At 34.2% G+C, this 57,671-nt stretch carries 50 protein-coding genes and 1 pseudogene (2 of these 51 running past the window's edge); 22 read left to right on the top strand and 29 right to left on the bottom strand.

From position 1 onward, the window contains the following. The 3 genes from ACGLWY_RS04490 to nadB all read left to right on the top strand — a co-directional run. On the top strand, positions 1 to 1,634 hold the 3' portion of the coding sequence (locus ACGLWY_RS04490) for a hypothetical protein (RefSeq protein WP_396618457.1). Its footprint begins 196 nt before the window's first position; the window shows 1,634 of its 1,830 coding nt (coding positions 197–1,830); its start codon lies off the left edge, out of view; its stop codon occupies positions 1,632 to 1,634. Between the two features lie 383 nt (positions 1,635 to 2,017). After that, a complete protein-coding gene (nadA, locus tag ACGLWY_RS04485; protein WP_396618456.1) occupies positions 2,018 to 2,944 on the top strand; it encodes a quinolinate synthase NadA in 927 nt (308 codons plus the stop codon). A 1-nt stretch (position 2,945) separates the two neighbouring features. Beyond that, a complete protein-coding gene (gene nadB, locus ACGLWY_RS04480; RefSeq protein ID WP_396618455.1) occupies positions 2,946 to 4,505 on the top strand; it encodes an L-aspartate oxidase in 1,560 nt (519 codons plus the stop codon). Between the two features lie 85 nt (positions 4,506 to 4,590). Here nadB and ACGLWY_RS04475 read toward each other — a convergent pair whose 3' ends face one another. After that, a complete protein-coding gene (locus tag ACGLWY_RS04475) occupies positions 4,591 to 4,923 on the bottom strand; it encodes a single-stranded DNA-binding protein (RefSeq protein WP_396618454.1) in 333 nt (110 codons plus the stop codon). A 132-nt stretch (positions 4,924 to 5,055) separates the two neighbouring features. After that, complete coding sequence (rhuM, locus tag ACGLWY_RS04470; RefSeq protein WP_396618631.1) at positions 5,056 to 5,319, bottom strand: RhuM family protein; 264 nt, start codon at positions 5,317 to 5,319, stop codon at positions 5,056 to 5,058. A 508-nt stretch (positions 5,320 to 5,827) separates the two neighbouring features. Between rhuM and ACGLWY_RS04465 the strand changes: the two genes are divergently transcribed. Then, on the top strand, positions 5,828 to 6,178 hold the full coding sequence (locus ACGLWY_RS04465; RefSeq protein WP_396618453.1) for a hypothetical protein: 351 nt from the start codon (positions 5,828 to 5,830) through the stop codon (positions 6,176 to 6,178). Positions 6,179 to 6,185: 7 nt separating this feature from the next. On the opposite strand, the gene ACGLWY_RS04460 is transcribed toward ACGLWY_RS04465, so the two are convergent. Next, positions 6,186 to 6,653, bottom strand: a complete 468-nt coding sequence (locus ACGLWY_RS04460) for a CBS domain-containing protein (RefSeq protein WP_396618452.1) — start codon at positions 6,651 to 6,653, stop codon at positions 6,186 to 6,188. Between the two features lie 282 nt (positions 6,654 to 6,935). Between ACGLWY_RS04460 and ACGLWY_RS04455 the strand changes: the two genes are divergently transcribed. Continuing rightward, a complete protein-coding gene (locus tag ACGLWY_RS04455; RefSeq protein ID WP_396618451.1) occupies positions 6,936 to 7,649 on the top strand; it encodes a hypothetical protein in 714 nt (237 codons plus the stop codon). Positions 7,650 to 7,869: 220 nt separating this feature from the next. Here ACGLWY_RS04455 and ACGLWY_RS04450 read toward each other — a convergent pair whose 3' ends face one another. Further along, a complete protein-coding gene (locus ACGLWY_RS04450) occupies positions 7,870 to 8,388 on the bottom strand; it encodes a hypothetical protein (protein WP_396618450.1) in 519 nt (172 codons plus the stop codon). Between the two features lie 155 nt (positions 8,389 to 8,543). Between ACGLWY_RS04450 and ACGLWY_RS04445 the strand changes: the two genes are divergently transcribed. The 6 genes from ACGLWY_RS04445 to ACGLWY_RS04420 all read left to right on the top strand — a co-directional run bounded on the left by ACGLWY_RS04445 (position 8,544) and on the right by ACGLWY_RS04420 (position 13,318). After that, entirely contained in the window at positions 8,544 to 9,515 is a 972-nt protein-coding gene (locus tag ACGLWY_RS04445) for an NAD-dependent epimerase/dehydratase family protein (RefSeq protein ID WP_396618449.1), read from the top strand. 37 nt (positions 9,516 to 9,552) lie between these two features. Beyond that, positions 9,553 to 10,143, top strand: coding sequence for a HupE/UreJ family protein (locus tag ACGLWY_RS04440; protein WP_117174505.1), 591 nt, complete (start codon positions 9,553 to 9,555; stop codon positions 10,141 to 10,143). 438 nt (positions 10,144 to 10,581) lie between these two features. Further along, positions 10,582 to 11,013, top strand: coding sequence for a deoxycytidylate deaminase (locus ACGLWY_RS04435; RefSeq protein ID WP_396618448.1), 432 nt, complete (start codon positions 10,582 to 10,584; stop codon positions 11,011 to 11,013). Further along, on the top strand, positions 11,013 to 12,605 hold the full coding sequence (locus ACGLWY_RS04430; protein WP_396618447.1) for a S41 family peptidase: 1,593 nt from the start codon (positions 11,013 to 11,015) through the stop codon (positions 12,603 to 12,605). Before ACGLWY_RS04435 ends, ACGLWY_RS04430 begins: the two co-directional genes overlap by 1 nt. 189 nt (positions 12,606 to 12,794) lie before the next feature. Next, positions 12,795 to 13,010, top strand: a complete 216-nt coding sequence (locus tag ACGLWY_RS04425) for a type II toxin-antitoxin system ParD family antitoxin (RefSeq protein WP_396618446.1) — start codon at positions 12,795 to 12,797, stop codon at positions 13,008 to 13,010. A 5-nt stretch (positions 13,011 to 13,015) separates the two neighbouring features. Further along, positions 13,016 to 13,318, top strand: coding sequence for a type II toxin-antitoxin system RelE/ParE family toxin (locus ACGLWY_RS04420; RefSeq protein WP_396618445.1), 303 nt, complete (start codon positions 13,016 to 13,018; stop codon positions 13,316 to 13,318). 123 nt (positions 13,319 to 13,441) lie between these two features. Here the strand turns inward: ACGLWY_RS04420 and ACGLWY_RS04415 are convergent, their stop codons facing one another. From ACGLWY_RS04415 to ACGLWY_RS04405, 3 genes are read right to left on the bottom strand one after another with little or no spacing between them, the layout of a single operon-like run. Further along, a complete protein-coding gene (locus ACGLWY_RS04415) occupies positions 13,442 to 14,047 on the bottom strand; it encodes an FAD-dependent oxidoreductase (protein WP_396618444.1) in 606 nt (201 codons plus the stop codon). Then, positions 14,047 to 14,250 carry a hypothetical protein gene (locus tag ACGLWY_RS04410; RefSeq protein ID WP_396618443.1) on the bottom strand — a complete coding sequence of 68 codons (204 nt, stop codon included), beginning with the start codon at positions 14,248 to 14,250 and terminating at the stop codon, positions 14,047 to 14,049. Before ACGLWY_RS04410 ends, ACGLWY_RS04415 begins: the two co-directional genes overlap by 1 nt. A 19-nt stretch (positions 14,251 to 14,269) precedes the next feature. Further along, a complete protein-coding gene (locus ACGLWY_RS04405) occupies positions 14,270 to 14,857 on the bottom strand; it encodes a MarC family protein (RefSeq protein ID WP_396618442.1) in 588 nt (195 codons plus the stop codon). 161 nt (positions 14,858 to 15,018) lie between these two features. Between ACGLWY_RS04405 and ACGLWY_RS04400 the strand changes: the two genes are divergently transcribed. From ACGLWY_RS04400 to ACGLWY_RS04390, 3 genes are all read left to right on the top strand, one after another. Further along, positions 15,019 to 15,582, top strand: a complete 564-nt coding sequence (locus ACGLWY_RS04400; protein WP_396618441.1) for a DUF3109 family protein — start codon at positions 15,019 to 15,021, stop codon at positions 15,580 to 15,582. Between the two features lie 291 nt (positions 15,583 to 15,873). Continuing rightward, complete coding sequence (locus ACGLWY_RS04395; protein WP_396618440.1) at positions 15,874 to 16,854, top strand: ribonucleotide-diphosphate reductase subunit beta; 981 nt, start codon at positions 15,874 to 15,876, stop codon at positions 16,852 to 16,854. Between the two features lie 222 nt (positions 16,855 to 17,076). Then, positions 17,077 to 19,557, top strand: coding sequence for a ribonucleoside-diphosphate reductase subunit alpha (locus tag ACGLWY_RS04390; RefSeq protein WP_396618439.1), 2,481 nt, complete (start codon positions 17,077 to 17,079; stop codon positions 19,555 to 19,557). Between the two features lie 381 nt (positions 19,558 to 19,938). Here ACGLWY_RS04390 and ACGLWY_RS04385 read toward each other — a convergent pair whose 3' ends face one another. The 8 genes from ACGLWY_RS04385 to ACGLWY_RS04350 all read right to left on the bottom strand — a co-directional run bounded on the left by ACGLWY_RS04385 (position 19,939) and on the right by ACGLWY_RS04350 (position 28,419). Continuing rightward, complete coding sequence (locus ACGLWY_RS04385) at positions 19,939 to 20,220, bottom strand: pyrimidine/purine nucleoside phosphorylase (RefSeq protein WP_396618438.1); 282 nt, start codon at positions 20,218 to 20,220, stop codon at positions 19,939 to 19,941. 101 nt (positions 20,221 to 20,321) lie between these two features. Beyond that, positions 20,322 to 22,724: an anion permease gene (locus tag ACGLWY_RS04380; RefSeq protein WP_396618437.1), complete on the bottom strand. Its 2,403-nt coding sequence runs from the start codon at positions 22,722 to 22,724 to the stop codon at positions 20,322 to 20,324. A gap of 115 nt (positions 22,725 to 22,839) precedes the next feature. Next, on the bottom strand, positions 22,840 to 23,505 hold the full coding sequence (phoU, locus tag ACGLWY_RS04375; protein WP_396618436.1) for a phosphate signaling complex protein PhoU: 666 nt from the start codon (positions 23,503 to 23,505) through the stop codon (positions 22,840 to 22,842). An 11-nt stretch (positions 23,506 to 23,516) separates the two neighbouring features. Continuing rightward, a complete protein-coding gene (gene pstB, locus ACGLWY_RS04370) occupies positions 23,517 to 24,332 on the bottom strand; it encodes a phosphate ABC transporter ATP-binding protein PstB (RefSeq protein WP_396618435.1) in 816 nt (271 codons plus the stop codon). A gap of 2 nt (positions 24,333 to 24,334) precedes the next feature. After that, positions 24,335 to 25,189 carry a phosphate ABC transporter permease PstA gene (pstA, locus tag ACGLWY_RS04365; protein ID WP_396618434.1) on the bottom strand — a complete coding sequence of 285 codons (855 nt, stop codon included), beginning with the start codon at positions 25,187 to 25,189 and terminating at the stop codon, positions 24,335 to 24,337. Then, positions 25,182 to 26,060: a phosphate ABC transporter permease subunit PstC gene (gene pstC, locus ACGLWY_RS04360; protein ID WP_396618433.1), complete on the bottom strand. Its 879-nt coding sequence runs from the start codon at positions 26,058 to 26,060 to the stop codon at positions 25,182 to 25,184. The genes pstA and pstC overlap by 8 nt, the downstream gene beginning before the upstream one ends. A gap of 69 nt (positions 26,061 to 26,129) precedes the next feature. After that, positions 26,130 to 27,080, bottom strand: coding sequence for a PstS family phosphate ABC transporter substrate-binding protein (locus ACGLWY_RS04355; RefSeq protein ID WP_396618432.1), 951 nt, complete (start codon positions 27,078 to 27,080; stop codon positions 26,130 to 26,132). A gap of 130 nt (positions 27,081 to 27,210) precedes the next feature. Then, positions 27,211 to 28,419 carry a porin gene (locus ACGLWY_RS04350; RefSeq protein WP_396618431.1) on the bottom strand — a complete coding sequence of 403 codons (1,209 nt, stop codon included), beginning with the start codon at positions 28,417 to 28,419 and terminating at the stop codon, positions 27,211 to 27,213. Positions 28,420 to 28,803: 384 nt separating this feature from the next. Between ACGLWY_RS04350 and ACGLWY_RS04345 the strand changes: the two genes are divergently transcribed. Beyond that, a complete protein-coding gene (locus tag ACGLWY_RS04345) occupies positions 28,804 to 29,139 on the top strand; it encodes a toxin-antitoxin system YwqK family antitoxin (protein ID WP_396618430.1) in 336 nt (111 codons plus the stop codon). A gap of 95 nt (positions 29,140 to 29,234) precedes the next feature. On the opposite strand, the gene ACGLWY_RS04340 is transcribed toward ACGLWY_RS04345, so the two are convergent. From ACGLWY_RS04340 to ACGLWY_RS04330, 3 genes are all read right to left on the bottom strand, one after another. Then, positions 29,235 to 30,344: a hypothetical protein gene (locus ACGLWY_RS04340; RefSeq protein WP_396618429.1), complete on the bottom strand. Its 1,110-nt coding sequence runs from the start codon at positions 30,342 to 30,344 to the stop codon at positions 29,235 to 29,237. A gap of 203 nt (positions 30,345 to 30,547) precedes the next feature. Then, positions 30,548 to 33,325: a TonB-dependent receptor domain-containing protein gene (locus ACGLWY_RS04335; RefSeq protein ID WP_396618428.1), complete on the bottom strand. Its 2,778-nt coding sequence runs from the start codon at positions 33,323 to 33,325 to the stop codon at positions 30,548 to 30,550. Between the two features lie 277 nt (positions 33,326 to 33,602). Further along, positions 33,603 to 33,989: a carboxypeptidase-like regulatory domain-containing protein gene (locus ACGLWY_RS04330; protein WP_396618427.1), complete on the bottom strand. Its 387-nt coding sequence runs from the start codon at positions 33,987 to 33,989 to the stop codon at positions 33,603 to 33,605. A 160-nt stretch (positions 33,990 to 34,149) separates the two neighbouring features. Between ACGLWY_RS04330 and dgt the strand changes: the two genes are divergently transcribed. Then, positions 34,150 to 35,490, top strand: a complete 1,341-nt coding sequence (gene dgt, locus ACGLWY_RS04325) for a dGTP triphosphohydrolase (RefSeq protein WP_396618426.1) — start codon at positions 34,150 to 34,152, stop codon at positions 35,488 to 35,490. 149 nt (positions 35,491 to 35,639) lie between these two features. Continuing rightward, positions 35,640 to 36,196 (top strand): annotated as a pseudogene (locus ACGLWY_RS04320) (REP-associated tyrosine transposase). A gap of 85 nt (positions 36,197 to 36,281) precedes the next feature. Here ACGLWY_RS04320 and dxs read toward each other — a convergent pair. Next, complete coding sequence (gene dxs / locus ACGLWY_RS04315; protein WP_396618425.1) at positions 36,282 to 38,045, bottom strand: 1-deoxy-D-xylulose-5-phosphate synthase; 1,764 nt, start codon at positions 38,043 to 38,045, stop codon at positions 36,282 to 36,284. 89 nt (positions 38,046 to 38,134) lie between these two features. Here dxs and ACGLWY_RS04310 point away from each other — a divergent pair, with 89 nt between their 5' ends. Continuing rightward, on the top strand, positions 38,135 to 38,584 hold the full coding sequence (locus ACGLWY_RS04310) for a nucleoside deaminase (RefSeq protein WP_396618424.1): 450 nt from the start codon (positions 38,135 to 38,137) through the stop codon (positions 38,582 to 38,584). A 234-nt stretch (positions 38,585 to 38,818) separates the two neighbouring features. On the opposite strand, the gene ACGLWY_RS04305 is transcribed toward ACGLWY_RS04310, so the two are convergent. The 3 genes from ACGLWY_RS04305 to aspS are packed head-to-tail and all read right to left on the bottom strand — an operon-like array spanning position 38,819 to position 42,684. Beyond that, complete coding sequence (locus ACGLWY_RS04305; RefSeq protein WP_396618423.1) at positions 38,819 to 39,055, bottom strand: hypothetical protein; 237 nt, start codon at positions 39,053 to 39,055, stop codon at positions 38,819 to 38,821. A 37-nt stretch (positions 39,056 to 39,092) separates the two neighbouring features. Next, positions 39,093 to 40,913, bottom strand: a complete 1,821-nt coding sequence (locus tag ACGLWY_RS04300) for a chloride channel protein (protein WP_396618422.1) — start codon at positions 40,911 to 40,913, stop codon at positions 39,093 to 39,095. A 16-nt stretch (positions 40,914 to 40,929) separates the two neighbouring features. Next, positions 40,930 to 42,684: an aspartate--tRNA ligase gene (gene aspS / locus ACGLWY_RS04295; protein ID WP_396618630.1), complete on the bottom strand. Its 1,755-nt coding sequence runs from the start codon at positions 42,682 to 42,684 to the stop codon at positions 40,930 to 40,932. A gap of 291 nt (positions 42,685 to 42,975) precedes the next feature. Here aspS and ACGLWY_RS04290 point away from each other — a divergent pair, with 291 nt between their 5' ends. Continuing rightward, on the top strand, positions 42,976 to 45,933 hold the full coding sequence (locus ACGLWY_RS04290) for a TonB-dependent receptor domain-containing protein (RefSeq protein WP_396618421.1): 2,958 nt from the start codon (positions 42,976 to 42,978) through the stop codon (positions 45,931 to 45,933). A gap of 165 nt (positions 45,934 to 46,098) precedes the next feature. Here ACGLWY_RS04290 and ggt read toward each other — a convergent pair whose 3' ends face one another. The 7 genes from ggt to ACGLWY_RS04255 form a co-directional block, all read right to left on the bottom strand. After that, positions 46,099 to 47,817, bottom strand: a complete 1,719-nt coding sequence (gene ggt, locus ACGLWY_RS04285; protein WP_396618420.1) for a gamma-glutamyltransferase — start codon at positions 47,815 to 47,817, stop codon at positions 46,099 to 46,101. A gap of 196 nt (positions 47,818 to 48,013) precedes the next feature. Then, the gene (locus ACGLWY_RS04280; RefSeq protein WP_396618419.1) at positions 48,014 to 51,517 is read right to left on the bottom strand and encodes an efflux RND transporter permease subunit; all 3,504 of its coding nucleotides are present in this window, start codon (positions 51,515 to 51,517) and stop codon (positions 48,014 to 48,016) included. Between the two features lie 18 nt (positions 51,518 to 51,535). Further along, the gene (locus ACGLWY_RS04275; protein ID WP_396618418.1) at positions 51,536 to 51,910 is read right to left on the bottom strand and encodes a four helix bundle protein; all 375 of its coding nucleotides are present in this window, start codon (positions 51,908 to 51,910) and stop codon (positions 51,536 to 51,538) included. 46 nt (positions 51,911 to 51,956) lie between these two features. Then, complete coding sequence (locus ACGLWY_RS04270; protein ID WP_396618417.1) at positions 51,957 to 53,132, bottom strand: efflux RND transporter periplasmic adaptor subunit; 1,176 nt, start codon at positions 53,130 to 53,132, stop codon at positions 51,957 to 51,959. A gap of 58 nt (positions 53,133 to 53,190) precedes the next feature. Then, on the bottom strand, positions 53,191 to 53,553 hold the full coding sequence (locus tag ACGLWY_RS04265; protein WP_396618416.1) for a four helix bundle protein: 363 nt from the start codon (positions 53,551 to 53,553) through the stop codon (positions 53,191 to 53,193). Positions 53,554 to 53,727: 174 nt separating this feature from the next. Next, positions 53,728 to 55,068, bottom strand: coding sequence for a TolC family protein (locus tag ACGLWY_RS04260; protein ID WP_396618415.1), 1,341 nt, complete (start codon positions 55,066 to 55,068; stop codon positions 53,728 to 53,730). 3 nt (positions 55,069 to 55,071) lie between these two features. Next, a complete protein-coding gene (locus ACGLWY_RS04255) occupies positions 55,072 to 55,677 on the bottom strand; it encodes a TetR/AcrR family transcriptional regulator (RefSeq protein ID WP_396618414.1) in 606 nt (201 codons plus the stop codon). Positions 55,678 to 55,883: 206 nt separating this feature from the next. Between ACGLWY_RS04255 and ACGLWY_RS04250 the strand changes: the two genes are divergently transcribed. The 3 genes from ACGLWY_RS04250 to ACGLWY_RS04240 form a co-directional block, all read left to right on the top strand. Beyond that, a complete protein-coding gene (locus ACGLWY_RS04250; RefSeq protein WP_396618413.1) occupies positions 55,884 to 56,858 on the top strand; it encodes a polyprenyl synthetase family protein in 975 nt (324 codons plus the stop codon). Further along, positions 56,858 to 57,208, top strand: a complete 351-nt coding sequence (locus ACGLWY_RS04245; protein ID WP_396618412.1) for a hypothetical protein — start codon at positions 56,858 to 56,860, stop codon at positions 57,206 to 57,208. Before ACGLWY_RS04250 ends, ACGLWY_RS04245 begins: the two co-directional genes overlap by 1 nt. Before the next feature lie 67 nt (positions 57,209 to 57,275). Then, on the top strand, positions 57,276 to 57,671 hold the 5' portion of the coding sequence (locus ACGLWY_RS04240) for an RrF2 family transcriptional regulator (protein WP_396618411.1). The gene runs 39 nt beyond the window's last position; 396 of the gene's 435 nt are visible here — the first part of the coding sequence; its start codon is at positions 57,276 to 57,278; its stop codon lies off the right edge, out of view.

The raw sequence follows: 57,671 nt of genomic DNA, 5'->3' as shown, positions 1-57,671 counted from the left end.
TTAGAGCAAAACGAATTACATCCTATTTGAATATGATGAGCGATTTGGTCGATAAAAAATTTGAAGCTTTAAAAATGGGTGTTGCCGAAAAAGGTGAAGAACTAAAAGCTTACATAAGCATGCTACCATCAAGCTCTAAAGTAAAGCAAGAGTTTAATAAGCTAACAGAAAAAGGATTTAATATTTCAGAAATTAAACAATGGGCTTCACAAAACCTAACCAAAGGGAGTATTGATGTTAATATTATGACGAAAGTTGATAAAGACAACTATATTAAAAACGAAAAGTTGCCAATAGAGTATAACGATGCCCATGCCGCTTTACGAGGTTTTGCGAATAGTAAGCTAAAATCTTCGGTGGTATTATCGGCAGGAATGAACCCCAGATTGTATGCATACATGAGCCAGTTTGATGATTTTTATCCAACAGAGGACGGTACTTTTAGAAAGAAAATTATCTTAAAAGTGAGCGATTATAGATCGGCGTTAATTCAGGGTAAATTTTTGGCAAAAAAAGGCTTGTGGGTATCAGAATACAGAATAGAGTCAGGGCTTAACTGTGGTGGACACGCTTTTGCTACTGATGGCTATTTGTTAGGACCCGTTTTGGCAGAATTTAAAGAAAAAAGAGAAGAGTTAAGAGCGTCTGTAGAAGCTATCGTAAACCAAGAATTAGTTCATCAAGGGCGAGCCATTCCAAAAACACCTTTAAGCATCAGAATTTCGGCTCAAGGTGGTGTTGGTACACATGAAGAGCATGAATTTTTGCTTAACCAATATCAATTAGATGCTGTTGGTTGGGGAACGCCCTTTTTATTAGTGCCAGAAGCAACGACAGTTGATGAAAAAACCATGAATCAATTGATGCTTGCTAAAGAAGATGACTTGTATTTAAGCGACATTTCACCATTAGGCGTGCCATTTAATAACCTCAGATCGAATACCAAAGATTTAGAAAAAGAAGCGCTAATCAATAAAGGCAGACCAGGAAGTTCGTGTCCTAAAAAATTTGTGGCCTTAAATAAAGAATTCAAAGAAACAGGTATTTGTACGGCATCTAGGGAATATCAACATCTAAAAATAAAGGAATTAGATAAAGCTGGCTTGCCTTTAAATGAATATCAAAAAGAATTTAATAAAATAACCGAAAAATCGTGTACCTGTGTGGGTTTAGGTACCTCGGCATTATTGGCTTATAATTTAGACACCAAGGTTGAAGGCGAGGGCGTTTCTATTTGTCCAGGGCCTAACATGGCGTATTATTCAAGAGTCATGAGTTTAAAGAATATGACAGACCATATTTATGGGAGAGACAACATGATTTCTAGAACCGATCGCCCTAATATGTTCGTTAAAGAGCTCACTATTTATATCGATTATTTAAAGAATAAGTTAGAGGAAGCAAAAACAGTAATGACCAATAAAGAAGAAAAATACCTGCTGACCTTCACTAATAATTTAAATGAGGGTGTTTCTTATTATAAAACCTTGTTTAATGAATTAAAAAGCACGTTTCAAGATATAAAAGACGAGGTGCTAGATGCGTTAACCAACGGTGAAAAATCATTAAGTTTAATAGCTTTGGAAATCCAGGATTTATCAATTCAAAACCAGAAAACACAAGTAGCTGTCTAGCGTTAAGTTAAGCATAATTTAGCCAGCCCAAGTCTTGTTCTTTTTTCTTTTACTTCGTTAAAAAAATGTACCGTAGCTAGGGCTATGCTAAGTTTTTTAGCCTTATAGAAGAAAAAAATAATGACGACTTAATCGATACATTACACTTAACCCAACACTAGTATTTGTGTTTAATTATTTAAAGAAGTTTTTGTTTTGGTAAATAAATATGCCTTTGATTAAAAAGAATTTAAAAATTTAATAAAAAGACAAAGACCCATTTAATTCTCATTCATTTTTTCTATTAATCTCAGTTCAATAAGATTATAATTAAGATATTTGTAAAATAATTGAACAGCATAAGAGGATTTTCTTGTGTAAAATGTTGAAGATTAATAGAATTCATGGACTTAGTAAAAGAAATAAAGCGTCTAAAAGAAGAGAAAAATGCGGTCATATTGGCGCATTATTATCAAGTTGCAGAAATACAGGATATTGCCGATTATGTTGGTGATAGTTTGCAGTTGTCACAAAAAGCAGCCGAAACCGATGCTGATATTATTGTATTTGCAGGGGTTCATTTTATGGCAGAAACTGCTAAAATATTGAATCCAACCAAAATGGTCGTGTTACCCGATTTGAAAGCGGGTTGTTCGTTGGCAGATTCTTGTCCGCCGGAAGCTTTTGAAAAATTCACGAAAGCCCATCCAAACCATGTGGTTATTACCTATGTAAATTGTTCCGCTGAAATTAAAGCATTAAGCGATATTGTTTGTACATCGTCAAACGCTGTAAAAATTGTAGAATCCATTCCAAAAGAAACGCCTATTATTTTTGCGCCAGATAAAAACTTAGGGCGTTATGTTGGTAAACAAACGGGCAGGGATTTATTGCTTTGGGACGGAAGTTGCATTGTTCACGAAGCGTTTTCAATAGATAAATTAATTGAACTTCATAAAAAATATCCTGACTATAAAATTATTGCACATCCAGAATCAGAGGAGCATATTTTAAATACAGCGACCTACATTGGTTCTACCTCGGGGATGATAAATTTTGTGAAGGCACATCCTGAAGAAAAATTTATTGTGGCTACCGAAGCAGGCATTTTACATAAAATGCAGTTAGAAATGCCCAATACCGAATTAATTCCTGCACCAGCGGTTGAAGACAATACCTGTGCTTGTAGCGAATGCCATTTCATGAAAATGAACACGCTACAAAAACTATACGATTGTCTGTTAAATGAAAGCCCTCAAATAGAAGTACCGGAACACATTAGAGAACGTGCTTTATTGCCAATAGAACGTATGTTAGAGCTTTCTAAATAACATGATTAATACAGACTATTTAGTAATTGGATCTGGCATTGCAGGTTTAACTTTTTCGGTTAAAATAGCCGAAAAATTTCCAAACAGAAACGTTATTATTGTAACCAAGGCAAACGAAGATGAATCGAACACCAAGTATGCACAAGGTGGTGTTGCCGTTGTTTTGGACAAAGAAAAGGATTCTTTTAAAAAGCATATTAAAGATACTTTAATTGCAGGTGATGGTTTGTGCAATGAAGAAGTGGTTAAAATGGTTGTTGAAGAAGGTCCCAAACGTTTAGAAGAACTTTTGCTTTGGGGAGCTAATTTTGATGTAGATGCAGGAGGTGAATTCGATTTAGGAAAAGAAGGCGGACATTCAGAATATCGTGTTGTGCACCATAAAGATATTACGGGTTACGAAATAGAGCGCGCCTTGCTTAAACGTGCCCATCAATTACCCAATATCACTATTTTACCTCACCATTTCGCCATCGATTTGGTTACAAATCACCATATTGTAAACGATACATCGGAAAAGTTATCCTGCTACGGTGCTTATGTTTTCGACCAAAAAACCGACAACATTTTCACTATAAAAGCAAATAGCACCCTTTTAGCCTCTGGTGGTATTGGTTGTGTTTATGGACATACTACAAACCCCATTATTGCCACGGGCGATGGTATCGCTATGGCTTACAGGGCAAAAGCTAAAATTAAGGATATGGAGTTTGTGCAATTTCACCCAACAGCTTTATATGAAGCAAAGGGCGAATCGTCATTTTTAATTTCAGAGGCTGTCAGAGGCTTTGGTGCGTATTTACGAAACAAATCGGGATACCGATTTATGTTGGATTACCACGAACAAGCCGAATTAGCATCGCGCGATATTGTTTCGCAAAGTATTGATAGTGAATTGAAAAAATCGGGTGAAACGCATGTGTATTTAGATTGCACCCATTTAGATATGAATGCTTTTAAAAATCATTTTCCTAATATTTATAACAAGTGCTTAAAGCATCACATAAAAATTGAAACCGATTGGATACCTGTTGTTCCGGCGTCTCATTATTTATGTGGTGGTATTGAAGTGAATAAAAAAGGAAAAACAAGTATTTCCAATTTATTTGCCTGTGGCGAATGCTCCAGAACAGGATTACATGGAGCCAACAGGCTTGCTTCCAATTCGCTATTGGAAGCCTTGGTGTATGCGCATAATATTTTTAAGTACCATAGTGAAAATGACTATGAAGTAGCCAATGTCATAATTCCAGATTGGAATGATGAGGGTACAACCATCCCTAAAGAACATATTTTAATACAGCATAATTTAAAACAAATGCAGGCTTTAATGCGAGATTATGTGGGTATTGTAAGAAGTAACAAACGATTAAAACAAGCCATAAAGCACTTAGATTTAATATATAATGAGGTTGAAGAATTATATAAAGAATCTAAAATATCAACCTCGCTTTGCGAGTTGCGTAACATGGTTAATGTATCGCATTTAATTGTAAAGCAATCTTTAGAAAGAACCGAAAACAAAGGAGGTTATTTTAATATTGATAACGTAGATAAGTAGAAAGGATACTATTAAAATTCCCCAAATAAAAAAGAGGCTGCCTAAAATAAGGCAGCCTCAATAAAATGAGTTTAATGAATAATGGTTATTTTCCTAACATCAATAATTCATTGCAAACTATTTCGGTAACATAGCGTTTATTACCATCTTTATCATCATAACTACGTGATGTTAATTTGCCTTCAATGGCAACTTCTTTGCCTTTAGTTACATATTTTTCAATTATTTGGGCTGTTTTCCCCCAAGCAACAACGTTGTGCCATTGCGTGTCCGTGATTTTTTCACCTTTAGTATTGGTGTAGCTTTCGTTTGTTGCAATAGCAAATTTTGCTAGTGTTTTTCCAGATTCTAAATTAATGATTTCTGGATCGTTTCCTAAGTTGCCAATCAACTGTACTTTGTTTCTAAGTGTGCTCATGATTTTAATTTTTAATTGTTAAACAGTTAATACTATCGAGTTCTGATGTTTCGACATGGCAAAGATGTTATTGTTGGAAAAATATAATCGGTTAGTAAACATTTGTGTTCGTTTGTAAATGTTTGTAGTCGTTTAAATCGCTTTAAATGATTGATAACAGGGGGTGTATGAAATATGTTGCAGAAATATAAAAATTGTATATAGCTGCCCTTTTTTATCATCATCAAGCGCAAAACCCTTTACAAGATAACTTTTTAAAATACTGTTAGCCCAAATTCTAAACATGGTGGCTTTTTGTGAACTAACCTTATAGCCAACTGAAATTATAGCATCAAGATTATAAAACTGAATATTTCTTTGAACATTTCGACCACCTTCTTTTTGAACTGTCAAGATTTCCTTGACAGTTCAAAATTTATTTAATTCACCTTCTTTGTATATGTTGTTTAAGTGAAAGCTAATTTGAGAAACCCAAACTGTTTTGTGCTCATCGTCTAATATTGGTTAAAAGAGCCTTGTTAAAAGCAATAGAGAATATGGGGTTGAGCTCGCGGTAACTAATAAAGGATCAGTGGTTTTGAGGTAGTGGAATGGAGGAGTTATTTAGATTACCAATAAGTAAAGGGAAATCGGAATTGGAACTATCCAAGTCAAGTGCTTTACCTTTTAAACAAAAGAATAAAGATTCTTTACATGATTCCAAAATTCAATTTATTATTGAAAAAATAATGCCTTTCATCATTTTACATTAAATTAACAAGTCAAAAATTGAATTAGGTTTTTGGAAACTCAAAAAAAAAACGATGTCTAGCTATTATCGGTGTAAACTGGTATATGGTTTTTGTTTGTAAGTATTGTACTATTGCAATAATTTTATATCTTTATTATTAAAAGAAAAGTTTATATGTCCAAAGCATGTTTAGAATGTGGTGAAAAAATAATAGGAAGAAGCGACAAAAAATTCTGTAGTGATTATTGCCGTAATGCCTATAACAATACCATAAATAAAGATTCTAAAAACTTAATTCGAAACATAAATAATCGATTAAGAAAAAATTGGCGCATTTTAGAAACGTTAAACCCAGAACAAAAAACAAAAACCACGAGAACAAAACTTATTCAACATGGTTTTGATTTTAATTTTTTTACAAGTACTTATACTACTAAAGCAGGTACCGTTTATTACTTTGTTTACGATCAAGGGTACTTGCCCTTAGAAGATGAATATTATGCCTTGGTAAAAAGAGAAAGCTAAACAAACACTACCATGTATGTCCTTTTAAGGCAATGGCCGCTTTTAAAATGTCTTTCTGACTTATTTGACCTACCAATTTTCCGTTTTCAACAATAGGAAAACGTCTGCGTTTTGATTCCAGAAACTTATTTGCAGCATCAAAAATATTCATGTTTCCATCAATGGTTTCAACATTTTTTACCATACATTTTTCAACGGTATTGTTTTCCATAGGCAAATTGTGGTATCTACTTTCACTTATTTGTTTAATACAATCGCCTTCAGATATAATACCAACTAATTCATGCTCATCGTTTACAACAGGGCCACCAGAAATTCTGTTCTTAATTAAGGAATCAATAACTTTTTCTATAAGTTCTTCAGGTTTAAAGGTTATCAGGTTTGTAGACATATAATCACTAACCTTAATAGGCAAATCTGCAGCACTGTTATTTTGCTGATTTTTTCGAGAGGCTAAAAAACTTTTAATTCCCATAATTCTAATTTTAACAACCTAATGTACTTATTTTTTTTAAATTTTCCTAATAATGTGTTTTTCATCTGACATTAAATCCATAATGAAACCTTAAGGATATTAATTATTAATTGGAAACGGAAATAATTAGTATACTTTTAAGGATTTGAATGTTAATTTTTTATAGTTTTAGCGCTTTAAAATAGTATAAAAATGAAACACCCATGAGAATGGCATTCCTGCACACGAGGATGATTGTTAAGGGTGTTCCTTCTGACAATTAAAAAAAATAAAAATAAACAGATGAAAAGATTATTTGTATTAGGATTTTTGGTGAGTAGTTTTATAATGAGTGCACAGAGCAACTCCGATTTATTGAAACATTATGAAGCTTATTATAAGCAAATGAAAAAACAGGGAGATGTTCAAGGCATTATCAATGCTATGACGCACTTAAATGTGTTATCGCCTTCTCCTGCAAGAATGGATACGCTGGCATATATTTATATGAGCGAAGATAAATATATGCAAGCTTTAAATACCATAGGTTATGAACGAATGGTTGACGATTCAGACATTGCTATAGAGGTAAAAGCTATTTCGTTAAAGGCTGTAAAACAACCGGAATTAGCCATTGGGCAATTTGAAGAAATGTTTAAAAGAAACCCAAATGCTCTAATCGCTTATGAATTGGCTGAACTTTGTTTACAAACTCAAAAACTAGACGAAGCAGATAAGCACATTACTTATGGGTTAGCAAATGCTAAAGACGATATGAAAAAAGCATTTTACGAAACCCAAACGCCCTATGAAGTATCATTAAAATCGGCTTTTATGTACTTAAATGCCTTATCTACTTATAACAAAGACAAAAAGGAAAATATCGATAAAGCTGTAGATATTTTGGATGCTACCTTAAAGTTGTCTCCAAATTTTAATTTAATTCAGTTAACAAAAAACGAATTGTTAAGACAAAAGCAAGTATTACAGGCACAAGCAGAACAACCTAAAAACTAACTAAACTAAATACCTAAAAGCGGTAAGAAACTGTTTAAGTTTTGTTTATTGATGCTTTTTTGAATTATTTTTGGATCAGATGAGGCGGATTTTTTTCTAATAGCAGAGCTATTAGAAAAAAAAATTCAACGAAATATGGGTTAAAAAGAAACAAAAAATGGCTTTTAGATAAAATTTAAACAGTTTCTAACTGTTATTTAATGCTTGCCGTTTTTTCATTTTAAGGTTTTTCAATAATAATATTATCGCCTTCTATTTTCTTGTTTATTTGTAGGTTTAAATTAGAAAACGCCACCAAAAGATCTTTTATATTCTCAAGAAGCTCCTCTTTGCTTGTGGTGGATAAATTTGATAAACTTTCCAATTTTAAAAGTTTGGTTTCCAAAGCCGAAATTCTTGCTAAAATGGAAGGGTTATTTATATCGCTGGGTATGTTTTGTTTTAAGTTGGTTAGTAACTCTTTAACTTCTTTAGTGTTATTGTAAAAGAAGCTTAAATCGGCTTTCTTTACATGGACTATTACCTCTTGCAGTTGCTTGTATGCATTCCAATTTATAGTAACATCTTCTGCCTTGCTATCTAAAATATAATCGGTGTACTTAATTTTCGAAATGTCTTTTGCTTTAATTTCCAGACTATCGTTGGTTTTATCAAGAATTGTCTCGCCCTGCTCCTGATTTTTTTTACAAGAAAAAGCAACAACCAAAAAGCACAAAATACTTAAATACTTAAAATTCATAACAAAAATATATCATATAAAAAGCAAAGATATAAGATTCGTTTCTTTTTTTGTTAGATAGTTCGTAATAGTATTAACAATATTTCATTTTTAAAATGCGATATTATCAATAAAAACTTATTATTTTTGATGAATATTTATAAATATAGCTTTAAATGAAGTCGAAAATATTAGTAATTGGCGCTTGCGGTCAAATTGGATCAGAATTAACACTTAAACTTAGGCAGTTGTTTGGTAATGAAAATGTTATTGCCAGCGATATTAGTTACAGTAATTTAGAGATAGTTAATTCGGGTATTTTCGAAATTGTTGATGCGCAAAATTATGCAAGCATTAAGGTATGTGTTGAAAAGTATAAGATTGATACCATATATTTAATGGCAGCCATTTTAAGTGCAACGGGTGAAAAATACCCCATGAAAGCTTGGAACTTAAATATGGAATCGCTGTTTCATGTGCTAAACTTAGCCCGAGCGAAATTTATAAAAAAAGTATTTTGGCCATCAAGCATTGCTGTATTTGGTACTACAACACCCAAAGAATATACCCCACAATATACTATAATGGAGCCATCTACCGTTTATGGTATTACCAAACAGGTTGGAGAACGCTGGTGTGAATACTACTATAAAAAATATGATGTAGATGTTCGCAGTTTACGCTACCCAGGCATTATTAGTTGGAAAACATTACCAGGTGGCGGTACAACCGATTATGCGGTAGAAATTTACCATAAAGCTATAACGGATGGTTTCTATAATTGTTTTTTAACTGAAGAAACCGAACTCCCTATGATGTTTATGGACGACGCCATAAAAGCAACCATAGACATTATGACTGCCAATAAAGATGCTGTAAAGATAAGGTCGTCGTACAATTTGGCAGCTATTAGTTTTACACCAAAAGAACTTGCCGAATCCATAAAAAAGCACATACCGGAATTTAAAATTACATATACACCGGATTACAGACAAGACATAGCCAATAGTTGGCCAAAAAGTATTAACGATTCTTATGCAAGAGAAGATTGGAAATGGAAGCACCAATTCAATATTGAAGACATTACCAAAGAGATGCTTTCGCAACTCAATAAAAAATATAACCCACCGTTAAACAAATCTAAATAATTGTATATTTGGGTTTCCCTAAATCCTAAATAGTAATATGTTCGAAAATTTTTGGTTCAACGTTCAATATGGCATCAACCACGTACTTGATATAAAAGCCTACGACCACGTATTATTTCTTATTGTTCTAACCGTTCCGTATTTGTTTAAAGATTGGAAACGTGTGTTATTATTAGTAACCATGTTTACCTTGGGGCATACGCTATCACTGGTTTTAGCAGTGTACAATATTGTTAGTGTTAAGGCGGTTATGGTAGAGTTTTTGATACCGATAACCATACTAATTGTAGCGCTTTTTAATGTGTTTACTTCAGGCAAAGGTGCCCAAAAAGAAAAAGTAGGCGTCTTGTTTTTGTCAACCCTCTTTTTTGGTTTAATACACGGCTTAGGTTTTGCTCGCGAGTTTAAAATGCTATTGGGAGATTCCGATAGTAAACTAGTGCTATTGTTAGAATTTGCTTTAGGTATCGAGTTGGCACAAATAATCATTGTATTTGTGGTCTTACTATTAGGTTATATTATGCAAACCATATTTAGGTTTAATAAACGCGATTGGATTATGGTCATCTCTGCCATTGTAGTTGGGTTGGTCATTCCCATGATACTTAACAGCGATTTTTTAGCTTAGTTTGAAATCTGGGTGGCACCACATCCTTCGACTCCGCTCAAGACAAGTGGGGTCGGGCCAGTAATTTATCTTGAGAGCAGTCGAAAGGTTACAAATCCTCGCTCGTGCTTCACTATGGGCTTTTCATTCTAAATGCAGCGCATTCATAATTTTATTAATTTAATAGTATGTATGAGCAATCCCTAACACAAACAACATTTCCAGATAAAACTTGTTATTATTTTCACAAACTTTCTAAAAAGTTTAACGAACTTGCGTTGCAATTAAAATACGAACCAAGTATATTCGTTATATTGTTTTGCGTTAGGGATAGTAGTGAAAATCCTTTTGCTTTTTTGCAAAAGATTGTAACGGATAGCCCGACCCGAATAGTTTTAAAGTTTCATTTTAAACTTAAAACTTGAAATGAGGGTAACGCCCAAATTATAATTAAAATTAATGCCAGAAAAGAAACAGCTTAAATACGATAAAGCCTATTTAAGAATTGCACAAGAATGGGGAAAACTATCGTATTGTAAACGTAGGCAAGTAGGTGCACTTATAGTAAAAGATAGAATGATAATTTCAGACGGGTACAACGGTACGCCATCAGGATTTGAAAACTTTTGTGAAGACGATGCGGGTTATACCAAATGGTATGTATTGCATGCCGAAGCAAACGCTATTTTAAAAGTAGCAGCATCTACCCAATCGTGCAAGGGTGCGACACTTTATATTACTATGTCGCCATGTAAAGAATGTAGCAAACTCATTCATCAAGCAGGTATAGTAAAAGTGGTATACCATACAGCTTATAAAGACGATTCAGGATTGGAATTCTTAAAAAAAGCAGGAATCGAGTTAAAACAAATTGAAGATCTACAAGCCTAATGCCATATAAAAAGAAATATTTGCCCTTAATAATAGGCGTAGCCGTTGCTGCAGGCATTTTTATTGGAGGCAAGCTGGATTTTAATGACGTGCCCGACCAATTATTTTCAAAAAGCAGCAAAAAAGATAAACTCAACAGACTTATAGATTACATAGATTACGATTATGTAGACGATGTTAATACCGATAGTATTGTAGACGTTACCGTAAATGGTATTTTAGAAAATTTGGATCCGCATTCGGTGTATATTCCCAAAGAAGATATGCAAGGTGTTGCCGAAAGCATGAAAGGTGATTTTGTTGGTATTGGTATTAGTTTTTACCCATATCGGGATTCCATAGCCGTTATTAGAGCCATAGAAGGTGGACCAAGTGACAAAGCAGGTATTAAAGGTGGCGACCGCATTGTTATGGCTGACGGCGATACCCTTTTTGGTAGTAAGTTGAACGATGGCGAATTGGTAAAAAAGCTGAAAGGCCCATTAAACAGTAAAGTTAACTTAAAGGTATTTAGAAAAGGCCAATCAAAACTGTTGAATTTCACAGTAAAACGCTCTCACATCCCAATAAAAAGTGTGGATGCTGCCTATATGCTTACCGAAAAATTAGGGTATATAAAAATTAACCGTTTTGCCGAAAGCACCTATAAAGAATTTAAAAAAGGTTTGGATAAACTTTTAGACTTAGGAGCAACGGAAATTGCCCTTGACTTACGTGATAACCCAGGTGGTTTTTTGGGCATTGCCGAACAAATTGCAGATGAGTTTTTAGAAGAGGATAAGTTAATTCTGTTCACAAAAAACAAACGGGGTAATATCGAAAAAAGTTTCGCTACAGATAAGGGAGGTTTTGAAAACGGCAAACTTTACGTATTAATAAACGAAAACTCAGCGTCTGCAAGTGAAATTGTTGCGGGTGCACTACAGGATAATGATAAAGGCACTATTGTTGGGCGTCGTTCGTATGGCAAAGGTTTGGTGCAACGCGAAATGGATTTGGGCGATGGAAGTGCGGTGAGATTAACCGTATCAAGATACTATACCCCAACAGGGCGTTCCATTCAACGCCCATACAACAAGGGCAATAAAGATTATTACGATGAGTATTTTGAAAGATTGGATAGCGGTGAGCTTTTGGATCCAGAAAAAATCCAAGTTGCCGATTCTTTAAAATACAAAACCCCGAAAGGAAAAATTGTATATGGCGGCGGTGGTATTATACCAGACGTGTTTGTGCCAATAGATAACAGCATGCAAAACGAAACCCTTACCTTTTTACAACGTCGTGGGTTTATGGGGTATTTTATTTTTGAAACCTTAGAAAAAGACAGAATGTTTTACAGCGATATTTCCAGACAGGATTTTATTGATATTTTTGAGGTTTCAGGAAAGATGGTCTACGATTTTCAAGAGTATTTGAATAAAAGAACCGAATCTAAATTAACCTTCGTGGCGTATCACGATGAGGTAAAGCAATATCTAAAAGCAACATTGGCCGACCAGCTTTATGGTGCGGGTGCCTTTGAAGAAGTTTTTAATCAACGTGATCTTATGATTGAAGAGGTTATTGGGTTAAGTGAGGGGAAAAAATAGTTTTCAGTCTCAGTTTTCAGTCTCAGTTTTCAGTCTCAGTTTTCAGTTTCAGTTTTCAGTTTCAGTCTCGGTTTTCAGTATTTAGAAATTTCAACGTAATTCTTTAGATATCCATATTTGCTAAATATAAGCATATTTTCTATATTTGATTTACATTAAATTATACAGAAAAGAAAAATGAATGTAAGTTTGACAAAAAAACAGGAAGAATATATTGCCAGTCAAATCGAATCTGGTGATTTTCAAAATGCGAGCGAACTTGTTAGAGATGCGCTACGACTACACGAAACATACAGACATCGTATTATTTTAGATTTAAAAGCTGAAATAGAAAAAGGGTGGTCTGGTGCTACGAGCAATCGTAAAATTGCTGATATTATTTCTGATAAAAATCAATCCAAATAGGTTTTATGTTATGGGAGCTTAAAGCTTATTTATTATCTGAATATGCAGATTTTGACCTTGAGGATATTTTTGATGACACCAAGCATCAGTATGGTTTCACCCAGGCGGTTAAATATCTTAATGATTTAGATGCTGTTTTTGGAAGTCTTGTTATTAATCCAGAAATTGGCAGAAAACGAAGTGAGTTAAAGGATGGATTGTATAGTATTACAGAACAAGAACACATTATTTTTTATAGAGTTCAAGAAGATTGTATTAGAATTGTGAGAGTGCTTCATGGAAGTAAAGACATACCCAAGCATTTTTAACTAAAATTAATAGTACACTTTTTTAGCTTTGCAACTTTGCAACTTTGCAACTTTGTTACTTTGTTACTTTGAGTCTTTGCAACTTTACAAGTATACAACTTTACAAGTATACAACTTTACAAGTTAACCAATCTTATTATGCACCTTCACGTGCTTCCCACCATTCCAAAGGGTTAAAATATCGGTAGCAACATGGGCGCCACTACCTGCACAGATAGCAAACTGACTGCGCCAACCTGCCAACGAGCCAGCAACATATAGATTATCATCGACTAAGTGGTCAACGTTTTTTAGCCAAATGCGGTCTTTTTCAATCGCTGCCCTCGGGTGGGGTTCAATGTAGTGTTCCAAACCTTTTATAGTCATTAAATTGGTGTAGCCTACCGCAACTACAACCAGTTTGGATTTGTAAATGTGTTTGTTGGTTTTAATGTTAAAAACATCTTCAGTTTTTGATAGCTCTAAAACTTTTTCGTTTTCAATCTGTTCAATGTGTGGATATAAGGTTTTTAATTGTGCTTTGCCTGCATTTAAAATAGATTCACCTGTTGTTCCGGGCGTTAAACCAAGCACATTGTTAAATAAAGCAGTTTGTAAATGTGATGTTTTTTGGTGCGTAATGATGCCAATATGTTTATTTTCAGAAAAAGGTTTGCCTTTGGCAGAACCCAACACTAAAGCGCATTGTAAACCTGCTGCTCCACCACCTATTATTAAGGCATCAAACATTAACGGTGTTGTTTTACTTTTTCTTCAATACGTTTAGAAACCCTTAAAATGAGCATCATGACAATGGCGCACAATGCAGCCAGAATAGTTATTAAAGCTATAATGCTTTCGCCTTCAAAAGGAGCTTCAAAATTTACTTTGGTAAAGTTGAAAACAATAAGAGCTAAAGCAGCAACACTAATTATAACGGTTAAAATTTTCATCGGTCTGTCTGTTTATGGGTTAAATAATTTCAAATAACGCTTTAATATTATGGGCAAACAGTTTAACAGCAATGGCCAATAATATCACGCCAAATACTTTTCTAACAATGCTAATGCCGTTTTGTCCTAAAAAGCGTTCGATGGTTCTAGATGTTTTTAAAACAATAAAAATAACAATAACGTTTAATATAATAGCTACTATAATATTTTCGGTTTTAAATTCAGCTCGTAACGATAAAAGTGTTGTTAAACTACCGGGACCGGCAATAAGCGGGAATGCCAACGGAAATACCGAGGCAGTGTCTGCAGTATGGTCTTCATGTTTATAAAGTGTGATGCCCAAAATCATTTCCAACGCAATAAAAAACAAAATAAACGATCCAGCTACAGCAAACGAGTTAACATCAATGCCAATAAGGGTTAAAATACTTTTACCCAAAAATAGAAACGATACCATAATAACCCCCGAAATAATGGCGGCTTTCCTGCTGTTAATATGGCCTACTTTTTTTCGTAAATCTATTACTATAGGAATATTGCCAACAATATCTACTACGGCGAATAATACCATAAAAGCAGTAAATATTTCTTTAAAATTAAGTTGCATTTGTGCGCTTTCTTATATATTGTTGCAAAAGTATAGGATTGTATACAATATATATCGTATTAAACGCAAAAGTTTAGTTATTTTTGCCCACTACAATATGAGCTCCTTTAAACTTTTTAACCAATTATGAAAGCTTAAATAAGTTCTGTAATTAAAAGAATATGTTTCAATTAGGAAAAACCATCGTTTCAGAAGATATTATTGAAAAGGATTTTATGTGCAATCTATCGGCATGTAAAGGTGCTTGCTGTATTGATGGCGATGCGGGTGCTCCTTTAGAAAAAGAGGAAGCCGAGATATTAAAAGACATATACCCTAAAGTGAAGCCTTTTTTACGAAAAGAAGGTATTAAAGCGATAGAATCCCAGGGCGTATATGTGACCTCTGAAGACGGCGATTTAGAAACACCTTTAATTAATCGTGCCGATTGTGCCTATGTGATTTTTGATGAAAAGAAAGTGGCATTGTGTGCTATTGAAGAAGCCTATAACCAAGGTGAAATTTCTTGGAAAAAACCTGTTTCTTGTCATTTATACCCCATACGAGTGCAAGATTACACCGAATTTTCGGCAGTAAATTATCACAAGTGGCAAATTTGTGACGATGCCTGCACTCTTGGAAAAGAATTGCAAATTCCCGTTTATAAATTTGTAAAGGAAGCCTTAATTAGGAAGTTTGGTGAAGACTGGTATTCGGAATTGGAAAAGGTTGCTAACAAGTTCTAAATAACTAAAAATAATCCTCTTAAACACCTTTAAAATAAGGGGTTTAAAATATAAAAACTTGTTTTTTCCTGTAAACTTTTTGAAAATTCAAAAATTGTAAAAGTCTGAAAAACAGACTTTTAACACTTTTATTTTGTAAACTTCATTTTATTTGGAAATCCTTTAATTGTTAAAAACTTGTTGACATTGTTTATAACTAAACCTTTCATTTTTAACAGCATTTTTCAATCTTTGTTATTCCCTAAATCGACACAGATTTTCGTTTAACTTTAAAAATAAAACCCAAAAAAAATGTCTCAGCCAATAGAACCCATTCTTCAAGAAAACAAAAATCGTTTTGTTATTTTTCCAATTGAACATCATGATATTTGGGAATGGTATAAAAAATCGGAGGCAAGTTTCTGGACAGCAGAAGAAATTGATCTACATCAAGACCTTACAGACTGGAAAAACAAATTAAACGATGATGAGCGTTATTTTATAAAGCACATTTTAGCCTTTTTTGCAGCTAGTGATGGTATTGTTAATGAAAACTTAGCAGAAAATTTTGTAAGCGAAGTACAGTATAGTGAGGCGAAATTCTTTTACGGATTTCAAATTATGATGGAAAACATTCACAGCGAAACCTATTCACTTTTAATTGATACCTACGTTAAAGACGAAAAAGAAAAAGATTTATTATTTAATGCACTTGAAAATTTCCCTGCAATAAAGAAAAAAGCAGATTGGGCTTTGAAATGGATTGAATCTCCAAGTTTTGCAGAACGTTTAATTGCATTTGCAGCGGTAGAAGGTATTTTCTTTTCTGGAGCATTTTGTTCTATTTTCTGGTTAAAGAAAAGAGGCTTAATGCCAGGATTAACATTCTCAAATGAGTTAATCTCTCGTGATGAAGGTGTGCATTGTGACTTTGCAGTACACTTACATAACAAGCATTTGGTAAATAAAGTGCCCAAAGCTAGAATTAGAGAAATTTTGGTGGATGCTTTAGATATTGAACGTGAGTTTATAACGGAATCATTGCCAGCTAGTTTAATAGGCATGAATGCTAAACTCATGTCGCAATACTTAGAGTTTGTAACCGATAGATTGTTGTTTGAATTAGGCTGCGATAAAGAATATAATACAGCAAATCCTTTCGACTTTATGGACATGATTTCATTGCAAGGAAAAACTAATTTCTTTGAGAAACGTGTGTCTGAATACCAAAAAGCAGGTGTTCTTAATAAAGAAGAAGAAAAAGATAAATTTACTTTTGATGCCGATTTTTAATCATTAAAGTCAATCAAAAAAAAAGCTTTTTATAATTTATAAAGGTATTGCTCTCATACGCTTTCACTGAACCAGTTTCAGTAAAGTGAGACTTTGAATAAATTTTATTAATCCAACGAAACTACTAAGTACTAAACTAGTTATTAATTAGATAGTATTTGGAATAACTAACTAACCGTTTTCCTGAAGGTGTATCAGTAAAACTTAAAAAAAGTGTAAATTATGTATGTAATAAAAAGAGACGGCAGAAAAGAACAGATTATGTTCGACAAAATCACCGCAAGGGTGCGTAAATTGTGTTATGGGTTAAACGAATTGGTTGATCCATTAAAAGTAACCATGCGTGTCATTGAAGGTCTATATGATGGTGTTACCACCAGTGAACTTGATAATTTAGCAGCCGAAATATCTGCAACCATGACAACGGCACATCCAGATTATGCGCGTTTAGCAGCAAGAATTTCTGTTTCTAACTTACATAAAAACACGAAGAAAACATTCAGTGAGGTTATGCACGACCTTTATACATACATAAACCCTAGAACCGGTAAAGATGCACCACTTTTGGCCGATGATGTTTACGAGGTTATTATGAAAAATAAGGATGTTCTGGATTCTACCATTATTTATAACCGCGATTTTGGTTATGATTATTTTGGGTTTAAAACGCTTGAACGTTCCTATTTATTAAAACTTAATGGTCAAATAGCAGAACGCCCTCAACACATGTTAATGCGTGTGGCAGTAGGTATTCATTTAGACGATTTAGAGTCGGTTATTGAAACCTACGAACTCATGTCTAAAAAATATTTTACACATGCTACACCAACACTTTTCAACTCAGGAACCCCAAAACCACAAATGTCATCTTGTTTCTTGCTAACTATGAAAGATGATAGTATTGATGGTATTTACGATACATTAAAACAAACAGCTAAAATATCGCAATCTGCTGGTGGGATTGGTTTGGCGATACATAATATTCGTGCTACAGGGAGCTATATTGCAGGGACAAACGGTACTAGTAATGGTATTGTACCGATGCTTCAAGTTTTTAACGATACAGCACGTTATGTAGACCAAGGTGGCGGAAAACGTAAAGGAAGTTTTGCTATTTATATTGAAACTTGGCATGCCGATATTTTCGACTTCTTAGATTTAAAGAAAAACCACGGAAAAGAAGAAATGCGTGCACGCGATTTATTTTACGCCATGTGGATTTCCGATTTATTTATGAAACGTGTTCAGGAAGATGGACCATGGACCTTGATGTGTCCTAACGAATGCCCAGGTTTAGACGAAGTACATAGTGACGCTTTTGAAGCATTATATTTAAGATATGAAGCTGAAGGAAAAGGCCGTAAAACTATTAAAGCCCGTGAACTTTGGGAAAAAATACTGGAATCCCAAATTGAAACCGGTACACCATATATGTTGTACAAAGATGCAGCTAACCGTAAATCGAACCAACAGAATTTAGGAACCATTCGTTCATCTAACTTATGTACCGAGATTTTAGAATATACATCGCCAGATGAGGTAGCTGTATGTAATTTAGCATCTATTGCACTCCCCATGTTTGTTAAAAATGGTGAGTTCGACCATAAAGAACTGTTCCGTATTACAAAACGCGTAACAAAAAACTTAAACAGGGTTATCGATAGAAATTATTATCCTGTAAAAGAAGCTGAAAATTCTAACATGCGCCACAGACCAATAGGTCTTGGTGTGCAAGGATTGGCAGATACGTTCATTCAATTACGTATGCCTTTTACAAGCGACGAAGCAAAAAAATTAAACCAGGATATCTTTGAAACGCTTTATTTTGCAGCGGTTACTGCAAGTATGGAAGAAGCCAAAGCAGATGGTCCTTATCAATCTTATAAAGGATCTCCAATAAGTAAAGGTGAATTCCAACATAACCTTTGGGGCTTAAATGACGAAGATTTAAGCGGCATGTGGGAATGGGCTAAATTACGTAAACAAGTATTAAAACACGGCGTGCGCAATTCGCTTTTAGTAGCGCCGATGCCAACAGCTTCAACTTCCCAAATTTTAGGAAATAACGAATGTTTTGAACCGTATACTTCTAATATTTATACACGTCGTGTATTATCGGGCGAGTTTATTGTAGTAAACAAACATTTATTGGAAGATTTAGTGGAGTTGGGTTTATGGAATGATGGTTTAAAACAAGAAATAATGAGAGCTAATGGCTCGGTTCAAGGTATTGAGATCATTCCACAAGAGATTAAAGAGCTTTATAAAACGGTTTGGGAGTTAAGCATGAAAGACATTATTGATATGAGTCGCCAGAGAGGTTACTTTATCGATCAGTCGCAATCGCTTAATTTATTTATGGAAGGAGCAACTATGGCAAAATTAACGTCTATGCACTTCTACGCTTGGAAAAGTGGGCTAAAAACTGGCATGTACTATTTACGTACTAAGAGTGCTGTAGATGCTATTAAATTCACCTTACAAACCACTAAGAAGGAAGAGCCTACTACAGAAGGAGTAGAAGTAGTAAACCAAGACGTAACACAAGTACAGAAAAAGCATATAGCAGAAAAAACAGCTGTTAAATTTGCTAAGCAACAACAGGCTCCAGAAATAGAACCTATGACAGCCGAAGAAATGAAAGCATTAATAGCACAAGCTAAAGCGGCTGAAGGCGACGATTGTTTAATGTGTGGGTCCTAATAAATCTGCCCCCAATTTGAATTTATAATATTTGAAAACAGTTTCAAATTAAGTGTTGTAAAAAGAGGCTGTCTAAAAAGTCTAGTTCTATGTCATATTGAGCTTGTCGAAATATTTTAACTTACAGGTAATCAATATCGGTTTCGACAAGCTCAACCTGACAAATTAAATTTAAAGGACTTTTTAGACAGCCTCTTTTTTATGAAATTTTTCAGAAACTGTTTAAGTTTTGTTTATTGATGCTTTTTTGAATTATTTTTGGATCAGATAAGGCGGATTTTTTTTAATAGCAGAGCTATTAGAAAAAAATTCAACGAAATATGGGTTAAAAAGAAACAAAAAATGGCTTTTAGATAACGTTTAAATAGTTTCTCAATACTATTATTTATATTGGCATAAATAGGATGTTTGTACAGATACTTTAACTTGAAATTTTTTATTAGCATCTATTTCATAAGCTTCACCAGCTTTAAATGTTACCCATTCTGTAGCTTCAGGTAGCTTAACAGTCATTTCACCTTCAATAACACGCATAGTTTCGTGCTTAGAAGTTCCAAATTCATACTCACCAGGGTTCATAACACCTAAAGTAGAATTTCCTGTTGCTGTTGTGTAGCCTAAAGATTTTACATTACTATCAAAATACTCGTTTGCTGAAATCATTGTATGTTATTTAAATTTTGTACAAAAGTAAATAAATTATAGAAACAATAAAGCCATCTTAATTTAAGATGGCTTTGTGCCTAATGTTTTGCTGGGTTAAATTATTTAGACTCCGATGTGTCTGGTGCTTCAGGTGTTTCTTCTGTTGGCGGCGCTTCCTTAGGTTCTTCTGCCAATTCTACCAATTTCGCTTGTTTTGTGACTTTTGGAGGATTTTGAACAAGTGTAGCTGGTTTTACCGAACTATCGTGTGCATTATAATATTCTTCTAAAAGATTCATAGTAGCATTTAACAAATCTTTGGTTTCCAATAACAAACTAAAATACAAGGTTGTGTTTTTAGGGCTCGATTCTTCAGTACGCGTACGTTCAACTTGTTTTTGAATTTTTGAGGTTACCAAACCTAAAATCTCTTGTTTTCTCCCTAAAATAATTCCTATTTCTTCAAAAGACCTAGAATCAAAAGCTTTTTGTGTATTATTGAAAAAGGTTTCAAATCGTTCATCAACCTCTTTTAATTCTTTAATTTGATTGAATTTTAGTTTTTTATGATTGTTTTGAACATGTTTATAGCTCACTTTAGTAATATACTCTAAAGATTGGGTCATATCTTGAAGATAGCCTAAAACATGAATATAAAAGTTACTTGCTCCAACACTGGACTCATCTAAATTTTTAATAAAATAGAAAATATTATCGCGTAATTCATCTACTTCACTAGATAATTTTACTATTTGCTTTTTGTTCTTTTTTAGTAATGCCAAGTCTTGCTTCGCCAACCCATTAATGGCATTGGTGTATATTTTATTACCACGTTTTACAACATTGCCAATATTATTGGCACTTTCGTGTATAACACCTTGAATAGAGCTGCTTTCAGCTTTTGTTAAACTGTCTTCGGCTTTAGCTTCAGAAGACTGCTTTCTATGTGCTATATAATTTCTAGCTATCAATAAGATAGCAACCAACAATAACACAGGCATCATAACATCAACGTTCCAGTTTAGCAAGTAGGCAATAACTGCAGCAGCGATAAAAGCAATAAATGCTGTAAAAAACCACCCCCCGATAACGTTTAAAACGCCCGCTACTCTGTAAACAGCACTTTCAGCTCCCCAAGCTCTATCGGCTAATGATGTACCCATAGCAACCATAAACGTTACATAGGTTGTAGATAGAGGAAGTTTCATAGAGGTTGCTAATGATATAAGAATGGCAGCTACCATTAAATTTACAGCTGCACGTACCATATCAAAAGCTGGTAGTTCGTGTGTTTTGGATTTTGCTAAGTTAATTACGGGTTTTTCAAATTGTTTTTCAATTTTAGCTTGCCAGGGTTTAGGTAAGATATATGACGACATTTCTGAAATGCCAACAGCTAACCTAACAAAACCACGAGATAAAAAGTTTGGTTGAAAACGTTCTTTGCCATCACCTTCTCTTGATAGATTGATTTCGGTTTCGGTAACATTTTTTGCTTTTTTTGAAAGCCATAACGTAGCTACCATTACAAACCCAGCTATAATTAATAAAAATGTAGGAGTAGGTACTTTGTCAGCGAGAAAGCCCATGCTAAAAGCGTCTGGAGAAAGGCCCGACGCAGCCCAAGCTTCGTAAGATTGCCACCCAGCTATAGGCACACCAATAAAATTAACTAAATCGTTTCCTGCAAAAGCCAATGCCAATGCAAAGGTTCCTATAATAATGATTAGTTTATAGATGTTTGTTTTTGTAAATGAAATTAAAGCATAAGAAAATAAAGACCACAAAATAAAACTGAAAATTATAATTAATAGCACTTGGCTTTCTAAAAATGCTTTAATGGTTAAACCTCCAATAATATCAAAACTTTGTTTAGCATATGCTGTGCCTCCAATACCTTTCATGAAAATAAAATAGGTAATTGAAGTTATGGCAATACCACCAAATAAGGCACCAACCCAATTTGCTTTTTTCTCAAAATTATAAGATAGAAGTAATCTAGCAATCCATTGTACTGCGGCTCCAACCGAAAATGCTACCACAACAGATAGGAGAATCCCGAAAATTATTTCACTTGCTTTTGAGGTATTTATATAATTAATAACTTCACCAAATGTACCACCATTATGCCCAATTTTAATAAGTGCCATTGCTACTGAAGCCCCTAAAAGTTCGAAAACAATAGAAACTGTTGTAGAAGTAGGCATACCTACAGTGTTGAAAAAGTCTAATAACAAGATATCTGTTATCATAACTGCCATGAAAATAATCATGATTTCATTGAACATGAATTCATGGGGGTTGAAAATGCCTTTTCTGGCAACTTCCATCATACCGCTAGAAAATATGGCACCAACAGCAACACCAATGCTGGCAACTATCATAATGGTTTTGAATGAAACGCCTTTAGAACCAATTGCAGAGTTTAAAAAATTTACTGCATCGTTGCTAACTCCTACTACCAAATCAGCGATTGCCAATATAGCAAGAGCGATAATCATATATAAGTATATGTTTTCCATAATAAATTTGTTGAAAGTAACGGTGCAAAAGTAATTCAAATAAAAAACCCCAATGTTAACAAAATGTTACCAATTAGGGTTTTTGTAAAAAAATATGTAATAAAAATTTTAAGTTTTATTTCTTTTTTTTATGCTTTAATACTTCGGCGTCAATATAAAAAATAATTTCTTCGCCAACATTTTTTATTAAATCGCCAACGCGTTCCATTTTTTTAATAACTGAGGATACTATTAAGGCTTCTCCAACCAAAGACGCCTCTTTTTTTATTTCACTTTCTATTATATCGAAGGAATTAAAATCGATTTTATCTAGTATTTTGTCTTTTTTGAATACTTTTCTAGCCGTTTTTGCATCTTTGGTTTCGTATGCAAGCGTTATGTTTTCTATCATAGAAAAGACGGTTTCCACCATAAGATCAAATTCTAAGCTTTTTAGCAATGGCTCAGAAATTTTCTTGTTTCTATCTACTACATATCTTGAAATGCTGTAGGCATGGTCTCCAATACGTTCCAATGCGAAATTTATTTTTAAAATAGCCATTATAAAACGCAAATCGATAGCTACGGGGTTGTACAATGCCAAGAATTTTTCGCAGTCTTTTTCAATTTTAATATCTAAAGCATTCACCCGGTTTTCCGAGCTCATAACTTCTTCTGCCAAATCACTATCATTATTTAAAAAAGCCTCAATAGCTTTTTCTAGTTGCGATTTGCAAAGTTCCAACATTTCTAATCCTGCTTGATTTAGGATTTCTCTTTGGTGTTCTGCATTTGATACCATATGTTTATATTTTAACCAAAACGTCCCGTAATATAATTTTCGGTTTGTTGTTTTTCTGGATTTGTAAAAATTGTTTTTGTTTTATTATACTCAATCAAATCTCCCATATAGAAAAAAGCGGTATAATCACTAATCCTACTTGCTTGTTGCATGTTGTGGGTAACTATAATGATAGTGTATTTTTCTTTAAGTTGACAAATAAGGTCTTCTATTTTAGCTGTAGAAATTGGGTCTAAAGCCGATGTTGGCTCATCCATTAAAATAATTGATGGCTCTACTGCTAAAGTTCTGGCAATACATAGGCGTTGTTGTTGCCCGCCAGATAATGCAAGTGCCGATTTTTTTAAATCGTCTTTTACATCTTCCCAAAGATCGGCTTGTTTTAGTGCTTTTTCAACACGCTCAGCAATTAGGTTTTTGTCGTTAATACCTTGTATTTTTAAACCGTATGCAACATTTTCAAAAATAGATTTTGGAAATGGATTTGGCTTTTGAAATACCATGCCCACTTCTTTTCTAAGTTCTTCAACATTTACTTTTTTCTTATAAATGTTGTTTCCGTTTATTTTTATTTTACCTTCCATTTTGAAACCATCAACATAATCGTTCATACGATTGAATAGACGAAGAAATGTTGATTTACCGCATCCAGAAGGTCCTATAAAAGCAGTGATGGTATGTGGTTTTATGGACATGTCTATGCCTTTAATAGCCATAAAATCACCGTACCACACTTTTGCGTCGCTAACTTCTATTTTTGGTGTTTTTTTAAGAGATGGGTCAAAGACGCTATCTAATACTGTACTTTTATCTTTTAATTGTTCCATAATTATTTCCATTTCTTCTGCCATTTATTTCTAAAATATACTGCAACTGCATTCATAATAAAAGTAATCCCTAATAAGATGATAATAGCTGCAGCAGCATTTTCAATAAAGCCTGCTTGTGGTCTAGATATCCAGTTGAATATTTGAATAGGCAATACCGAAAACTCATCCATTGGGGTTTTTGGGGCAAATGGCACATATGCCAAAGCACCAACGACTATTAACGGAGCTGTTTCACCGACGGCTCTTGATAAAGCTAATATAACTCCTGTTAAAATACCTCCACCGGAAGCGGGTAAAATTTGGTGCCAAATGGTTTGCCATTTTGAAGCACCTAACGCATAAGAGGCGTCTTTAATAGAATTTGGCACAGCCTTAATAGCTTCACGTGTTGCAACTATTACTATTGGTAAAATTAATAATGATAAGGTTAAGCTACCTGCAAGAACGCTTGCTCCAAGATTCATGATTCTTACAAATACTTCCAAGCCTAATAATCCATAAATAATTGAAGGTACACCAGCAAGGTTTGAAATATTAATCTCTAATAAACCGGCTAATTTGTTGTTATTGGCATATTCTTCTAAATATATACCGGCTGCAACACCTAGAGGAAAAGCTATTATTGTTGTTAGAAGTAAGATCCAGATACTTCCCATTAATGCGGTATATATCCCTGAATTTTCTGCTTTTCTGGAAGGGAGATTCGTAATAAAGTCCCAGTCAATTCTAGAAAATCCATCAATAACAATATTGCCAATAAATATTACAAGTAATACTAGGCCGATAAGCGTACAAAATATTCCCCAGAACTTGAACACTCGGTCTTTCCATCTGTTTCTTTGAATATTACTCATACTTTTCTCGGTATTTTTTTCTAATTCTGTAACTAAGGGTGTTTAATAAAAATGTAAACACAAATAGCGTAATTCCCGCAGCAAAAATGGTTCTATATTCTAATGAACCATGTTGAACATCGCCTAAACTTACCTGAACTATATAAGCTGTAATTGTTTCTACTGGAACTGTTGGGTCTAGTGTTAATCTGGGTTGTTGGCCAGCAGCCACAGCAACAATCATGGTTTCTCCAATAGCTCTTGAAATAGCTAAAATAATAGAGACAATGATACCCGAAGATGCTGCAGGGACAATCACTTTAAATGCAGTTTGTAATTTTGTTGCGCCCATGCCAAAAGAGGCTTCGCGTAACGATTGTGGTACGGCATGTAAAGCATCTTCACTAATAGATGAGATATACGGAATAATCATAATGCCCATAACTAAACCTGCTGAAAGTGAGTTGAAACCAGATAGATTAGGAATAATTTGTTGTAGATAAGGCGTTACCACAACAAGAGCAAAAAAACCATAAACAACTGTTGGTATGGAAGCCAAAAGCTCTAGTAAAGGTTTAATGGATTTTCTGAAGGATTTTGGAGCGTACTCACTTAAATAGATGCTAATAGACAATCCAATAGGTAATGCAACTGCTATGGCAATAAAAGAAGTAAGCAATGTGCCCGAAAGTAACGGTAAAATTCCAAAGTGTTTTTCGGTGAACAAAGGTGTCCATTGGGTATCAGTAATAAAATCTATGATAGATACTTCACTAAAAAACTGCACAGCTTCAATAGATAGTACTAATATAATACCAATAGTTACTGCAATGGTTATTAACGAACTTGCAAATAGTGATTTTTCAATGATAAGTTCTTTTGTTTTTCGCATACGAAATAGTATCAAAATAAGGAAATCAGGTATAGTGCTATACCTGATTTTCCAAATAAAAACTTCTGTTTATTTGTTACTTTCAACAAAAGTTTTGAAATTTTCTTTTTGCTTTGTGTATAGTTCAGTAGGAAGAGGAATGTAGCCAACATCTTGAGATAATTCGGCTGCATTATCTATATAATACTCAACAAAAGCAATAACCTCTGGTAATTTTACGGAAGTACTATTTACATATATAAATAAAGGCCTAGACAAAGGGGTGTAAGTGCCATTTCTTACTGTTTCTAAAGAAGGTTTAATAACCTCTGTACCATTATTAACACCAATTAATTTTAATTTGTCTTTGTTTTCAGCGTAATAAGCTAATCCAAAAAATCCTAAAGCGTATTTATCTCCAGCAATGCCTTGCACCAATACATGGTCGTCTTCACTTGCAGTGAAATCACCTCTACTTGAACCACTTTCTCCAACAATAGCTTCGGTAAAATAATCGTAAGTTCCTGATGCAACACCAGGACCGTATAAATGAATTTCCTCGTTTGGCCATTCTGGTCGTATTTGATTCCATTTCATAATTTTACCTTGAGCGGCTGGCTCCCAGATTTTTTTTAACTCTTCTGGAGTAAAACTATCAACCCAAGTGTTTTCTGGGTTTACTAAAACAGCCAACCCATCGTAAGCTACTTCTAACTCTAAATATGTAATATTGTTTTCTGCACAAGCAGCAATTTCTTTATCTTTAATTGGTCTTGAAGCATCAGAGATGTTGGTTTCACCTCTAGAGAACTTTTTGAAACCACCACCAGTACCAGATACACCAATAGTAACATTTACTTTAGGTTGCACGTTTCTAAATTCTTCTGCTACAGCTTCGGTAATTGGAAAAACGGTGCTCGAACCATCAACTTTTATAGTGCCTGTTAAAGCTTCTGAATTATTAGCTTCTGAAGATTTGTTTTTGTTCCCACAACTTAATGCTAAAACAGCAACGAATAAGATTAATAATTGTTTTTTCATATGTAAATAATTATTTGTTTTTTAAAGGTCATACCTGCCTGCCGGCAGGCAGGTGTTATCGCTTTATTTTGATTGGTGTTTGGATTTCCAAATCATGGCGATTTCATGATTTAAGTTTTTAATATTTTTATTAAAAATGGATGTCAAATTGTAATCTGTACATTAGTTTATCATTAGATCCAAAATCTAAATAACTGATATCTGACTGTACTTTAAGTTTATGTCCCACTATATATTTTGAAACACCTAAGGTGTATTGATTTTCTATATCGCGTCCCGTTATTGTTTTGTCATAAGCAATGTTAGTATAACGACCTGCTACTTCCCAATTGGTTTTAAATAAATAACCTGCTTGAAGATTTAAACCGTTTCCAACTTGAACTGTTACAGGTTCTCCATCTTTTAAAAGTAATGTGTCATCGCTATTTTTAGCATATGGATCTTTAGCATCTCTGTTAGCATATTCACCCATAAAAGAGAATCCATTGTATTTAAACATGGCATCAATAAACAAGGTGTTTATATTAGTTTCAAAGAAACCAGTATCGTTAGTCATATAAGACCCTTGGTTACTACGATTTTTAACCGCATTATTATTATAATCATAAGATACTCCTAGAGCAAGTTTAGGTGTTTCTTCTCTTTTTAAATCACTTCCAGAATAATCACCTCCACCAACAAATTCACCAAAAGGCAATAGCTCTAATCTTGTTGTATATTGATGTCCGCCAATATTACCAGTTGTTATGTTTCTTCCTTCACCTTGCGAGATCGCGAGTATTTCTTTTACAACAAAAGAGTTGCTTAAATTAAATTGATGATGTAATTGAATGCCCATATCACGATCTATATTAAAACGGCTATTAAGTAACGAGCGGTCAACAAATTGCATGTTTCCAGAAGAAATAACGCGTTCCCTGTTTCCAGGTAATTTAGTTTGTCCAAACCATAACTGTAGGTTTTTAGCAAAATGCCATTTCACAACCGCATCGAGGATATATCTAGGGGCATTCTTAGTATAAATAGATGCTCCAGATATATCGTCATTAGATAATCCTAATTCTAATTTGTATTCTAATTTTGGGCTATAAGCAAAACCTTCAAATTTTAATCGCGCTCGTCTTACTTTAAATTCAGATTGTGGATCAATATATTTTCCGTCTTGGTTGTCCCAGTCTACAATAGTTAAAAATTGCATTCTGGCAGCTACCTTCATTGACCAAGTACTATCTTTACCCACAAGATTTAAAATTCCTTTTCCAAATTTTGGTGCTTCAGTTTCTTGTGCATTCATCATAAGTGCCGTTAAAAAGGCTAATGCGAATAATCTAATTTTCATAATGTTTATTAATTTTTGTCGCTGCAAATAACCGATTCCAATGTTAACTGAATGTTTCCTGATTATTAATTTTGTGACAAAAAAAGCTGCCTTGGCCTAAGGCAGCTCATTAGAAATCATGATAATGTAGTCGACAAAAACTAATAGATTATATGAAAAACTAATTGTTTTGTCTTAAGACAATGCGAATATCAATCTTTTAGTTTAGCTAATTGTAATATTAACATTAACTAATTATTAATATTGTCAATGTTAAATTTAACATTGGTAACTATTTGATATACAAATGTTTGCATTCTTAATGTTAGCTTAATGTTATCTAGGTATTGTTTTAATGTTACCAAATCGCTATATTTGATATATAATGTTAAAACCCCCATAATTATGAAGAAATGTATTTTACTTTTTGCCTTTTTAATTACTGTGGTTTCTTTTGGACAACAAAAGAGAGATTTAAAACTTAACAAAGACACTAATTTAATTGAAGTGGTTTATTATCATGACAATGGCGTTGTAAGTCAAACTGGAACTTATACGACAGATGGTAAATTACAAGGAGAATGGTTAAGTTTTGATACAGCAGGCAAAAAAATTGTTTCTGGAAATTATGATAATGGTAAAAAAGTCGGCAAATGGTTTTATTACACCAATGAAACCATAAAAGAAGTAGATTATGATGCTAATGTTATAGCAGGCTTAAAAGAAACTGAAATTCAATAGAGTCACGTTTTTTTTGATCAATAACTAAAAAAAGAAAAGCATCCCAATTTGGGATGCTTTTTTTATATATTATTTTTTCTCTACTAGGGAATAAATTAATTTTTAGAAATTTTAGAAGCCCAAGATGGTAAAGTTGCACCACTACCAGCTCCTGTTTCAGATGAAACATAATCAGTAGTAAGATTGTTGGTTGCAACAAAGTTTATACCATTTACTTTAAAGTCTCCAGCGGCAATTCTTGCAGTAGCCCCAGTACCAGAATCTAACTTAGCAAATGTCTCGATACCAGAAACAAATAGGTTGGTATAAGTATGTTTTCCACCACCTTCTTTAAAGTTGATGGCTTGTTCTGATGCTGTAAATTTAGCATCGGCACCTTTTACAATAGAAACATTTATTAGTTTTGCATCGGTAAGTGGAGTAGCAATATCGTTATCTCCATTGTTAGAACCTTCGATACCTGCTTTTGTTATTCCTGAAATGTAAACATTTGTGATTGTACCTTGGTAACCATCCGCAAAGTCTAAAGAATCATCATATGCATTAACAATTACTATGTTAGAAGCGTTTACTGCACCACCAAAAAACTCAACACCATCATCACCACTTTCGTAGGCGTAAATATTAGAAACTTCTGTTCCGCTACCTACACCAAAGAAGGATACTCCATTAAATTCTTTAGTAGGAGAGAATTTCGAACCTGTATATTCAATTCTTAAGAAGTTGATTTTCCCCGATGAATCTGCATTGTTGTTTCCACCATAAGCCAATCCACCTACTTCAGATGTACCGTTATCTCCTGTATTTACTTTTGCATCTCCGCAAATTACTAATCCTCCCCAATCACTTTCTTTTGGCTCAGCTTTACCAGAAGTCATCACTACAGCATTATTAGCTTCTCCATTAATGTTAATGGTTGCACCTCTCTCTACAGCTATGTACAAAGAAGTTGGTTCAGCAGTAGCATCTGTTTTAATTGTTGTTCCAGCAGGAATGGTTAATGTAGCTCCAGATTTCACTATTAATCCACCGGTTAACGTGTAAGTTTGAGACGGGTCTAAAGTTACTATACCATCGTTAATGTTTCCTTTTAAATCATCTACCTTTAGTTCGAAGGAACTTTTAGATGATGGACCGTTATCATCACTACAACTTGTAAAGACTAGTGTTGCGATTGCTGCTATTGCTAAAATTGATTTTTTCATTTTGAATATTTTTTTGTTTTGATTTTATGCTGCAAAGAAAACCACAAACTGTTTTTTATTGGTTAAGCCTGTATTACCTTGTTGTTAAGTATTTCTGGTTAAGCCTTATATTAGTTAACATAAAATTTACATGATACTTTATAAAAGCAAAAGGTGATTAACAGTTTGTTAATCACCTTTTTTGAGATAAAAAGATTATCTTTTTAAAACTTGTATTCCAAAGATATTTTAAAATTAGAACCTGTTTTGTACGAGCTTACTAAAACATCTGATGTTGTACTGCCTGATACTTTACTTTGTTCTAAAACACGTTTGTAGGTTGGATCTAAAATGTTTTTATAGGAGACGCCTAACTTTAAGTTTTTTGTTAAGCTGGATTTAAGGATAAAGTCTAAACGATTAATAGATTTATCAACCATGTTGCCTTTATTTTGTGTTCCAATTACGGCTAATTTATCTGAGAAATAAGCGTAAGATACTGTTGCTGTTATATCTTTGTTTTCGGTAAATTGCTTGATAAAAGTAATATCAGCATTAGCTAAAACATCGGATGCACCCGATAATTTTGCTTCATCAAAAGTGAAATTAGCTCCAAAACCGTTTTCTTCAAATACTTTATCTTTATCCAAATCTTGGTTATGGTTAATATAAGAACCATTAATTCCAAAAGATAATTTATCTTTCAAATCGTTTTCTTTTTCAATTTCAAAAATGTTTTTTCTTAATTCTAATTCAACCCCAAAAGCAATTGCTTTATCTCCTGTATTGGCATAAGTAATATTTCCTGAAGATGAGTTGGTAAACATTTCGTTTATTGGATTTTGAATTAATTTTCCAAAGGTAGTAACTGAAACTAATTCACCATTACTTGGGAAATATTCCCAACCTAAATCGACATTGTAATTGGTAGATGCATACAAGCTTGGGTTGCCCTCATAATCTTGGGTTACTTCTTGGAACAATAATTTTACTTTTTCTTTAAACTGAGGTAATGTGTAGGTTTTGCTGGCAGCAAACTTTAAATTTTGGTTGTCGTTTAACTTGCATTTAGCTGTTAAGCTAGGTAAAAAGTTTACCGGAGAATAGTTTGAGTTGTCTCCATTTGGCACGAGTGAAGTTTCAAAATAAACGTTTTGTTCAAGTTGTTCAAATCTGATACCAACAATAGCCGATAATTTTTCAGTTATATTATATTGTAACGTTCCGTACACAGCATGCACATCTAAGTTACCTGTGTAAAGTTGAGGTATTACACTTGATCTGTCACCTGTTGATGTATTGAAATTTGACGAATTTAAATAGGTGTCTACATCATGAATGCCGTGTGCAGTGAATGTGATTTTGTTTGCCATTGGAAAAAATCCATACTGTTGCGAATCAAAATCAATATCTTTCATTTTACCAGAGTAGCCTAAAGTGATTTTTCCTTTATAATCATCTGCTTCATTTTTATTGAAATTATAAGATAATGAAACATTAGCAGACAATTCATTTTCTTCTAACTCTTGAAAATAACGATGGTTGTGAATACTAGAGTCTGTAAAGAATGTATAGTTTGAAGAACCATCACGAGCAGGAACAAAAGTATTTTGCATACGGTCTGGAATGACGTTGCTCAATATACTGTATCCAACAGCCCAATTAGCTTGCCATTTCTCGTTAAATTCGTGACTGCCTAATAATTGATTTACAAATAATTGTGTTTTATCAAAAGTACCACGCTTTATAAAACCAGAAATATCACCAACTCCTGGAGCTCCACCATCAAAGTTTTGGTTAGTACCTTCGTATTCACTATAATCTTGAGAGCTGGAGTTTAAAAATAGGGATGTAAATAGAACAGCATTTTGATTATTAATTTTATAATCAGCAGAACCCATTACTGTCGTATTGGTGTTATGCTTATAAGATTTTTTATAGAAGTCAGAATTAATAGTTCCTTGAGCTGTAATACTGCCTCTGTCATAACCTTCAATATATTTATTGTCGGCATCAAACGATGCGGTAATGAAAGTGCTTAAACTACTTTCATCGCCTATACTGAATTTTTTTCCGCCAGACAATGCATAACTGTTGTTAAAAGTGTTTTTAGTGCTTTGTCTATCCCAGCTTGTTGCATAATTGTAAGGTAATAAAGGGTTGCTTGGAGCTTTCCCAGAATCGAAACCTAAATACGAAGGGCCGTCTTGTAGGTAAAAATCATCTACTTTTAAAACATTGGTATTAGCTCCTAAACCAACGCCAATAGCAATATAAGGAGCACCTGTGAATTTTTTAGAAACAATGTCAATATTGGCGCCGCCAAAATCGGCATAATTTTGAGATTCAAACGTTTTGCTAATACCTACATATTCAACAATGTCGGTAGTGAAAATATCTAAAACAATGTTTTTGTTAGAAGGATTATTAGATGGTAATGGTAAGCCATTTAGAGTTGTAATGTTATAACGGTCTCCCAAACCTCTTACAAAAATACTACCAGAACCTTCTTGTTTAGAAATACCACTTACTTTGGTTACAGCTGTTGCAACATCGCTAACACCTTTTCTAGAAAGTTCGTCAGCACCAATAGATGCTTTAAAAGCAACAGCCTTCTTTTGTTCCAACAACAAAGCTGTTTCACTTTCTCTTTTTGTAGTCGTTGTAATTACAACTTCCGATAAAGACGCAGCACTTGCACCCATGGGTACATTAACTTCAGTTACTTTATCTGCAACAACGATTACAGGTATTTGTTGCGTTTCGTAACCTACGAAACTAAATATAAGGATATATGTGCCGGGGTTTAAATTTTCAATACTATAGTGACCATCAAAGTCCGATGTGGTTCCTTTGGTAGTCCCTTTTATTAATACGTTAGCGAAAGCCAAAGGTTCGTTATTATATTCTTTGTCGGTTAGTTTACCAACCACAGAACCAGTATTTTGGCTGTATGAAATTGTTGCTGTAAATAGCAGTAACAATAGGGTTAATTTTTTCATTCTTTTAGTTTTTATCTTGGTGCAAAGAACGAAACACAAAATGAATAGGATGTTATGAGCAGGTTAAACAACGGTAACAAAAGGGTTATGTTAATGTTACCGAATCGTTGATTTCTAAACATTAATTTAACATTGATTTTTTTATGAATGAATAGAAAGAAGCTAAAAACAAAGCATATAAATTCAGCTTGCTTAAAAAGCAAAAAACCCATCCTTTTTTTGAATGGAAATAAATAATAAGAAGAAGAAGGATGCTTTTAAATAATGAATTGCTATATTAATTCAATACAGCAGCCGATTTATCATCTTTTTGTGTAACGCTAGTAAGCAATGCTAGCTCACTTAATGAAATGGTACTTGCAGCAAGGGATAGTTTTACTTCGGCAGGTTTTAATGCATCTACGTGTACTTTAATTTCTTGGGTCTCATAACCGGCAAAACTGCAAACTAGCGTGTAATCACCAGCTTCTAGGTTTTCAATAATAAACATACCAGTTAAATCGGTATTTGAATTTATGGCAGTACCTTTTACTGAAACATTAGCGAGTACTAACGGCGCATTATTTAATTCATTATCCATGATTTTACCAACAATTAAGCCTGTGTTTTGCCCAAAGGAAGTAGCGGTAAGTAAAAAAAGAGATAAATAAATTAAATGTTTCATAATACGGTTGTAAATAACAATGCAAAAAAAACGATTCTAATCAAATAGTATGTTATCTAAACATTAAACAACAGTCATTAGAATGTTATCTTAATGTTATCAAATTTTCAATTTTAGTTTTGTTGAATTTAGTTATCTTGCCCATACTTAAAATTTAACAATGAACTGGGAACAATTACTATCCTTAAAACGCTTTGGTGACACTAATAAACGCATTAGAAAAGAACAAGATGAAACCCGCTTAGGTTTTGAAGTAGATTATGATCGTGTGATTTTTTCATCAGAATTTAGAAGTTTACAAGATAAAACACAGGTAATCCCCTTATCGCAAACCGATTTTGTGCACACGCGTTTAACCCACAGCTTGGAAGTTAGTGTGGTGGGGCGTTCCTTGGGGCGATTGGTTGGCAAAAAATTATTGGAAAAACATCCACATTTACAAAATATTCATGGCTATCAAGCGAACGATTTTGGAGCCATTGTAGCTGCGGCGGCTTTAGCGCATGATATAGGAAATCCGCCGTTTGGACATTCGGGCGAAAAAGCCATTGGTGAATTTTTTAAAACAGGAGCAGGCAGTAACTATAAAAGCCAACTAACCGCAAAAGAATACCAAGATTTATGTGATTTTGAAGGCAATGCCAACGGATTTAAAATTTTAACCGAAAGCAGAGCTGGAAGAAGTGGGGGTTTACGTTTAAGTTATGCGACTTTGGGAGCTTTTACCAAATACCCCAAAGAGTCACTTCCCAAAAAACCAACAACTCATATTGCCGATAAAAAATATGGTTTTTTTCAAAGTGACAAAGAAGCTTTTACGGATGTTGCATCCGAGCTGGGTTTGATGAAACGCAGCGATAAAGACTTAAGTTTTGCACGCCACCCATTGGCTTTTTTAGTGGAAGCAGCCGATGATATTTGTTATACCATCATCGATTTTGAAGATGGTATCAATCTAGGTCTCATTCAGGAAGAGTTTGCTTTAGAATACCTGTCCAAAATAATACGTGACAACATAAAACCCGAAAACTATTATGCACTTTCAACCAAAGAAGACCGCATTGGGTATTTGCGTGCTTTGGCAATAGGAAGTCTTATTAATGAAGCGGTCGATATTTTTATGACCCACGAAGAAGCCATTCTAAATGGAGAATTCGATTGCGCTCTGCTAGATAAAAGCAAATACGACGCACAAATAAAAGACATTATTAAAATTAGTGTTGAAAACATCTACCAATCCATCGAGGTAGTAGATAAAGAAATTGCAGGGTATGGCGTTATAAATACATTGTTAACCACTTATACCAATGCCATAAACAACATGTATGATGGAACGGCTTCAAATTATGACAAGCTTATTTTTAAAAGCCTTCCAAAAACCATAAACATCGATAGTTCCAGTTTGTACCAACGCTTGTCTAGCGTGTGTTTTTATGTGTCTTTACTTTCAGATAGTAAAGCTATTTTGGAATATAAAAAAATAAAAGGGTTTGAGATTTAGGCTAGATTAAACTGTTTGTATATGGTTTGTGCCTGAGTTAGTTAGCTTTAAATGCACGCACGCTACCGCTAAGCTCCGCTTAGTGGCGGTATGAGTAAGAAAACAGTAGCTTTTATACAGGATGTAAAAGCTTTTTGTGTTTTAGATTTATGAGTAGAAACTATAAATTCCATAATAAGTCTGGGTTATACTTCGTGTCGTTTACTTCGGTATACTGGTTGGATGTTTTTACAAGACAAACTTATTTTGATGTATTAGTAGAAACTATAAACTATTGCAGAGCAAAAAAGGGCATGGAGTTGTATGCATATTGTTTTATGCCAAGTTTGTACATTTAATTTTCAGGTCGAGTCATGATGAACCAGATGGCTTGTTGAGAGATTTTAAAAGCTTTACGGCAAAGAAAATCATAGAAGCCATAGAAACCAATCCGCAAGAAAGCAGAAAAGACTATTTGTTGTGGTTTTTTGAAAGAGCAGCAAAAAAGAAAACCAATGGTTCCAAATACCAGTTTTGGCAGCATCATAACCAGCCCATAGAATTATGGACTGATGCAGATATAAAGCAAAAAATAGATTATATTCACAATAATCCTGTGGAAAGCGGTTTGGTAACAGATCCAACCCATTGGAAATATTCAAGTGCAAGAAACTTTCAGGACGATTATACGGTTTTGGAGATTGATAGTACTGGATTTTTGGGTTGAGTTTTTGCTTACTCTTGCCGCCACTAAGCCAGAGCTTAGCGGTAGCGGGTTATTTATAACTCCAAGCGTTTAACTTTTCTTCAAATTACAAAAACAATTCAAAATATTTTGCCAAACTCTCAACATCCAAACCAATACTTTTTTGAAGTTCAGTAACACTGCCGTGTTCAATAAACACATCTGGAATGCCCAAAAGCTTGATGTTGTTTTTATAATTATTTGCTGCCGCAAACTCTAAAACAGCACTTCCAAAACCGCCTTTGATGCTGTTGTCTTCTATAGTGATAACCGTTTCAAAAGTCTTTAAAATAGTATGCAATAATACCTCATCCAAAGGTTTTATAAAACGCATATCGTAATGCGCTATGCTATCAGGATGCTCCGATTTTTCAATAGCATCACTGACATTCTTAGCAATTGTCCCCGTACTTAAAACAGCCAGTTTACGGCCTTTTTTTAACTGAACGCCTTTGCCAATTTCTATTTTAGAAAACGGTTGCTTCCAATCGACAGTAACACCAGTGCCTCTAGGGTAGCGAATTGCCATGGGTTGTTGTAAACCAAGTTGTGCGGTGTACATGATGTTTCTTAACTCAACCTCATTTCTGGGTGAAAAAATAATGAGATTGGGAATACATCTTAAATATGACAGATCAAAAACCCCATGATGTGTGGCGCCATCTTCACCAACTAGTCCTGCACGGTCTAAGCAAAAAATAACAGGTAGCTTTTGCAAGGCGACATCATGAATAATTTGATCGTAGGCACGTTGTAAAAATGTGGAGTAGATATTACAAAACGGTATGAGTCCTTGGGTTGCCATACCAGCGGCTAACGTTACGGCATGCTGTTCGGCAATGCCCACATCAAAAGCACGGTCTGGCATGTCGTCCATCATGTATTTTAGTGAGCTTCCCGTTGGCATCGCAGGCGTTATACCCACAATATTTTTGTTTTGTTTGGCAAGTTCCACAATAGTGTACCCAAAAACATCTTGGTATTTGGTGAATTCCGATGGTGTTTTAGAAATAATATCGCCAGTAGAAGCATCAAACTTTCCGGGGGCGTGGTATTTAACTTGGTCTTCTTCCGCTTGTTTTAAGCCTTTGCCTTTGGTGGTAATGATGTGCAAAAATTTCGGCCCTTTAATGGTTTTTAAACGTTTTAATTCTGAAATGACTTTGTTAATATCATGGCCATCAATAGGACCTGAATAATCAATATTTAAAGCTTTAATAATATTGTTTTTCCGTTGAATGCCCTTTTTAACATTCGTTAAATATTGCTTTAAGGCACCTACGCTTGGGTCGATACCAATAGCATTATCGTTTAAAATGACCAGTAAATTAGCATTGGTAACCCCAGCATGATTTAAGCCTTCAAACGCCATGCCGCCTGCAATACTGGCATCGCCAATAACAGCAATATGTTGCTTTTCTAAATCACCTTTTAATTTGGAAGCAATCGCCATACCCAAAGCTGCCGAAATAGAAGTAGAGGCATGCCCGACACCAAAAGCATCATAAACACTTTCATCGCGTTTTGGAAATCCGCTAAGTCCACCAACTTGTCGGTTGGTATGAAACAGCTCTTTTCTGCCTGTTAGAATTTTATGTCCATATGCTTGATGGCCCACATCCCAAATGAGCTGGTCTTCGGGCGTATTAAACACATAATGTAGCGCAATGGTTAATTCAACCACCCCTAAACTCGCTCCTAAATGCCCTTCTTTGGTAGCAACAATGTTTATTATAAAGTCCCGTAATTCTTGGGCAAGTTGAGGTAACTCTTTTTGGTCTAAAAGACGAAGTTCTTTTGGTGAATTGATATGTTTTAAGAAATGGCTCATGCGCTTACAAATGTAATATTTGAAAACGATACGAGCGTCATTATCATTTTGAAATTGTATTTTTGATTTTTAATTGTTTAAGTTTTTTTATGATACAACCTTTTGACGATACCTATTTTATGAAAAAAGCCTTGCAGGAAGCAGAAATGGCTTTTGAAAAGGGTGAAATTCCTGTAGGTGCTGTGGTTGTTATTGACAACAGGGTTATAGCTCGTGGGCATAATTTAACTGAAACATTAACCGATGTTACGGCACATGCCGAAATGCAGGCAATTACAGCTGCAGCTAATTTTTTAGGGGGTAAATATTTAAGGAATTGTACGTTGTATGTAACGCTGGAGCCTTGCCAAATGTGTGCGGGTGCTTTATATTGGAGCCAAATATCGAATATTGTTTATGGTGCTAGGGATTTGGAACGTGGGTGTATTAATTTAAAAACCAAACTGCATCCTAAAACCATTATTAAAGGTGGTGTTATGGAAACGGAAGCTGCTGAGTTACTGAAACGGTTTTTTATTGAAAGACGTAATTTGAATTAATTGTTTCTCAGAGATTCACAGAGTTTAAAAAGAGATTCACAGAGTTTTTTATGAATATTAATACTCTTTAACACCACTGAACACTGCTAACTGAACACTGCGACTGATTACTGCAACCGTATTGTTTCGCAGAGATTAACCGAGTTTAAAAAGAGATTCACTGAGTTTTTTTGTGAATATTAATACTCTTTAACACCACTGATTACTGCAACTGAACACTGTGACTGAACACTGCTAAATCTTCTTTTCTTTTTGATTTTTACGCATTTTATCTAAATTTTCTTTAGTAAGCATATAATCTTTAACATCTTTATCTTTCCAACGGTAATACGAAAACAGCGGGAATACAATAAAAAACAGCCCCATAACGCCGAAGCCAATAAGTTTTTGGGAAGATTCTAAATCTAAAAAAAATCCTGTTAGGATACTTCCAAAAGAAGCTATAAATAATATGATAATTAAGTATTTCATTTATAAAATAAGATTTGCCACGATAAACATGGCTGCTTTAATTTTCTTTGGTGTGGTTTATCAATTGTCTTCTGTATGCGGTGAGCAGTTTAGATTTTGATATAAATCCAAAATACTTACCATCTTTTATAACGGGTAAATTCCATGCACTACTGTCCTGGAATTTTTGCATAATTTCGGTCATTTTATCTTTGTCAATATCAATGACTTCGGGGGGTGGTTGCATGATGTCATGCGCCAATATTTCACCATATAAATCTTGATCAAACATAATGGGTCTTAAATCGTCTAAAAGGATAACGCCCACTAACTCCTGTGTTTTAGCTTTTACGACAGGGAAAATATTTCGATTGGATTTAATAACGGCAGTGTGCACAATTTCACCTAAATTCATGTTAGATGTTATGGTTACAAAATTGGTTTCAATAACGCGATCTATATCCATTAAGGTTAATACAGCGTGGTCTTTGTCGTGGGTTATGAGTTCGCCTTTTCTGCCCAATTCCATATTATAAACCGAATGCGAGCTAAAGTATTTTGTAATACCGAATGAAATGGTTGCCGTAAGCATTAAGGGTATAAAGAGCTCGTAGCCACTAGTAAGTTCTGCAATTAAGAAAATAGCGGTTAATGGTGCATGTAAAACACCAGCAAGTAAACCTGCCATACCCACAAGGGTGAAATTGCTTTCGGAAATAGGTGTGCCAAACAAACCGCAGTTATTAATTATTTTGGCAATACAATTACCCATGATGCTCCCCATAAAAAGTGTTGGTGCAAAAATACCGCCCACACCACCCGCTCCAAAAGTGAGGGCACTGGCAATAATCTTAAAAAACACCAAGCCAGCTAAAAGTAAAACGATAATCCAAATATTGGTTAAATCCATTTGGAAGATATTGTTTTCCAAAGCTTTTTCTGGGTTGCCGGCAATAAGGTTGTTAATAACATCAAACCCTTCGCCATAAAGTGGTGGAATGAAATAAATTAAAATACCTAAAAGAATGCCACCAATTACTAAACGTTTTATAGGAGATTTTATTTTGTCGAAAAATTTTTGAAACTTATCGTAAACTTGGGCAAAATAGATGGATGTTATAGCGGCGAAAACACCCAGAACCACATAAAAAGGCGCATCGGAAATAACGAATTTATCTTCAATTCTAAAGGGTAATAAAATATCGTCTCCAAAGAAAAAATATGAAGTTAGAATAGCAGAAAGTGATGCCAATAAAAGGGGCAGCATGGATGCAATGGTTAAGTCTAAACTAAACACCTCAATAGCAAAAATAATAGCGGCAATAGGTGCTTTGAAGATAGATGACATGGCACCAGCGGCAGCACAACCAATCAGTAAATTTCGAGTGGTTTGGTTCATGTGAAACATTCTTGAAATGTTAGAGCCAATAGCAGCTCCTGTAGCTACTGTAGGCCCTTCTAGCCCTACCGAACCACCAAAACCAACCGTTAGCGGTGCCGTTAAAATAGAGCCAAACATTTGGTATTGTTTCATGATGCCTTTTCGTTTTGAAATAGCAAAAAGGGTAGAAGGGATTCCGTGGCTTACTTTGTTTCTAATAACATATTTTATAATAAAATAAACGATGGTTAAACCAATAATAGGAAACAAAAAATAAAATGCATGATGATAATACTTGATTAAATTCCCTTCTAATAAATGTTGAAAAAAGTGTGTTAAATTTTTTAAAATCACAGCACCTACACCCGAGGTAAAACCAATAACAATACTTAATATATATACAAATTGTCTGTGAGAAATGTGTTTAGCTCTCCAGATGAGTACTTGTTTTAAAATGGTTTGTTTCGGCATGTTTAAATCTACTAAAAAATCCTGCATTTTGCAGGATTCTTTTTTATTGTTTTAAATTAAGTTTTAGGCTTAACTCCGTTAATTGCGCATCGTCAATTGGTGCTGGCGCATCAATCATAACGTCTCGACCTGCATTGTTTTTTGGGAACGCAATAAAATCACGAATGGTTTCTTGTCCGCCAAGAATAGCTACCAATCTATCCAATCCAAAAGCTAAACCACCATGTGGTGGCGCGCCATATTGAAAGGCATCCATTAAGAACCCAAATTGGGCTTTTGCTTCTTCAGGTGTAAATCCTAAATAATCGAACATCAAGGATTGTGTTTCTTTATCGTGAATTCTAATAGAACCACCACCAATTTCGTTTCCGTTCAACACCAAATCGTACGCATTGGCTTTTACTTCTCCAGGGTTGGTTTTCAATAATTCCAACTGACCTGGTTTTGGTGATGTAAATGGATGGTGCATGGCATGGTAACGTTTGGTTTCTTCATCCCATTCTAATAAAGGGAAATCCATAACCCAAAGGGGTGCGAATTCTTTTGGATTTCTAAGTCCTAAACGTTCTGCCAATTCCATACGTAAAGCACTTAATTGGGCACGTACTTTATTTTTATCACCAGAAAGTACACAAATTAAATCGCCTGCTTTGGCGCCAGTTACTTCTGCCCATTTAGCTAAATCGGTCTCATCATAAAATTTATCGACAGACGATTTGAATGTGCCGTCTTCATTACAACGACAGTAAACCATTCCTAAAGCACCAATTTGTGGGCGTTTTACCCAATCAATTAATTGGTCGATTTCTTTTCTGGTATAAGCGTTCCCACCGGGTACTGCAATACCAACGACCAATTCAGCACTATTAAAAACACCAAAATCTTTATGTTGGGCAACCTCGTTTAATTCACCGAATACCATCCCAAAACGAATATCGGGTTTATCGTTTCCATATAAACGCATGGCATCGTCATATAGCATTCTTGGGAATTTTTCAATGTCAACACCATTGACTTCTTTTAGTAAGTGGCGCGTTAAGCCTTCAAATGCATTTAAAATATCTTCTTGCTCAATAAACGCCATTTCACAATCTATTTGTGTAAATTCCGGTTGTCTGTCGGCACGTAAATCTTCATCCCTAAAACATTTCACTATTTGGAAGTATTTATCCATGCCACCAACCATAAGCAATTGCTTAAAAGTTTGAGGCGATTGCGGAAGTGCGTAAAATTGTCCTGCATTCATGCGTGAGGGCACTACGAAATCGCGTGCACCTTCGGGAGTCGATTTTATTAGGTAAGGTGTTTCAACTTCTATAAAACCTTCTTTAGACAGATAGTTTCTAACTTCTTGTGTTACTTTATGTCTAAAAATCAAGCTGTTTTTTACAGGGTTACGACGAATATCCAGATAGCGATACTTCATACGTAATTCTTCACCACCATCGGTTTTATCTTCAATAGTGAAAGGGGGTAATAAGGCTTCGTTTAAAACGGTTAGTTCTGAAACCAAAATTTCAATATCGCCTGTTGGCATATTTGGGTTTTTTGATGCGCGTTCTATAACCATTCCTTTTACTTGAATGACAAACTCACGACCTAAATTTTGTGCCTGTAATAACATGTCTTTAGAAGTGCGTTCTTCATCAAAAACAAGTTGCGTAATACCGTATCGATCGCGTAAATCTACCCAAACAATAAAGCCTTTATCTCTAGATTTTTGTACCCACCCAGCAAGTGTGACTTCTTTATTTATATGTGATGCATTTAATTCACCACAATTATGACTTCTGTACATAGTTGAAATTTGAAGTGCAAATTTAATGAAATACCACGGAGTAGACATGTTTTGGCTTTTTTTTTTAAAAGCAATTAAATAAGCAGAAGACTTTGATTTGCTTTTTTTAAAATGAGAACAAACAACTTATTTAATGCTAATTTTAGCCTATATTTTTATGAATAACGCAATTTTATAGCTATTTTTTAATTAAAAACGCACTATAAGTGTGTGGTGACTATTTCTTTTTTTTTAAATAAAGCTTTTTTATATGTACCTTGTAGGTATTAAAACACTAAAAACAACTAAAACATGAAAAATTTTTTACTCTTTAAAATCTGCTTGATAGTAGGTTTGTTTTTTCCATTGGCAATAGCTGCTCAAGGAACAATTACAGGAACTATAACGGATGTAGGAAGCAATACACCTTTGCCTGGAGTTAACATTATCATTAAGGGCACTACAAATGGTGCAATTTCAGACTTTGACGGTAAATTTAGCATCGATGTTGCCAAATTTCCAGTAACGGTTGTTGTATCATCCGTTGGTTTTAATACAAAAGAAATTGTAGTAACTTCTGCTCAAAACATTAAAGTTTCGCTTCAAGAAGGTGTTTCTTTAGATGAAGTTATGTTAATTGGATCAAGAAATCCAAGTAGAACGTCGGTTGATACTGCTGTTCCCGTAGATGTTATCGATATGACTGAATTAACTACAGCTGGACCTCAAGTGTCTGTAACACAGATTTTAAATTATGTAGCGCCTTCGTTTTCGTCAAACACCCAAACGGTATCTGATGGAACAGATCATATTGATCCTGCTCAATTAAGAGGTTTAGGCCCCGACCAAGTATTGGTATTAGTAAATGGCAAAAGAAGACATACATCTTCTTTGGTAAACGTTAATGGTACTCCAGGGCGTGGTTCTGTGGGCACCGATTTAAATGCCATACCAGCGGCTTCAATAAAAAGGATAGAAGTGTTACGTGATGGTGCTGCGGCACAATACGGATCGGATGCCATTGCGGGCGTTATTAATATTGTATTAAAAAATAATGTTAACGAGTTAACTGCCACAGTAACCACGGGTGCTAACATCTCAAAAAATGCTAACGACCACGATGGCGGTGTAGATGGAGAAAAAACTCAAATCGATTTAAATTATGGAATTCCATTAGGTGATAATGGGGGGGTTATTAATTTAACAGGATCTTTAACATCAAGAGAGCGTACCTCAAGAGCAAAACCTTTTAGCGGAAGCATTTTTAGTGCTTATAATGCCGTAGAATGGCAAGCTTACAATGCGGGGTTCAATTTATCTGAACTAAGAACTGATTTAGGGGCTATCCAAACTTTTGCACAGTTGGTTCCTTATTTTGATAACTCTTTAAAAACACAAATAGCCAATGCTAACAGTATAGAAGAATTATCTGGATATAATATTGCAACAGGAACCCAAGGAACAGGTATATTGAAAGGATTGCCCAATTATACTGATCAAGAATTATTGGTTAGAGGACAAACGCGTGACGATTATAATATGAGTGTTGGTCAATCAGGGTTAGACCAAGGACAGTTTATGGGGAATTTGGAAATTCCATTTGGAGATAAAGAAAACGAAACTAAGTTTTATGCTTTTGGAGGCTTGTCTTATAGACATGGGGATGCTTCAGGATTTTATAGGGCGCCAGGAACGGGCTCAGGTAGAGGGAATACTTTAGCTTATATTAATGGGTTTTTACCAAATATTGAGTCTGACATTATCGATAAATCTTTAGGATTTGGTATTAGCGGTAAAATTAACGATTGGAATATTGATTTATCGCATACTTGGGGAAAAAATACATTTGCTTATATTATTACCAATACTACAAACTTTTATTTACAAGCATCTTCGCCCACAGAATTTGATGCTGGTTTAAACGGATTTCAACAAAATACGGTCAATTTAGATATGTCCAAGTTCTATGACGATATCATGTCTGGACTAAATATAGCTTTTGGAGCCGAATATCGAGTTGAGAACTTTTTTATTGAAGCTGGTGAAGAATCATCTTATGAAAGGTATGATATTAACGGAGAAGTAGCATCAGGAGTTGCTATAAGTGCAAATCCTTCTTTAAAAGTTACTGATTTTTATGGTGATCAACCTTCTGAAGGTGCCCAAGTTTTTAAAGGTTTTACACCAGAAAATGCTGTTGATGCTAAAAGAAACAGTATGGCACTGTATGTAGATGTTGAAGGTGATTTGTCTGAAGAGTTTTTGATGAGCGTTGCTGCCCGTTATGAAGATTTTAGCGATTTTGGAAGTACTTTAAACGGTAAGCTGGCAATGCGTTATAAATTGAATGAAAACACTAATATAAGAGGAGCGATAAGCACAGGATTCAGGGCTCCTTCTTTACATCAACAGTTTTATAGTAAATCAAACACATTATTTAATGATCAGGGAATTTCTCAAGAAGTGGGAACATTTACGAATAACTCTAGAGCCGCCAAATTGTTTGGTATTCCAAAATTAAAAGAAGAGACTTCTTTTAATGCAAGTTTAGGGTTCACTTCAAAAATACCTAGTGCAAATTTAACCATTACGGTTGATGGATTTTTTATTGCCATAGATGATAGAATTACCTATACCGGGAATTTTTCTAATCCTAATGACGGTAGTGCCCTTAGTGATGTTTTTGACAATTTAGATATTGGGCAAGCTGCTTTTTTTGCAAATGCCATAGATACAGAAACGAAAGGTATAGATGTTGTTATTGCTCATAAAACGAATATAGGCAAAGGGACATTAACAAATAATTTGGCTGCAACATTTTCTAAAACAACAAAGGTTGGTGCTACAAAAGGAAGTGATATTTTAACTAATGCCGGATTATTAAATACTTATTTTGATGAATCTTCCAGAATTTATTTAGAAATGGCAATTCCTAGGGTAAAAGCAAACTTAGCAAATAACTTAGATATGGGAAATTGGAATTTCTTTTTAAGAAATGCTTTTTTTGGAAGTGTTGAAGATACTGGAAATTTAACTGGTGGCGGTCATCCTGAAATTGGATCGGTGGTGGTAACAGACTTAACCGTAGGATATAATTTTAATGATTCTTTAAGGTTAACAGTGGGGGCCAACAATTTATTTGACATTTATCCAGATACATTGCCAGATTATTTAACATCAAGTAACCAATTTGTATATTCAAGACGTGTATCTCAATTTGGAAATAATGGGCGTTATGTTTTTGGTAGAATAAGTTTTAATTTGAAATAATATATTATTATATAGAAAAAACGAGGCTGTCTGAAAAGTGTAACTCAATGTCATATTGAGCCTGTCAAAATATTTCAATTTACAGATAAACAATATCGGTTTCGACAAGCGCCTGACAGTGTAGATACAAAGCACTTTTCAGACAGCCTGTTTTTATTTTTAGAATTAAAATCCAACAGATGCATCATCACCCCTATAATCTGCACCGCCTTCTAGATGGCCATCTTCTAAAATAAGAATGCCATCTACTTTACCAATAACTGGTGCATCCTTTTCATTTATAAAATACCCTAATGCTTTAAGTTTTTTTATGGTGCCTTCATCAAACGAATTAGGCTCCATTCTAATTTCATCAGGTAACCACTGGTGATGAAACCTGGGAGCGTTTACGGCTTCTTGCATGGTCATGTTAAATTCATAAACATTTAATATTGTTTGTAAAACAGAAGTTATGATAGTAGACCCGCCAGGTGTGCCAACAGACATAAACAATTTTCCGTCTTTTTCAATAATGGTAGGTGTCATAGAACTTAACATGCGCTTTTCTGGAGCAATGCTATTTGCTTCCGAGCCTATTAACCCAAACATATTTGGCGATCCTACTTTACTGCTGAAATCGTCCATTTCATTATTTAAGAAAAAACCGAGTTCAGAACAATATAGTTTTGATCCATAAGCACCATTTAAGGTTGTTGTGGCTGAAATGGCATTTCCATAAGAATCTATTATGGAATAGTGTGTAGTTTCATCACTTTCAATAATTTCTATATTTCCTTGGCTTACAGTGCTTGAGGGCGTTGCTTTAAAAAATGAAAAATCTTTCATTCTGTTCTTTAAATAAGCGCTACTTATTAATGTTTTAATAGGAATTTCTATAAAATCTGGATCACCTAGAAAATAATTTCGATCTGCATACGCACGTCTTTCAGCTTCTGTTATAACTTGAATCATTTTTACAGAATTGTGCCCAAAATCATTTAAACTATACGGTTCAATCATTTTTAATATCTGCGCTAAACAAATGCCTCCGCTTGATGGAGGTGGCATTGAAATAATTTTTAAGTCTTTATAATTAAAGGTTATAGGGGTTCTCCAAATTGGTTTGTACTTTATTAGGTCTTCTTTTGTTATAATACTTCCATTATCTTGTAGAAATTTCACTAAAACATTGGCTGTTTCTCCTTTATAAAACTCGTCTTTTCCATTTAACAAAATACGTTTTAAGGTGCTTGCTAGTGGTAGGTTTTTTATGGTGTCATTCTTTTTCCATTTTTTTTCATATAAAATAGAATCTTTATTTATCTGTCTAAAAAAGGCTTGGTAACCCGTGATTCTTTTTTCTTGCTTTTCTGTAACCACATAACCTTTAGTAGCCAATTCAATAACAGGATTTAATAAATCTTCAATTGGTAATAGTCCAAATTTTTCATGAACTTCAAACATTCCTGCAATAGTACCAGGTATGCCTACAGATAAGCCACCAAGTGTACTTTTACCGGGAATTATATTACCATCCTTATCAAGATACATGTTTTTGGTTGCTGCTAGTGGCGCTTTTTCTCTATAATCTAAACTGCCAACATCGCCATTTTCCATTCTATAAACCATAAAACCGCCCCCACCTAAATTGCCGGCATATGGATAAACAACAGCCAGAGCTAACTCAGTAGCTATCATGGCATCAAAAGCATTTCCACCATTTTTAAGTATTTCGGCACCTATACTAGAAGCTTCAATGCGTGCAGATACCACCATGGCCTTTTCTGTAATTAAACCTCTGGAGGCATGTTGGTTTTTTGCAAAAGGAATTTTAGACTCTTTGCAAGAATTTAATACTAGTAATAGTACTATTGTTTTAAAAATATATATTAGGTTTTTGCTCATAACTTTAATCAAGGTAATTATTTCTTGTTAAATATAAAAGCGGCTGTCTGAAAAGTGGATTAAGTTTTATTTGTCAGGTTGAGCTTGTCGAAACCGATATTGATTATCAGTAAGTTGAAATATTTCGACAAGCTCTATATGACATAGAACTACACTTTTCAGACAGCCGCTTTTTTTGTTTCTAAGTGATTGTTTACTAATCTATAATTTCTAGCTTTGGACTAGTAGTCTCAGATGTTGTTTTGCTTCGTATCCACATTTTTAATTGCATGGCTAAAAAGAATAATACAGGTACTACTATTAACGTTAAAAACGTAGCTACAAATAAGCCGTAAATAACTGTCCAAGCCAAAGGACCCCAAAAAATAACGTTATCACCACCAAAATAGATATGTGGATTAAACTCACTAAAAAGTGTATAGAAATTAATGTTTAAACCAATAGCTAAAGGAATTAAACCTAATATAGTTGTAATGGCTGTTAATAAAACAGGGCGTAAACGCGCTTTACCAGCTTGTACGATACTGTTGTATAAATCTTCTTTATCAAGATAATCTTCTTCATCTAAACCTCTGTCATATTTTTTTCTATCAATAAGAAGTTGGGCATAGTCTAAAAGAACAACCCCGTTATTTACAACAATACCAGCCAGTGATATGATACCCATCATGGTCATCATAATAACAAACGCACTACCCGTAATAACAATACCACTAAACACCCCAATTAAACTTAAAAATATGGCTAGCATGATGATTGCTGGTTTAGAGAACGAATTAAACTGGAAGATAAGGATTAAAAATATTAAGAATAATCCAGTAAAGAATGCGCCCATTAAGAACGCCATTTGTTTGTTTTGTTCTTCAATTTGCCCAGTATAATCTATTTTAATGTTTTTTGGCAGTTCTGTAAATTCTTTCATGGCATGCTGAACTTGTGACACTGCTGCACCAGCATCGGTGTAACCTGGGGCTAAAGCAGAATACACCGTAACGACACGCCTTACATCTCTGTGTTTTATGGCACTAAAGCCTGATGTATTGGATTGTTTTGCAACAGCAGATACAGGAACTTCTTTAATTTGTCCTGATGCCATATCTCTAAAAGTAATTTTCTGATTGAAAATGGCACTCGAATTATATCTGTTTTCTTCATTGAAACGTACATAAATATCATAATCGTCACCATCTTCTTTATAAACGCCTGCCTTGGCTCCAAAAATGGCATTTCTTAATTGTTGCCCTACTTGAGACGCACTGATGCCTAATTCTCCAGCTTTTTCTCTATCAACCACCACTTGCATGGCTGGTTTGTCTTTGTTAACGTCTATTTTTAACTCATCGATACCTGCAATACTTCTGGAGTTGATGAAATCACGCATTTTTTCGGCAGTATTAATAAGCTCCGAGTAATCATCGCCTTCTAATTCAATGTTAATTGGCGCTCCTGCTGGTGGTCCGTTTTGGTCTTTTTCAACCGAAATTAAAACTCCGGGATAAATGCCTACTAAGGCTTCTTGTACTTTTTGGCGCATCAATTCACTGTCTTCTCCTTCTCTAAATTTATATTCGCGCATCGAGGCGGTAATTTTTCCTTTATGGGGCATTTCGGCAGCTGAACCACCGTCGGTTTGTGGGTTTCCAGCACCTTCACCCACCTGCGATACCGCACTTTCTACCATAAAGTTATAGTCGCCTTTTCTATACATGTCTTCATTTAAAACACGATATACTTTTTTTTCTATTTCCTTGGTAATGGTATTGGTTTTTTCAATATCGGTACCTTCAGGGTATTCAATATAGACTATAATTTGGTTTGGTTTATTATCTGGGAAGAACTCTACTTTTGTTCTTTGTGTTCCCAAAGAAATTCCAAAAACTATAAAGGAAATGATAAGTAAAATAACAGTTCCTATACTTACAAAGTAAGGCCTTTTACCTTTTAGGGCACTTTTTAATGATTTTTCGTAGAAGTTTTCAAGTTTTACAAGGGTTTTGTTTTGAAAGCGATTCGCCATTTTTCGAAGTATCAAGCGATACACCCATAACATGATGGCTGTGAAAACCATAAGCGAACCTAAGGCTCTGTAATCGCCTCCAATTATAAGAATGATAAAGCCTATAATAGAAATGGTTGCGGTGATGTATATGATGCGTTTTAATGGCATGTCTTTATCTTCAATTGTCATGTATCGTGATACCAATACGGAGTTGAAAAAGATGGCAACAAATAAAGATGAGCCTAAAACTACCGATAATGTTATTGGGAAATAGATCATAAATTGACCCATAAGCCCTGGCCAAAGACCTAAAGGAATAAATGCAGCGACCGTAGTTGCTGTTGAAATAATAATAGGATATGCAATTTCGCTAATCCCTTTTTTTGCAGCTTCTTTTCGACTCATGCCTTCTTCATCCATAAGGCGGTATACGTTTTCAACTACTACAATGCCGTTGTCGACCAACATCCCTAGCCCCATGATAAGCCCAAAGAGAATCATGGTATTCATGGTATAGCCTAATAAGTTTAAAATCATTAAAGACATAAACATGGACATAGGTATGGCAAACCCAACAAATAGGGCGTTTTTAAATCCTAAAAAGAACATTAAAACGGTTACAACGAGAATGATACCAAAAATGATGTTGTTCACTAAATCATCAACTTGTCCAATGGTTTTTGAAGATTGGTCGTTGGCGATAGTTACTTTCAAGTTTTTTGGAAATACGTTTTCAATCGCATCTTTTCTAATAAGTTCAATTTTTTCGGCAGCTTCAACCATGTTTTTGCCAGAGCGTTTTTTTACGTCGAGCATCACAACAGGGTCTCCAAACTCGCGGGCATAGGTTGTTTTGTCTTTTTCTTTGAAGCTTACTTTGGCAATATCTTTTAAATAAATGGGATTATTATTCTCGGATTTTACCACAAAGTTTTTTAAACTGTTCGGATCTTCTATTTCACCAAGGATTCTAATGGTTCTACGCTGACCGCTAGCGATAAAATTACCTGCAGACATGGTCATGTTTCCGCTACTTATGGCACTAATCACATCATCAAAACTCACTTTGGATGCCATCATTTTATAAATATCTACAGCAACCTCAACTTCTTTTTCTTGAGCACCACGAATATCTACTTTTTTAATTTCAATTAAGTTTTCAATTTCATCTTGAAGATATTCACCAAACTCTTTTAGTTTTTCAACCGGATAATCACCGGAAATATTAATGTTAAGAATGGGCATTTCTTCAGACATGCTTAACTCGAACACATTAGGTTCTACTTTCGCACCGTTGAATGTTGGCCAATCTTCGCCTGAAGTTTCAGAATCTATTTCATCTTTAACTTTTTGTTTTGCTTGATCTACGGTAATATCTTCATCAAACTCAACAATAATCATTGAATAATCTTCTTGGGATGATGAGGTTATTTCTACCACATTACTTACCGTTTTAAGTTTGTCTTCAAGCGGATCGGTAATTAGTTTTTCAATATCTTCGGCGGTATTTCCGAAAAAAGGCGTACTTATATAAATTTTAGTTTCTTTAATTTCTGGGAAACTTTCTCGGGGCATTTTAAAATAAGCTGAAATACCTAAAAAGAAAATCATAGCCATCATCATATAAATGGTGGTCTTATTGTGTATCGCCCACGATGATAGTTTGAATTCCTTATCGATTTGTTTTTGTTGTTTCGTCATTGTTGAAGTCTTTAGGCGTTAGTCTTTAGTAATGGTTTTTAGATGTTTTTGAAGACTGGTTATCATTTTTGATAATTCCTCAAGTTTTTCTCTTAATTCTTTTTCTTGTTCAATTGAAATGTAATCTTGTCTTTTTGCAATAGTTGTACAAACAACACATTCTTTTACAGAGCCAATAGCTATTTGTAAAAATCTATTGAATTGGGCATTTGTATCGCCAGTTCCTTCAGCTATATTTAGAGCAATAGAAATAGAAGCTCTTATAAATTGTGAAGTTAATGCATAACGTTCAGCGTTAGGGAAATTTTTGGTAATAGCATAGGTAGAATCGGTGAAATCTAATGCTTTTTGATAAACTTGTAAATCTTCAAATTTGAATTTAATAGTCTTCATTATATTTTTATTTTTTGTCTACCGTCTACCGTCTACCGTCTACCGTCTAAAGACCATTTATCACTTTAACAGTTTGACCGTCATTAACACTTCTGGCACCTTCTTGAATAATTTCGGCATTGTTTTCAAGTCCTTTGGTCACTTCTATGACATCGTCTTGTGCTTTTCCTGTTTCGATAATGATGCGTTTAGCATTTCCTTCATTATCGGCATTTTTATTCTCAATAATGTATATATATTGCTCGCCATCGGCATTTTCTGAAATGATACTTTGAGGAATTAAAATGGCATTTTCGTTGGAGTAATCGTTAATTTTAAGTTTTGCGGTTAAGTTTGGTTTAATGCTTTTGTCTTTATTAGGAACCGCAACTTCTATTTTAAAGGTTCTGTTAGCTGGGTTTATAAAATTACCCGCTTGCCTAATTTTAGCATCGATGGATTTTCCCAAAATTGGAAACTCTACTTTTACAGCTTTATTAGCGGTTATGCTAGAAATGTAATTTTCTGGAACGTCGGTTTCAATATACATGTCTTCTAAATTAACAATACGCATTAATTGCGATTGCCCCGGCGCTACGACACTGCCTTGGTCTGTAATAACATCATCAATAACACCTGTAAACGGTGCTCTAACTGAGGTTTTTGCAAGTTGGCTTTTTAACTGGCTTACGGCACGTTGTTGTGCTTCGTAACTAGATTTAGCTTGCAGATATTGGATTTCGCTACCTATTTTTTGGTTCCACAAACGTTCTTGACGCTCGAAGGTTGTTTTGGCTAAATCGGCTTGAATTTGTAATTGGGCTACTTGTTGGCTTAAACCACCATCATCAATGGTTGCAAGTAATTGCCCTTTGGTAACGTTTTGTCCTTCTTTTACATAAACGCGCGTTAATGTGCCTGCCATTTCAGGATAAATAACAAGGTTTTGTTTGGTTTTAACATTACCTTGTAGTTCTAAAAAGTGGTCGAATTTCTCAGATTTTGCCATTACTGTAGTCACCAATGATAATCTTTTAACGGTATCCAATTCAGAAATTCTATTGTTAATAAGGCTTAATTGTGCGGCATATTCTTGTTGTTTAGCATCAATTTCCTCACGTTTTTGTTTTAATGCTTCTAAGTTATTTGAAGCAATTAGATCTTCTAATGATTTGCTTTTTTTTTCACCATTGCAGGCAGTTAAAAGAAGCGTAACGATTAATATGGCGGATATATTTTTCATTTTGAATGGAGTTTATGAGTTTATTATTTTGAGTTTATGAGTTTATTTGTTTATGAGTTTATTGGCTGAGTTGGGATTTATGCAAACCATCCAGCATTGCTGTTATTTCTGTAATGTTTTCTCGAATTTGAGTGTAATTTTCGTTTGAAATATATTCAAGGTCGTTTGATAGAATAAGTTGATTTAACAATTCTAAAGCAGATCCGAAAGCAATTTCCGTAAATCGTGCTTTATCTTTATTGGCATGTCTTCCAGAGCCTTCAGCTATATTTGATGCCATGGAAATAGCACATCTCCTCATTTGGCTTGTTAAACCAAAACGCTCGTCATCTGGAAATAACTTTGTTGTTTTATATATTGAAACAGACAAGGTTCTTGATTTTTGCCATACGATTAATTTTTCGAAAGAGAATTGCTTCATGTTTTTTAAAATTTAGGTTATTAGTTTATTAGGTTATGAGTTTATAAGGTGTGAGGTTTATTGTTTAAATTTTTAACCGTTTATTAGATCTAAGCTTAATTATTTATGATAAACTCATAACCATTTATAAACTAATAAACCCATAAACCTTTTCTATAACCTCTTTTTTATAAACTAATCAACTTTATTCAATATAGTTTCCAGCTCTGCTTTTTTGTTTATCACATCTAGCATGGCTTGTAAAAATTCTTGTTGCGCTGTATATAGTTGCGTTTGTGCTTGTCTTAAATCGAAACTGGAAGCAATACCTTCAAAAAACTTGGTTTGGTTTTTTTGTTCAATACGTTCAGCAAGATTTAAGTTTAGCTTTTTGTTATCATAATCTTCAATGGCGAATTGATAATCGCTTTTTGCAGCAGCCGTTTGAAGTTGTAGTTTTTGTTCGGTTTCAATTAAATCGTCTTTCGCTTTTTCAAGATTTATTTTAGCACGTTGTGTAGCGGCACTTCTTTCTAAGGAACTGAAAATAGGAATGTTTAAGTTGACGCCAAACAACGACGAACCAAACCATTTTTGGTTTTTGCTTGTAAAATTGAATTCATCACTAAAAGCCGAATAACCACCATTTATAAATGCGTTTAAAGTTGGTAGTGCTTTGCTTTTTTCTAATTTTAGCAATAACACTTTCGCTTTTTTATCGTTTTCGGCTATTTGGTAGTCTATGGCTTCTTCTAAATTTAAATCAGCATCAACCAATTCTAAAGATATATTTTGAACCGTTAAACTTTCAAGGCTATCTGTTAATACCGTGGGGTTATAAACATCTAGACCCAAAGTGATATTAAGCATTTGATAAGCCAATGTTTTTAATCGAATGGTGTTTTTTAGCGAACTGTTTACGCCCGATAATGTTATTTGAAGTTGTTCTACGCTTTCTTCTTCTTCCAAACCATTTTCAAACATTTTTGATAAATCGTTTAGATTTTTTTCAAGAATGGCTTTGTTTTTTTCAAGAATGGCAACACTTTCCTCGGCAAGTAACACATTGCCGTAAGCGTTTATTACTGCCTTTCTAATTTCTAGATCGGTTTTAGTTTTAGCGTTTTTTGAAATTTCTAAAAATACTTTAGCCGATTGTAAACCAACTAAGTATGAGCCATCAAAAATTTTCTGATTTAGTGTTGCTGTGGCATTTACGCTTTGTTTGGTGCCAAAAGTAACTTCGGCAAATTCACCTGGATTACCACCAAAAAATTCTGCTGGAATTAAAGATACCTGTTGTTTTAAAAAGTTTTGATACCCAATTTCGGCTGATATTTGTGGCAAACCTGTAGCTGTCGTTTCCCATTTTTGCTGTTTGGCAGCCTCAATATCGCGCGTGGCATTTTTTGCTGTTCTGTTGTTCTGCAATGCAAAATCTATAGCTTGCTCTAAGCTGAGACTTTGCAAGTTTTCTTGAGAAAATCCTTTGATTATAAGGAGTAAACTAAAGACTAAAATTAGTTTGTGCTTCATGTTTTATGATTGATTTTTGTTTAAGTATTGGGTTAAATGTTCAAGTCCTTTTGGGGTGCAAATGCCTCTTAAATGATATTCAATATAATTGTTCATCAAATCGTGCATAGAAAAATTATTTAAAGGAAATAGGTCTTTATCTTTTAAAGCCGTCATGCATATAAAATATATTTTAGATACAAATTCGGTGTTTATAGTGTCTCTGTATAATCCTGTTTTTATACCAAGTTCCAGGTTGTGGGTTACACAACTATCCATTACGCAAACTTGTTTGGACTTTAAGGATTCGTAAATTTTTGGATAATATTTTTGAAGTTGGTATTGTGGCGATGATTTTTCGTCTTTAAGATGTTTCATCAAAAAACGTTTTATCTCATAAATTTCTTCGATAGGATTGTTCTCTTGAGCTACTATTTCTTCAATTCCTTTCGAAATAAAATGAAACATGTACAATGTGGCTTCTTCTACCAGTACGTTTTTATTTTCAAAATATTGGTAAATGGTTTTTTTAGACATGCCAAGGGCATTGGCAATATCGTCCATGGTGACACTCTTAAACCCATAGGTTAAGAATAAATCGGCTGCTGTTTTTAAAATATCTTCTTTCAAATGGTGACACTTATTTTTTTAAAGGACATTTGTTATCGCTCATAGTCCTCATGTTTTGTGTGTTTTGATAATATGGCGATTTCATATCCGAGGCAAATGTACAATAGGAAACTTTAAAAACAATAAAAGTTTCCAAAGTTTTAACAATTTTTTAATATTGATTAAAGTTGTTGGATTAGTGATAGCAATTGCATTATTTTTGTTTGATGCAAAACGTACAATTTTATCAAGACGCATTTACTTCGCATTTAGAAGGGTTTACCCAAGACCGTGAACCGCTGTCTTTATATAGTCCTATAAACTATATTCTGCAATTAGGAGGTAAACGCCTGCGCCCGGTTTTAACTTTAATGACTGCTGAAATTTTTAATGCCGATTATAAAATTGCACTCGATGCCGCTTTAAGTATTGAAGTGTTTCATAATTTTTCATTGGTGCATGACGATATCATGGACGATGCGCCTTTGCGACGTGGGTATCAAACGGTACATGAAAAATGGGATGTGAATACGGGTATCCTTTCGGGAGATGCGATGTTAATTATGGCATATCAATTATTTGAGAATTATGAACCTGTTACTTTTCAAGCATTGGCTAAGTTGTTTAGTAAAACGGCTTTGGAAGTTTGTGAAGGTCAACAGTATGATGTGGATTTTGAAACCCGTGATGATGTTACTATTGGCGAATATTTAAAAATGATTGAATATAAAACAGCCGTTTTGGTTGGTGCCGCCATGAAAATGGGAGCTATTGTAGCCAATACATCCTTAGAAGACCAAAATAATATTTATGAATTTGGTAAAAATTTGGGTATTGCGTTCCAACTACAAGATGATTATTTAGATGTTTTTGGCGACCCAAAAACTTTTGGAAAACAAGTAGGTGGCGATATTATTGAAAACAAAAAAACCTATTTGTACCTAAAAGCACTGGAATTTTCAAACGAAGCGGATAGGTTGGAATTAACTCAATTATTTTCGTCAAACCCAGAAGACCTTTCAGCTAAAATAAATACTGCAAAACAAATTTTTGTATCCTCTGGTTCTGCCGAAGCTACAAAAAATGCCATTCAAGAATATACCCATAAAGCATTTAGTGTTTTAAGTACTATTAATATTTCCGAAGATAAAAAAGTGCTGCTAAAAGCTTTTGGAAACAACCTTATGAATAGAAACGTTTAATGAGTTTACCATCAACATTCGAGGATTTAGTTGAAGAGGCAAATAAACTGGATTTGTATAAAAATTTAGTGCGCCAACTTAATAAGGATTTTTTACTGGCTAATATCAATTTAGATTTTCATGAAGATGTTTTGCCTACTAGTTTAAAATTGTTACTTCACGAAGCGATTTATAAACTTATTCAGGAAAAATTCACCGAATATTTAAATCTGCTTTATATTATTGATGTTTCAGAAAAGCAGGTAAAAGCTTTAAATGGTGAAGACACAATCAAGCTATCTGAAGATGTTATGTTTTTAATTCTGCAACGGGAATGGCAAAAAGTGTGGTTTAGAAATAAATACAAATAAATTAAATAAGATGAATTTGTCCTAATTAAAAATATATCTTATATTTGTATCAAATTAAGTAATTATTATGTTTTCAAAAGCTTGTGAGTATGGTATTAAAGCGTCTATTTTCATTGCGATAAATTCGTATGAAGGAAAGCGTGTAAGTCCAAAAGAAATAGCTGAAGAAATTAATTCTCCGCAAGCATTTACGGCGAAAATTTTGCAGGCATTGGTAAGGCATAAAGTTATTAATTCTGTAAAAGGCGCTTATGGCGGTTTTGAGGTTGATAAAAATGAGCTTAAATACATTAAACTCGCACAAATTGTTAAGGCGATTGATGGCGATAACATTTACAATGGATGTGGTTTGGGTTTAGAAAAATGTGATGAAAACCATCCCTGTCCAGTACACGATAAGTTTAAGGGCGTTAGGGATGAACTAAAAGAAATGTTAGAAAACACCAGTTTGGAAGAACTTGCT

Source organism: Mariniflexile sp. HMF6888, assembly GCF_044335535.1.
In the GTDB taxonomy this organism is placed as follows: Bacteria; Bacteroidota; Bacteroidia; order Flavobacteriales; family Flavobacteriaceae; genus Mariniflexile.
Note: the sequence above shows the minus strand (reverse complement) of the source record. Positions and strands in the feature narration are given on the sequence as shown.

What these genes read in the sequence shown, in the direction of transcription:
- nadA (WP_396618456.1), top strand. Translation starts at nt 2,018, where the DNA reads ATGGACTTAGTAAAAGAAATAAAGCGTCTAAAAGAAGAGAAAAATGCG.
- nadB (WP_396618455.1), top strand. Translation starts at nt 2,946, where the DNA reads ATGATTAATACAGACTATTTAGTAATTGGATCTGGCATTGCAGGTTTA.
- ACGLWY_RS04475 (WP_396618454.1), bottom strand. Translation starts at nt 4,923, where the DNA reads ATGAGCACACTTAGAAACAAAGTACAGTTGATTGGCAACTTAGGAAAC.
- ACGLWY_RS04465 (WP_396618453.1), top strand. Translation starts at nt 5,828, where the DNA reads ATGTCCAAAGCATGTTTAGAATGTGGTGAAAAAATAATAGGAAGAAGC.
- ACGLWY_RS04460 (WP_396618452.1), bottom strand. Translation starts at nt 6,653, where the DNA reads ATGGGAATTAAAAGTTTTTTAGCCTCTCGAAAAAATCAGCAAAATAAC.
- ACGLWY_RS04455 (WP_396618451.1), top strand. Translation starts at nt 6,936, where the DNA reads ATGAAAAGATTATTTGTATTAGGATTTTTGGTGAGTAGTTTTATAATG.
- ACGLWY_RS04450 (WP_396618450.1), bottom strand. Translation starts at nt 8,388, where the DNA reads ATGAATTTTAAGTATTTAAGTATTTTGTGCTTTTTGGTTGTTGCTTTT.
- ACGLWY_RS04445 (WP_396618449.1), top strand. Translation starts at nt 8,544, where the DNA reads ATGAAGTCGAAAATATTAGTAATTGGCGCTTGCGGTCAAATTGGATCA.
- ACGLWY_RS04440 (WP_117174505.1), top strand. Translation starts at nt 9,553, where the DNA reads ATGTTCGAAAATTTTTGGTTCAACGTTCAATATGGCATCAACCACGTA.
- ACGLWY_RS04435 (WP_396618448.1), top strand. Translation starts at nt 10,582, where the DNA reads ATGCCAGAAAAGAAACAGCTTAAATACGATAAAGCCTATTTAAGAATT.
- ACGLWY_RS04430 (WP_396618447.1), top strand. Translation starts at nt 11,013, where the DNA reads ATGCCATATAAAAAGAAATATTTGCCCTTAATAATAGGCGTAGCCGTT.
- ACGLWY_RS04420 (WP_396618445.1), top strand. Translation starts at nt 13,016, where the DNA reads ATGTTATGGGAGCTTAAAGCTTATTTATTATCTGAATATGCAGATTTT.
- ACGLWY_RS04415 (WP_396618444.1), bottom strand. Translation starts at nt 14,047, where the DNA reads ATGTTTGATGCCTTAATAATAGGTGGTGGAGCAGCAGGTTTACAATGC.
- ACGLWY_RS04410 (WP_396618443.1), bottom strand. Translation starts at nt 14,250, where the DNA reads ATGAAAATTTTAACCGTTATAATTAGTGTTGCTGCTTTAGCTCTTATT.
- ACGLWY_RS04405 (WP_396618442.1), bottom strand. Translation starts at nt 14,857, where the DNA reads ATGCAACTTAATTTTAAAGAAATATTTACTGCTTTTATGGTATTATTC.
- ACGLWY_RS04400 (WP_396618441.1), top strand. Translation starts at nt 15,019, where the DNA reads ATGTTTCAATTAGGAAAAACCATCGTTTCAGAAGATATTATTGAAAAG.
- ACGLWY_RS04395 (WP_396618440.1), top strand. Translation starts at nt 15,874, where the DNA reads ATGTCTCAGCCAATAGAACCCATTCTTCAAGAAAACAAAAATCGTTTT.
- ACGLWY_RS04390 (WP_396618439.1), top strand. Translation starts at nt 17,077, where the DNA reads ATGTATGTAATAAAAAGAGACGGCAGAAAAGAACAGATTATGTTCGAC.
- ACGLWY_RS04385 (WP_396618438.1), bottom strand. Translation starts at nt 20,220, where the DNA reads ATGATTTCAGCAAACGAGTATTTTGATAGTAATGTAAAATCTTTAGGC.
- ACGLWY_RS04380 (WP_396618437.1), bottom strand. Translation starts at nt 22,724, where the DNA reads ATGGAAAACATATACTTATATATGATTATCGCTCTTGCTATATTGGCA.
- phoU (WP_396618436.1), bottom strand. Translation starts at nt 23,505, where the DNA reads ATGGTATCAAATGCAGAACACCAAAGAGAAATCCTAAATCAAGCAGGA.
- pstB (WP_396618435.1), bottom strand. Translation starts at nt 24,332, where the DNA reads ATGGAACAATTAAAAGATAAAAGTACAGTATTAGATAGCGTCTTTGAC.
- pstA (WP_396618434.1), bottom strand. Translation starts at nt 25,189, where the DNA reads ATGAGTAATATTCAAAGAAACAGATGGAAAGACCGAGTGTTCAAGTTC.
- pstC (WP_396618433.1), bottom strand. Translation starts at nt 26,060, where the DNA reads ATGCGAAAAACAAAAGAACTTATCATTGAAAAATCACTATTTGCAAGT.
- ACGLWY_RS04355 (WP_396618432.1), bottom strand. Translation starts at nt 27,080, where the DNA reads ATGAAAAAACAATTATTAATCTTATTCGTTGCTGTTTTAGCATTAAGT.
- ACGLWY_RS04350 (WP_396618431.1), bottom strand. Translation starts at nt 28,419, where the DNA reads ATGAAAATTAGATTATTCGCATTAGCCTTTTTAACGGCACTTATGATG.
- ACGLWY_RS04345 (WP_396618430.1), top strand. Translation starts at nt 28,804, where the DNA reads ATGAAGAAATGTATTTTACTTTTTGCCTTTTTAATTACTGTGGTTTCT.
- ACGLWY_RS04340 (WP_396618429.1), bottom strand. Translation starts at nt 30,344, where the DNA reads ATGAAAAAATCAATTTTAGCAATAGCAGCAATCGCAACACTAGTCTTT.
- ACGLWY_RS04335 (WP_396618428.1), bottom strand. Translation starts at nt 33,325, where the DNA reads ATGAAAAAATTAACCCTATTGTTACTGCTATTTACAGCAACAATTTCA.
- ACGLWY_RS04330 (WP_396618427.1), bottom strand. Translation starts at nt 33,989, where the DNA reads ATGAAACATTTAATTTATTTATCTCTTTTTTTACTTACCGCTACTTCC.
- dgt (WP_396618426.1), top strand. Translation starts at nt 34,150, where the DNA reads ATGAACTGGGAACAATTACTATCCTTAAAACGCTTTGGTGACACTAAT.
- dxs (WP_396618425.1), bottom strand. Translation starts at nt 38,045, where the DNA reads ATGAGCCATTTCTTAAAACATATCAATTCACCAAAAGAACTTCGTCTT.
- ACGLWY_RS04310 (WP_396618424.1), top strand. Translation starts at nt 38,135, where the DNA reads ATGATACAACCTTTTGACGATACCTATTTTATGAAAAAAGCCTTGCAG.
- ACGLWY_RS04305 (WP_396618423.1), bottom strand. Translation starts at nt 39,055, where the DNA reads ATGAAATACTTAATTATCATATTATTTATAGCTTCTTTTGGAAGTATC.
- ACGLWY_RS04300 (WP_396618422.1), bottom strand. Translation starts at nt 40,913, where the DNA reads ATGCAGGATTTTTTAGTAGATTTAAACATGCCGAAACAAACCATTTTA.
- aspS (WP_396618630.1), bottom strand. Translation starts at nt 42,684, where the DNA reads ATGTACAGAAGTCATAATTGTGGTGAATTAAATGCATCACATATAAAT.
- ACGLWY_RS04290 (WP_396618421.1), top strand. Translation starts at nt 42,976, where the DNA reads ATGAAAAATTTTTTACTCTTTAAAATCTGCTTGATAGTAGGTTTGTTT.
- ggt (WP_396618420.1), bottom strand. Translation starts at nt 47,817, where the DNA reads ATGAGCAAAAACCTAATATATATTTTTAAAACAATAGTACTATTACTA.
- ACGLWY_RS04280 (WP_396618419.1), bottom strand. Translation starts at nt 51,517, where the DNA reads ATGACGAAACAACAAAAACAAATCGATAAGGAATTCAAACTATCATCG.
- ACGLWY_RS04275 (WP_396618418.1), bottom strand. Translation starts at nt 51,910, where the DNA reads ATGAAGACTATTAAATTCAAATTTGAAGATTTACAAGTTTATCAAAAA.
- ACGLWY_RS04270 (WP_396618417.1), bottom strand. Translation starts at nt 53,132, where the DNA reads ATGAAAAATATATCCGCCATATTAATCGTTACGCTTCTTTTAACTGCC.
- ACGLWY_RS04265 (WP_396618416.1), bottom strand. Translation starts at nt 53,553, where the DNA reads ATGAAGCAATTCTCTTTCGAAAAATTAATCGTATGGCAAAAATCAAGA.
- ACGLWY_RS04260 (WP_396618415.1), bottom strand. Translation starts at nt 55,068, where the DNA reads ATGAAGCACAAACTAATTTTAGTCTTTAGTTTACTCCTTATAATCAAA.
- ACGLWY_RS04250 (WP_396618413.1), top strand. Translation starts at nt 55,884, where the DNA reads ATGCAAAACGTACAATTTTATCAAGACGCATTTACTTCGCATTTAGAA.
- ACGLWY_RS04245 (WP_396618412.1), top strand. Translation starts at nt 56,858, where the DNA reads ATGAGTTTACCATCAACATTCGAGGATTTAGTTGAAGAGGCAAATAAA.